This is a genomic window from Polaromonas sp. Polasp52, from assembly GCF_059491565.1.
Genome location: NZ_CP168513.1, coordinates 5,131,477 through 5,185,410 on the forward strand (window position 1 = coordinate 5,131,477; position 53,934 = coordinate 5,185,410).

60 protein-coding genes (2 of these 60 cut by a window edge) are annotated in these 53,934 nt (G+C 64.9%); 25 read left to right on the forward strand and 35 right to left on the reverse strand.

What is annotated here, in order from left to right:
* The 7 genes from ACEN9P_RS24020 to ACEN9P_RS24050 form a co-directional block, all read right to left on the reverse strand.
* Positions 1-302, reverse strand: the beginning of a protein-coding gene (locus ACEN9P_RS24020) for a sulfate/molybdate ABC transporter ATP-binding protein (RefSeq protein ID WP_477663024.1). The gene continues 787 nt to the left of window position 1, outside the view; the window shows 302 of its 1,089 coding nt (coding positions 1-302); its start codon is at positions 300-302; its stop codon lies off the left edge, out of view.
* Positions 303-313: 11 nt separating this feature from the next.
* Positions 314-1,228 carry a sulfate ABC transporter permease subunit CysW gene (gene cysW, locus ACEN9P_RS24025; RefSeq protein ID WP_495620683.1) on the reverse strand — a complete coding sequence of 305 codons (915 nt, stop codon included), beginning with the start codon at positions 1,226-1,228 and terminating at the stop codon, positions 314-316.
* Positions 1,225-2,118, reverse strand: coding sequence for a sulfate ABC transporter permease subunit CysT (gene cysT / locus ACEN9P_RS24030; RefSeq protein ID WP_477701048.1), 894 nt, complete (start codon positions 2,116-2,118; stop codon positions 1,225-1,227). The genes cysW and cysT overlap by 4 nt, the downstream gene beginning before the upstream one ends.
* Positions 2,119-2,126: 8 nt before the next feature.
* The gene (locus ACEN9P_RS24035; RefSeq protein ID WP_495620684.1) at positions 2,127-3,122 is read right to left on the reverse strand and encodes a sulfate ABC transporter substrate-binding protein; all 996 of its coding nucleotides are present in this window, start codon (positions 3,120-3,122) and stop codon (positions 2,127-2,129) included.
* Positions 3,119-3,718: an RBBP9/YdeN family alpha/beta hydrolase gene (locus ACEN9P_RS24040; protein WP_495620685.1), complete on the reverse strand. Its 600-nt coding sequence runs from the start codon at positions 3,716-3,718 to the stop codon at positions 3,119-3,121. The genes ACEN9P_RS24035 and ACEN9P_RS24040 overlap by 4 nt, the downstream gene beginning before the upstream one ends.
* Positions 3,719-3,873: 155 nt before the next feature.
* A complete protein-coding gene (locus ACEN9P_RS24045; protein ID WP_477663019.1) occupies positions 3,874-4,524 on the reverse strand; it encodes a peroxiredoxin in 651 nt (216 codons plus the stop codon).
* An 814-nt stretch (positions 4,525-5,338) separates the two neighbouring features.
* The gene (locus tag ACEN9P_RS24050; RefSeq protein ID WP_495620686.1) at positions 5,339-6,244 is read right to left on the reverse strand and encodes a LysR substrate-binding domain-containing protein; all 906 of its coding nucleotides are present in this window, start codon (positions 6,242-6,244) and stop codon (positions 5,339-5,341) included.
* A gap of 191 nt (positions 6,245-6,435) precedes the next feature.
* Here ACEN9P_RS24050 and ACEN9P_RS24055 point away from each other — a divergent pair, with 191 nt between their 5' ends.
* Positions 6,436-7,089, forward strand: coding sequence for an FMN-dependent NADH-azoreductase (locus tag ACEN9P_RS24055; RefSeq protein ID WP_477664862.1), 654 nt, complete (start codon positions 6,436-6,438; stop codon positions 7,087-7,089).
* 152 nt (positions 7,090-7,241) lie between these two features.
* Positions 7,242-8,156 (forward strand): TauD/TfdA dioxygenase family protein, encoded by a 915-nt coding sequence (locus ACEN9P_RS24060; RefSeq protein WP_495620687.1) that lies wholly within the window; start codon positions 7,242-7,244, stop codon positions 8,154-8,156.
* Positions 8,157-8,491: 335 nt separating this feature from the next.
* Here the strand turns inward: ACEN9P_RS24060 and ACEN9P_RS24065 are convergent, their stop codons facing one another.
* From ACEN9P_RS24065 to ACEN9P_RS24090, 6 genes are all read right to left on the reverse strand, one after another.
* Positions 8,492-9,040, reverse strand: coding sequence for an NADPH-dependent FMN reductase (locus tag ACEN9P_RS24065; RefSeq protein ID WP_477664864.1), 549 nt, complete (start codon positions 9,038-9,040; stop codon positions 8,492-8,494).
* Positions 9,041-9,192: 152 nt separating this feature from the next.
* Positions 9,193-11,148 carry a family 2A encapsulin nanocompartment cargo protein cysteine desulfurase gene (locus ACEN9P_RS24070; RefSeq protein WP_495620688.1) on the reverse strand — a complete coding sequence of 652 codons (1,956 nt, stop codon included), beginning with the start codon at positions 11,146-11,148 and terminating at the stop codon, positions 9,193-9,195.
* Between the two features lie 12 nt (positions 11,149-11,160).
* Complete coding sequence (locus ACEN9P_RS24075; protein WP_074574500.1) at positions 11,161-12,093, reverse strand: family 2A encapsulin nanocompartment shell protein; 933 nt, start codon at positions 12,091-12,093, stop codon at positions 11,161-11,163.
* A gap of 86 nt (positions 12,094-12,179) precedes the next feature.
* A complete protein-coding gene (locus ACEN9P_RS24080) occupies positions 12,180-12,449 on the reverse strand; it encodes a helix-turn-helix domain-containing protein (RefSeq protein WP_477663826.1) in 270 nt (89 codons plus the stop codon).
* Entirely contained in the window at positions 12,446-13,399 is a 954-nt protein-coding gene (gene epsC / locus ACEN9P_RS24085) for a serine O-acetyltransferase EpsC (protein ID WP_495620689.1), read from the reverse strand. Before epsC ends, ACEN9P_RS24080 begins: the two co-directional genes overlap by 4 nt.
* Positions 13,400-13,408: 9 nt before the next feature.
* Entirely contained in the window at positions 13,409-13,879 is a 471-nt protein-coding gene (locus ACEN9P_RS24090; protein ID WP_495620690.1) for a rhodanese-like domain-containing protein, read from the reverse strand.
* Positions 13,880-14,205: 326 nt separating this feature from the next.
* Here ACEN9P_RS24090 and ACEN9P_RS24095 point away from each other — a divergent pair, with 326 nt between their 5' ends.
* Genes ACEN9P_RS24095 through ACEN9P_RS24110 form a run of 4 tightly spaced genes read left to right on the forward strand, consistent with a single transcriptional unit; the run spans position 14,206 to position 18,316 of the window.
* Entirely contained in the window at positions 14,206-15,225 is a 1,020-nt protein-coding gene (locus tag ACEN9P_RS24095) for an ABC transporter substrate-binding protein (protein ID WP_477663823.1), read from the forward strand.
* Positions 15,222-16,076 (forward strand): ABC transporter ATP-binding protein, encoded by an 855-nt coding sequence (locus tag ACEN9P_RS24100; protein WP_477663822.1) that lies wholly within the window; start codon positions 15,222-15,224, stop codon positions 16,074-16,076. The genes ACEN9P_RS24095 and ACEN9P_RS24100 overlap by 4 nt, the downstream gene beginning before the upstream one ends.
* A complete protein-coding gene (locus ACEN9P_RS24105; protein WP_495620691.1) occupies positions 16,069-16,929 on the forward strand; it encodes an ABC transporter permease in 861 nt (286 codons plus the stop codon). Before ACEN9P_RS24100 ends, ACEN9P_RS24105 begins: the two co-directional genes overlap by 8 nt.
* Before the next feature lie 34 nt (positions 16,930-16,963).
* Positions 16,964-18,316 carry an LLM class flavin-dependent oxidoreductase gene (locus ACEN9P_RS24110; protein WP_495620692.1) on the forward strand — a complete coding sequence of 451 codons (1,353 nt, stop codon included), beginning with the start codon at positions 16,964-16,966 and terminating at the stop codon, positions 18,314-18,316.
* Between the two features lie 93 nt (positions 18,317-18,409).
* Here ACEN9P_RS24110 and ACEN9P_RS24115 read toward each other — a convergent pair whose 3' ends face one another.
* From ACEN9P_RS24115 to ACEN9P_RS24140, 6 genes are all read right to left on the reverse strand, one after another.
* Positions 18,410-19,366, reverse strand: a complete 957-nt coding sequence (locus tag ACEN9P_RS24115) for a TauD/TfdA dioxygenase family protein (protein WP_495620693.1) — start codon at positions 19,364-19,366, stop codon at positions 18,410-18,412.
* A gap of 50 nt (positions 19,367-19,416) precedes the next feature.
* A complete protein-coding gene (locus ACEN9P_RS24120; RefSeq protein ID WP_495620694.1) occupies positions 19,417-21,216 on the reverse strand; it encodes a phosphatase PAP2 family protein in 1,800 nt (599 codons plus the stop codon).
* 204 nt (positions 21,217-21,420) lie between these two features.
* Complete coding sequence (locus ACEN9P_RS24125) at positions 21,421-22,554, reverse strand: sigma-54 interaction domain-containing protein (protein ID WP_495620695.1); 1,134 nt, start codon at positions 22,552-22,554, stop codon at positions 21,421-21,423.
* 29 nt (positions 22,555-22,583) lie between these two features.
* On the reverse strand, positions 22,584-23,378 hold the full coding sequence (locus ACEN9P_RS24130; protein WP_477663816.1) for a MetQ/NlpA family ABC transporter substrate-binding protein: 795 nt from the start codon (positions 23,376-23,378) through the stop codon (positions 22,584-22,586).
* A 137-nt stretch (positions 23,379-23,515) separates the two neighbouring features.
* Positions 23,516-24,181, reverse strand: a complete 666-nt coding sequence (locus ACEN9P_RS24135) for a methionine ABC transporter permease (RefSeq protein ID WP_477663815.1) — start codon at positions 24,179-24,181, stop codon at positions 23,516-23,518.
* Entirely contained in the window at positions 24,171-25,238 is a 1,068-nt protein-coding gene (locus ACEN9P_RS24140; protein ID WP_495620696.1) for a methionine ABC transporter ATP-binding protein, read from the reverse strand. Before ACEN9P_RS24140 ends, ACEN9P_RS24135 begins: the two co-directional genes overlap by 11 nt.
* A 260-nt stretch (positions 25,239-25,498) precedes the next feature.
* Between ACEN9P_RS24140 and ACEN9P_RS24145 the strand changes: the two genes are divergently transcribed.
* Positions 25,499-26,086: a DUF2239 family protein gene (locus ACEN9P_RS24145; RefSeq protein ID WP_495620697.1), complete on the forward strand. Its 588-nt coding sequence runs from the start codon at positions 25,499-25,501 to the stop codon at positions 26,084-26,086.
* The gene (locus tag ACEN9P_RS24150; RefSeq protein WP_495620698.1) at positions 26,083-27,456 is read left to right on the forward strand and encodes an MATE family efflux transporter; all 1,374 of its coding nucleotides are present in this window, start codon (positions 26,083-26,085) and stop codon (positions 27,454-27,456) included. The genes ACEN9P_RS24145 and ACEN9P_RS24150 overlap by 4 nt, the downstream gene beginning before the upstream one ends.
* 27 nt (positions 27,457-27,483) lie before the next feature.
* Here ACEN9P_RS24150 and ACEN9P_RS24155 read toward each other — a convergent pair whose 3' ends face one another.
* The gene (locus ACEN9P_RS24155) at positions 27,484-27,903 is read right to left on the reverse strand and encodes a hypothetical protein (RefSeq protein WP_477663811.1); all 420 of its coding nucleotides are present in this window, start codon (positions 27,901-27,903) and stop codon (positions 27,484-27,486) included.
* Positions 27,904-28,225: 322 nt separating this feature from the next.
* Between ACEN9P_RS24155 and ACEN9P_RS24160 the strand changes: the two genes are divergently transcribed.
* Positions 28,226-29,332, forward strand: a complete 1,107-nt coding sequence (locus tag ACEN9P_RS24160) for an acyltransferase family protein (protein ID WP_495620699.1) — start codon at positions 28,226-28,228, stop codon at positions 29,330-29,332.
* A gap of 29 nt (positions 29,333-29,361) precedes the next feature.
* Here ACEN9P_RS24160 and ACEN9P_RS24165 read toward each other — a convergent pair whose 3' ends face one another.
* Positions 29,362-30,675: an OmpA family protein gene (locus tag ACEN9P_RS24165; protein WP_495620700.1), complete on the reverse strand. Its 1,314-nt coding sequence runs from the start codon at positions 30,673-30,675 to the stop codon at positions 29,362-29,364.
* A 195-nt stretch (positions 30,676-30,870) separates the two neighbouring features.
* On the opposite strand from ACEN9P_RS24165, the gene ACEN9P_RS24170 reads away from it, so the two are divergent.
* From ACEN9P_RS24170 to ACEN9P_RS24185, 4 genes are all read left to right on the forward strand, one after another.
* Positions 30,871-31,338, forward strand: coding sequence for a hypothetical protein (locus ACEN9P_RS24170; protein WP_495620701.1), 468 nt, complete (start codon positions 30,871-30,873; stop codon positions 31,336-31,338).
* A 120-nt stretch (positions 31,339-31,458) separates the two neighbouring features.
* Positions 31,459-32,103, forward strand: coding sequence for a glutathione S-transferase (locus tag ACEN9P_RS24175; RefSeq protein ID WP_495620702.1), 645 nt, complete (start codon positions 31,459-31,461; stop codon positions 32,101-32,103).
* Positions 32,104-32,142: 39 nt separating this feature from the next.
* Complete coding sequence (locus ACEN9P_RS24180) at positions 32,143-32,529, forward strand: hypothetical protein (protein WP_477663806.1); 387 nt, start codon at positions 32,143-32,145, stop codon at positions 32,527-32,529.
* Positions 32,530-32,586: 57 nt separating this feature from the next.
* Positions 32,587-32,844: a hypothetical protein gene (locus ACEN9P_RS24185; protein ID WP_477663805.1), complete on the forward strand. Its 258-nt coding sequence runs from the start codon at positions 32,587-32,589 to the stop codon at positions 32,842-32,844.
* Positions 32,845-32,850: 6 nt separating this feature from the next.
* Here ACEN9P_RS24185 and ACEN9P_RS24190 read toward each other — a convergent pair whose 3' ends face one another.
* The 4 genes from ACEN9P_RS24190 to ACEN9P_RS24205 form a co-directional block, all read right to left on the reverse strand.
* Positions 32,851-33,111 carry a UBP-type zinc finger domain-containing protein gene (locus ACEN9P_RS24190; protein ID WP_495620703.1) on the reverse strand — a complete coding sequence of 87 codons (261 nt, stop codon included), beginning with the start codon at positions 33,109-33,111 and terminating at the stop codon, positions 32,851-32,853.
* A gap of 11 nt (positions 33,112-33,122) precedes the next feature.
* Positions 33,123-34,829: an FAD-dependent oxidoreductase gene (locus tag ACEN9P_RS24195; RefSeq protein ID WP_477663803.1), complete on the reverse strand. Its 1,707-nt coding sequence runs from the start codon at positions 34,827-34,829 to the stop codon at positions 33,123-33,125.
* Between the two features lie 87 nt (positions 34,830-34,916).
* A complete protein-coding gene (locus tag ACEN9P_RS24200; protein ID WP_495620704.1) occupies positions 34,917-36,068 on the reverse strand; it encodes a DSD1 family PLP-dependent enzyme in 1,152 nt (383 codons plus the stop codon).
* Between the two features lie 40 nt (positions 36,069-36,108).
* Positions 36,109-37,026: an ornithine cyclodeaminase family protein gene (locus ACEN9P_RS24205; RefSeq protein WP_495622227.1), complete on the reverse strand. Its 918-nt coding sequence runs from the start codon at positions 37,024-37,026 to the stop codon at positions 36,109-36,111.
* Between the two features lie 202 nt (positions 37,027-37,228).
* Between ACEN9P_RS24205 and ACEN9P_RS24210 the strand changes: the two genes are divergently transcribed.
* From ACEN9P_RS24210 to ACEN9P_RS24225, 4 genes are all read left to right on the forward strand, one after another.
* Complete coding sequence (locus tag ACEN9P_RS24210; protein ID WP_495620705.1) at positions 37,229-38,704, forward strand: MFS transporter; 1,476 nt, start codon at positions 37,229-37,231, stop codon at positions 38,702-38,704.
* 80 nt (positions 38,705-38,784) lie between these two features.
* Entirely contained in the window at positions 38,785-40,044 is a 1,260-nt protein-coding gene (locus ACEN9P_RS24215; RefSeq protein WP_495620706.1) for a DEAD/DEAH box helicase, read from the forward strand.
* Positions 40,044-40,499 (forward strand): hypothetical protein, encoded by a 456-nt coding sequence (locus ACEN9P_RS24220; protein ID WP_495620707.1) that lies wholly within the window; start codon positions 40,044-40,046, stop codon positions 40,497-40,499. The genes ACEN9P_RS24215 and ACEN9P_RS24220 overlap by 1 nt, the downstream gene beginning before the upstream one ends.
* A 190-nt stretch (positions 40,500-40,689) precedes the next feature.
* Positions 40,690-41,235 carry a DUF2846 domain-containing protein gene (locus ACEN9P_RS24225; protein ID WP_477663797.1) on the forward strand — a complete coding sequence of 182 codons (546 nt, stop codon included), beginning with the start codon at positions 40,690-40,692 and terminating at the stop codon, positions 41,233-41,235.
* A 41-nt stretch (positions 41,236-41,276) separates the two neighbouring features.
* On the opposite strand, the gene ACEN9P_RS24230 is transcribed toward ACEN9P_RS24225, so the two are convergent.
* The 4 genes from ACEN9P_RS24230 to ACEN9P_RS24245 form a co-directional block, all read right to left on the reverse strand.
* On the reverse strand, positions 41,277-41,819 hold the full coding sequence (locus ACEN9P_RS24230) for a CcdC protein domain-containing protein (RefSeq protein WP_495620708.1): 543 nt from the start codon (positions 41,817-41,819) through the stop codon (positions 41,277-41,279).
* A 67-nt stretch (positions 41,820-41,886) separates the two neighbouring features.
* On the reverse strand, positions 41,887-42,282 hold the full coding sequence (locus tag ACEN9P_RS24235) for a type II toxin-antitoxin system PemK/MazF family toxin (RefSeq protein ID WP_495620709.1): 396 nt from the start codon (positions 42,280-42,282) through the stop codon (positions 41,887-41,889).
* Positions 42,283-42,336: 54 nt separating this feature from the next.
* Entirely contained in the window at positions 42,337-42,789 is a 453-nt protein-coding gene (locus tag ACEN9P_RS24240; RefSeq protein WP_495620710.1) for an ankyrin repeat domain-containing protein, read from the reverse strand.
* 38 nt (positions 42,790-42,827) lie between these two features.
* Complete coding sequence (locus tag ACEN9P_RS24245; RefSeq protein WP_477663793.1) at positions 42,828-43,151, reverse strand: DUF6172 family protein; 324 nt, start codon at positions 43,149-43,151, stop codon at positions 42,828-42,830.
* A gap of 196 nt (positions 43,152-43,347) precedes the next feature.
* On the opposite strand from ACEN9P_RS24245, the gene ACEN9P_RS24250 reads away from it, so the two are divergent.
* Complete coding sequence (locus ACEN9P_RS24250; RefSeq protein ID WP_495620711.1) at positions 43,348-43,872, forward strand: hypothetical protein; 525 nt, start codon at positions 43,348-43,350, stop codon at positions 43,870-43,872.
* Between the two features lie 3 nt (positions 43,873-43,875).
* Here the strand turns inward: ACEN9P_RS24250 and ACEN9P_RS24255 are convergent, their stop codons facing one another.
* Positions 43,876-44,433, reverse strand: a complete 558-nt coding sequence (locus tag ACEN9P_RS24255; protein ID WP_495620712.1) for a helix-turn-helix domain-containing protein — start codon at positions 44,431-44,433, stop codon at positions 43,876-43,878.
* A gap of 96 nt (positions 44,434-44,529) precedes the next feature.
* On the opposite strand from ACEN9P_RS24255, the gene ACEN9P_RS24260 reads away from it, so the two are divergent.
* Complete coding sequence (locus ACEN9P_RS24260) at positions 44,530-45,051, forward strand: GNAT family N-acetyltransferase (RefSeq protein WP_477663790.1); 522 nt, start codon at positions 44,530-44,532, stop codon at positions 45,049-45,051.
* A gap of 9 nt (positions 45,052-45,060) precedes the next feature.
* On the opposite strand, the gene ACEN9P_RS24265 is transcribed toward ACEN9P_RS24260, so the two are convergent.
* The 4 genes from ACEN9P_RS24265 to ACEN9P_RS24280 form a co-directional block, all read right to left on the reverse strand.
* Positions 45,061-45,609 (reverse strand): DsbA family protein, encoded by a 549-nt coding sequence (locus ACEN9P_RS24265; protein WP_074574574.1) that lies wholly within the window; start codon positions 45,607-45,609, stop codon positions 45,061-45,063.
* A 117-nt stretch (positions 45,610-45,726) separates the two neighbouring features.
* Positions 45,727-45,975: a hypothetical protein gene (locus ACEN9P_RS24270; protein WP_074574576.1), complete on the reverse strand. Its 249-nt coding sequence runs from the start codon at positions 45,973-45,975 to the stop codon at positions 45,727-45,729.
* A complete protein-coding gene (locus ACEN9P_RS24275; RefSeq protein WP_074574578.1) occupies positions 45,962-46,327 on the reverse strand; it encodes a hypothetical protein in 366 nt (121 codons plus the stop codon). Before ACEN9P_RS24275 ends, ACEN9P_RS24270 begins: the two co-directional genes overlap by 14 nt.
* A 239-nt stretch (positions 46,328-46,566) precedes the next feature.
* Positions 46,567-47,469: a LysR family transcriptional regulator gene (locus ACEN9P_RS24280; RefSeq protein ID WP_495620713.1), complete on the reverse strand. Its 903-nt coding sequence runs from the start codon at positions 47,467-47,469 to the stop codon at positions 46,567-46,569.
* 118 nt (positions 47,470-47,587) lie between these two features.
* On the opposite strand from ACEN9P_RS24280, the gene ACEN9P_RS24285 reads away from it, so the two are divergent.
* From ACEN9P_RS24285 to ACEN9P_RS24295, 3 genes are read left to right on the forward strand one after another with little or no spacing between them, the layout of a single operon-like run.
* Complete coding sequence (locus tag ACEN9P_RS24285; protein WP_495620714.1) at positions 47,588-48,556, forward strand: hydroxymethylglutaryl-CoA lyase; 969 nt, start codon at positions 47,588-47,590, stop codon at positions 48,554-48,556.
* Between the two features lie 54 nt (positions 48,557-48,610).
* Positions 48,611-49,819 carry a CaiB/BaiF CoA transferase family protein gene (locus ACEN9P_RS24290; protein WP_477701053.1) on the forward strand — a complete coding sequence of 403 codons (1,209 nt, stop codon included), beginning with the start codon at positions 48,611-48,613 and terminating at the stop codon, positions 49,817-49,819.
* 43 nt (positions 49,820-49,862) lie between these two features.
* Positions 49,863-50,876 carry a tripartite tricarboxylate transporter substrate binding protein gene (locus ACEN9P_RS24295; protein WP_477663787.1) on the forward strand — a complete coding sequence of 338 codons (1,014 nt, stop codon included), beginning with the start codon at positions 49,863-49,865 and terminating at the stop codon, positions 50,874-50,876.
* 98 nt (positions 50,877-50,974) lie between these two features.
* Here ACEN9P_RS24295 and ACEN9P_RS24300 read toward each other — a convergent pair whose 3' ends face one another.
* Positions 50,975-51,559, reverse strand: coding sequence for a MarR family winged helix-turn-helix transcriptional regulator (locus ACEN9P_RS24300; protein ID WP_495620715.1), 585 nt, complete (start codon positions 51,557-51,559; stop codon positions 50,975-50,977).
* A gap of 109 nt (positions 51,560-51,668) precedes the next feature.
* Here ACEN9P_RS24300 and ACEN9P_RS24305 point away from each other — a divergent pair, with 109 nt between their 5' ends.
* The 3 genes from ACEN9P_RS24305 to ACEN9P_RS24315 all read left to right on the forward strand — a co-directional run.
* Complete coding sequence (locus ACEN9P_RS24305; protein ID WP_477663785.1) at positions 51,669-52,469, forward strand: SDR family NAD(P)-dependent oxidoreductase; 801 nt, start codon at positions 51,669-51,671, stop codon at positions 52,467-52,469.
* 82 nt (positions 52,470-52,551) lie between these two features.
* A complete protein-coding gene (locus tag ACEN9P_RS24310; protein WP_495620716.1) occupies positions 52,552-53,628 on the forward strand; it encodes an alkene reductase in 1,077 nt (358 codons plus the stop codon).
* Positions 53,629-53,721: 93 nt separating this feature from the next.
* Positions 53,722-53,934, forward strand: the start of a protein-coding gene (locus tag ACEN9P_RS24315; RefSeq protein WP_477663783.1) for an SDR family NAD(P)-dependent oxidoreductase. It continues 603 nt past the right edge of the window; 213 of the gene's 816 nt are visible here — the first part of the coding sequence; the start codon lies at positions 53,722-53,724; its stop codon lies off the right edge, out of view.

Here is a 53,934-nt window from a genome sequence, read left to right on the forward strand (position 1 = left end):
ACGCGCAGGCCGAAGGCCACGTTCTCGAACACCGTCATGTGCCGGAACAGCGCGTAGTGCTGGAACACAAAGCCGACCTGGCGCTCGCGCACATGCACGTCGGTGGTGTCTTCGCCGCTGAAGAGGATGCTGCCGCGGTCGGCGGTTTCCAGGCCGGCGATGATGCGCAGCAAGGTGGTCTTGCCGCAGCCCGAGGGGCCCAGCAGGGCGACCAGCTCGCCCGACTCAATGTCCAGGCTCACGTCGCCCAGGGCCTGGAAGTCGCCAAAATGTTTGCTGACGTTGCGGATTTCTATGCTCATGGTGTATTCCTTTAGCGGGCGACAGCGCCCGCGACAGCTCGCGGGCGTTCAGGCGGCAGGTCCGCCGCGGCCTTCATGTCGGCCTCGTGGCGCCATTCGGCTACCGACTTGATGGCCAGCGTGACCAGCGCCAGGATGGCCAGCAGCGAGGCCACGGCGAAGGCGGCCACCGACTGGTATTCGTTGTAGAGGATTTCGACGTGCAGCGGCAGCGTGTTGGTCTGCCCGCGGATGTGGCCCGAGACCACCGACACCGCCCCGAACTCGCCCATGGCGCGTGCATTGCACAAAATGACGCCGTAGATCAGGCCCCACTTGATGTTGGGCAAGGTGACATGCCAGAAGGTTTGCCAGCCGGTCGCGCCCAGCACAATGGCGGCCTGCTCCTCGTCATTGCCTTGCGCCTGCATCAGCGGGATCAGCTCGCGCGCGATAAAAGGAAAAGTCACGAACACGGTCGCCAGCACGATGCCGGGCACGGCAAAAATGATCTTGATGTCGTGCGCCAGCAGCCAGGGCCCGAACCAGCCCTGGGCGCCGAAGATCAGCACATAAATCAGGCCGGCCACCACGGGCGAGACCGAAAACGGCAGGTCCACCAGCGTCGTCAGCACCGACTTGCCGCGGAACTCGTACTTGGCAATCGCCCAGGCGGCGGCCACGCCGAACACCAGGTTCAGCGGCACGGCGATCACGGCGGCGATCAAGGTCAGCTGGATGGCCGACCAGGCGTCGGGCTCGCGCAGCGCGGCCAGGTAGGAGCCAAAGCCTTTGCGCAAGGCCTCGGTGAACACGGCCGCTAGCGGCAGCACCAGGAACAGCAGCACAAACAGCAGCGCCACGGTGGTCAGCGTGTAGCGGACCCAGGGGGCCTCGGTGGTGCCGGCGCGGACGCGGCGATTGGGTTGGGATGAGGGAGCACTCATGCCGGAGCCCCCGCGTTGCGGCGCTGCCAGGCCTGCAGGCCGTTGATCACCAGCAGCAGCACAAAGGACACCAGCAGCATCACCACGGCCACGGCGGTCGCGCCGGCATAGTCGTACTGCTCGAGCTTGCCGATGATGATGAGCGGCGTGATCTCGGAAATCATGGGCATGTTGCCGGCGATAAAGATGACCGAGCCGTATTCGCCGATCGCGCGGGCAAACGCCATGGCAAAGCCGGTCAGCAAGGCCGGCGTGATGTGCGGCAATATCACTTTGGTGAAGATTTGCAGGCGCGTGGCGCCCAGCGAGGTTGCGGCTTCTTCAAGCTCTTTCTCGGCGTCTTCCAGCACGGGCTGCACCGTTCGCACCACAAACGGCAGGCCGATAAAGATCAGTGCGATCACCACACCGGCCGGCGTAAAGGCCAGCTTGATGCCCATGGGCTCCAGGTACTGGCCTATCCAGCCGTTGCCGGCCAGCAAGGCCGTCAGCGAGATGCCGGCCACGGCCGTGGGCAGCGCGAAAGGCAGGTCCACCAGCGCATCGACAATCTTTTTGCCCGGGAACTTGTAGCGCACCAGCACCCAGGCCAGCAGCAGGCCGAAGACCAGGTTGACCAGCGCGGCGACCAGCGAGGCGCCGAAGGTGAGCCGGTAGGAGGCCAGCACGCGCGGCGAGGTCACCGCGGTGACGAACTGCTCCCAGCTCATCGTGAAGGTCTTGAAGAACAGCGCCGAGATCGGGATCAGCACGATCAGGCTCAGGTACAGCACCGTGTAGCCCAGCGTGAGCCGAAAGCCCGGCAGCACGCGCCTGGCGGCCCTTTTGCCACCCGCAGGGATGCCCGGCGCCACCGCGGAAGGCGGCGCCACAGAAGACAAGGCAGTCATGGCTTGGCTTACTTGACGGTGTAGAGCTTGTCGAACTGCCCGCCGTCGTTGAAGTGCACTTTTTGCGCTTCACCGAGGCTGCCGAAGACGTCCTGCACCGTGAACAGCTGCAGCGGCTTGAAGGTGCTCGCGTATTTCCTGAGCACGGCCTGCGAGCGCGGGCGCAGCGCATGGCGCGCGGCGATTTCCTGGCCCTCGTCCGAATACAGGTAATTGAGGTAGGCCTTGGCGAGGTCTGCCGTGCCCTTCTTGGCGACGGTGCGCTCCACCACCGCCACCGGGTTTTCCGCCAGGACGCTGATGGACGGGTACACCGCGTCCACCTTGCCTTCGCCGAACTCCCGGTTCACCGACAGCACTTCGGACTCAAAGGTGATCAGCACGTCGCCGATATTGCGCTGCAGGAAGACGGTGGTCGCATCGCGCCCGCCCTTGCCCAGCACCGGCACGTTTTTGTAGAGCTTGCCGACGAATTCGGCGGCCTGCGCGTCGGTGCCGCCCTTCTTCTTGGCGTAACCCCAGGCGGCCAGGTAGGCGTAGCGGCCGTTGCCGCCGGTCTTGGGGTTCACCACGACGACCTGTATGCCGGGCTTGACCAGGTCATCCCAGTCCTTGATGCCCTTGGGGTTGCCGTTGCGCACCAGGAACAGCATGGTCGAGGTGGTGGGCGATGCGTTGTCCGGAAACTTTTTTACCCAGTCCTTGGCGACCACACCGGCATTGGCCAGGAAGTCCACATCGGTCGAGGTGTTCATGGTGACCACATCGGCGTCCAGGCCGTCGGCCACCGAACGCGCAATGGCGCTGGAGCCGCCGTGCGACTGGTCCACCTTCACGTCCTTGCCGGTGGTCTTTTTGTAGTGGGCGATAAAGGCCGCGTTGTAGTCCTTGTAGAACTCGCGCGCCACGTCGTAAGAGCCGTTGAGCAGCGTTTGCGCCGAGGCGATACCGCTCGTTGCCAAAGCCAGGGCAGCAAGAGCGATTTTGAGTTGTGGGGAAGTCATGCCGTTTCCAGGGATCCGAAAGAAGAAGAGGAAGAAGTTCGCGGAGAGGAAAAATCAAGCCGCGGCGCCGAGAGCGAAGCGTCGCCGGCCAGCGACTGCAGCAAGGCAATGCCCAGCGGCCATTCGCCGTGGCCCGATTCGATGTTGATGTGGCCCGCATCCTGCAGGCGCACAAACTCGCTGCCCCAGGCACGGGCATAAGCGCCGGCCAGGCGCACCGGACAGAAAGGGTCGTTGCTGCTGGCCACCAGCACGCTGCGGTAAGGCAGCTTCTGGTAAGGCACGGGAGCGAAGTCGCTCAAGACGGCACGGCGTTCCGGGTCGGCCGGCGCCACCAGCAAGGCGCCCTGTATGCGTTCAGCCGCCTCGGGCGGCAGGTGCGCGGTCGCGATGCAGCCCAGGCTGTGCGCCACCACCACCACCGGCTCGTTCTGCAGCAGGATGGTGTTGGCCAGCGATGCCACCCAGGCCTTGCGCGAAGGCGTGATCCAGTCGTCCTGCCGCACACGCACCGCATTGCTCAGGCACTCGGCCCACAGGCTTTGCCAGTGGCCGGGGCCGGAGTCGCGCCAGCCGGGAACAATGATGAAGCGCAAAGTGGTGATCCTCAGCGGGTTTCAAGCAGGTGAGCCACGCTATGCGCCACAGCCGTTTGCAAGCCGGGGCCGCGGAACCGGCTTTGCCGGGCCGCAGGCGCAGCGGCCCCCTCGGGGGGCAGCGCATTACGCGAAGCGAAAAGCGTGGGGGCCATTTACTTGTTGGGCTGAGGGGTGACGCGCAGATACGGCTTGATGGCCTTGAAACCCTTGGGGAAACGCTGAGCGATTTCGGCCGGGTCCTGCAGACTGGGCACGATGATCACGTCGTCGCCGTCCTTCCAGTTGACCGGCGTGGCCACCTTGTAGCCGTCGGTCAGCTGCAGCGAGTCAATGACACGCAGGATTTCGTCGAAATTGCGGCCCGTGCTGGCGGGATAGGTGAAGGTGGTGCGAATGGCCTTCTTCGGGTCGATGATGAACACGCTGCGCACGGTCGCCGTGGGGCCGGTGCTCAAGGCGTTCGGGTGGATCATGTCGTAAAGCCCGGCCACCTTGCGGTCCGCATCCGCCAGGATGGGGAAATTCACCGTGGTGTTCTGCGTCTCGTTGATGTCGTTGACCCACTTGCTGTGGGAATCCAGCGGATCGACGCTGACCGCGATGGGCTTGACGTTGCGCCTGGCGAACTCACCGCTCAGCGCGGCAGTCTTGCCGAGTTCGGTGGTGCAGACGGGGGTGAAGTCAGCGGGGTGCGAAAACAGCACCACCCAGGAATCACCAGCCCATTCATGAAAGGAAATCTTGCCCGCGGTGGAGTCTTGCGTGAAGTCGGGGGCGGTGTCGCCGAGTCTGAGAGTGGCCATGGTTTGCTCCTTGAGGTTGCTTGATCAAAGCATTGTGGGGAGCAAGCGTTAAAACGCAAAAGAATATATTGCTCTTAATTTATCTGGTTTCCCGCATAAGGTTTGTTTTTAACGGCTGGCTTCTTGCTGAGGCTTGCTGGCCGGGGTTGCCCGGCGGCAAGTAACTTTCTTTTGCTTCGCCAAAAGAAAGTCACCAAAGAAAAGGCGACCCGCAGTCTGGGTCCCCTACGCTGCGCTGCGGGGCAACCTGCGGTGCTCGAGCCAAGCGGGGTCCGGCTAAACTCGCTTCGCTCAGACAACGCCGGCCCTGATCCGCTTGTCTCTGCGCTCCTCGGCCCAGCCAGGACGGGGCAATCGGGAGCGGGGACAGAAGACAAATACCAAAGAAAAAATCAATACAACAAGGACACGCCATGGCGTGTCCTTGTGGTTTTCGGTATTGGTATTTTTCTCCCACCCCTTGTGTATGCGCCGAGGAGCGGAGGTTCAGGCGGATAAGGGATCGCGTTGTTTGAGCGTAGCGAGTTTAGCGAGACCCCGCCTGAATCGAGCACCGCAGGTTGCCCGTAGCGCAGCGGAGGGACGCAGACACCAGGGTCGCCTTTTCTTTTGCTTACTTTTGGTGTTTGCGTAACTTCGCTGCGCGAAGTGAGCAAACCCCGCGCGCGTAGCGCGCCTTTTGGCGAACAAAGAAAACCCGCTTTGCGGGTTTCGCTAAAAGTGAGTTGCCGCCGGGCAACCCCCGGCCAACAAGCCTATGCAAAGAAAACAGCCATAGAACAAGAACAGGCCAATGGAGCTTGAGGCCAAAACCTCAAATCAGCGAATCCCCCCTCATCCTCTCTCCAAGGAAATCCAGAAAACTCCTTACCGCCGGCACCTGCCCGCGCCGCGAGGGGAACACCGCGTGCGCCACACCGGAAGGAAGCGCCCAGCCCGGCAACACAGGCACCAGCAGCTGGGCCTGCCGTTCGGCCGCGCTCATGGAGTCGGGCAAAAAACTCATGCCGGTGCCGGCCAGCATCGCGAGTTTCAGGGTCTGCAGGTCGTCGGCGACATAGCGCGGCTGGTGCTGCAGCACGAACTCCTTGCCGCCCGGCCCCAGCAGCCGCCAGGACGAGCGCCCGTCGGCCCAGGACATGGACACGGTGTCGAGCTTGAGCAGGTCTTCGGGTTTTTCGGGCCGGCCCTGGCGCTGCAGCAGGGCCGGGCTGGCCAGCAGCTGGCCGCCGCTGGAGCCCAGGTTCTTGATCACCAGGCTGCCGCTGTCTTCCAGCGTGGGGCGCACGCGCAGCGCGATGTCTATGCCCTCCTCCACCAGGTCGATCACGCGGTTGGTCACGCGCATGTCTATGCGCACCTGGGGAAACATCTCCATATAGCGCGGCACCAGGTAGCCCACCGAGCCCTGCGCCAGCGTCACCGGGCAGGTGATGCGCAAGGTGCCGCGCGGCTCGACCTGCATCTGCGCCACGGCTTCGGAAGCCGCCAGGGCTTCGTCGCGCATGGCGCCGCAGTGGCGCAAATAGATTTCACCAACCTCCGTCAACGAGAGCTTGCGCGTGGTGCGCTGCAAGAGCCGCACGCCCAGCCTGGACTCCAGTTCGGCCACGCGGCGCGACAAGCGTGACTTGGGCAGGCCCAGCGCGCGCCCGGCCGCGGCAAAGCCGCCACGCTCCACCACCTCGGCGAAATACAGCATGTCATTGAGGTCTTGCATAAAAACCGTCCTTTCTTCACGACCGGATTCGGCCCTCATTTTCGCTTGACTGTCCCAAATACAGGACGATCTATCGCAATTTTACCGACTTATCAATCAATCGACTCATCCGCACAATCTATCCATGGCTGCGATTCAAGGTGAATACGGCCTGAGAACCTGGTCCAACAACACTTTTTAGGAACCCCATCATGAGCAAGCTTCTCCACATCGACTCCAGCATCCTGGGCGGCAACTCGGTTTCCCGCCAGCTCACCGCGCAAATCGTCGCTTCCTGGCGCGCCGGCCACCCCGGCACCGAAGTCAGCTACCTGGACCTGGCCGTTGACACGCCCAGCCACCTCTCGGCCGAGTCGCTGGGTTTCCGCATGCCCGCCGGCAGCGAGCTGAGCGAGGTGCAAAAGCGCGAAAACGCCGTGTCCGAAGCCCTGGTGACGCAATTCCTGGCAGCCGATGTGATCGTGGTGGGCGCGCCCCTGTACAACTTCGCCATCCCCAGCCAGCTCAAGGCCTGGATTGACCGTGTCGCCCAGGTCGGCCGCACCTTCAAGTACACCGAAAAAGGCCCTGTGGGCCTGGCCGGCGGCAAGACCGTGATCGTGGCTTCTGCCCGTGGCGGCGTCTATTCGACCAGCGAAGCCATGACCGCCCTGGAACACCAGGAGAGCTACCTCAAGGTGGTGTTCGGTTTCTTCGGCATCACCGACGTGCGTTTTGTGCGCGCCGAAGGCCTGGCCATGGGCGAAGCCGCCAAGGAGGCCGCCCTGGCCGCCGCGCAGATTGAAATCGTCACGCACACGCAGGCACCGGCCGCCAACCAGGACCGGGCCGCCGTCGCCGCCTGAACCCGACGTTCCGCCTGGCAAAAAGCCCGCATCCGCGGGCTTTTTTCATGGCGAGGTAATTACCAAATGACAAATCGATTGTTCACTTTGGGCCGGCGCGTCCCTATATTCAGCGCTGGCCCCGCCCAGGGGCACCCATCACAAAGGTGAAGATGACAGCGACTTTGGCTCCCAGCGGGCAAACGGCAGCAGCGACGGCCGCCGCACCCTCCCCCTCCGTTCTTGAGATCCGCCCTTTTGACGCCCCGCTGGGCGCCGAAGTGCTGGGCCTGGATCTTTCCCGGCCGCTCTCCACGGCCGACTTCAGCCGCATACACCGCGCCCACCTGGACCACCACGTGCTGGTGTTCCGCGACCAGCGCATCACGCCGCGCCAGCATGTGGACTTCAGCCGCCGCTTCGGGCCGCTGCAGATCCATGTGCTGAAAAACTTCCAGCTGCAAGACCACCCGGAAATCCTGATCGTCTCCAACATCAAGGAAAACGGCGAACCCATAGGCCTGGGCGACGCCGGCCACTTCTGGCACTCCGACCTGTCGTACAAGGACAAACCCAGCCTGGGCTCGCTGCTGCACGCGCAGGAACTGCCCGCCGAAGGCGGCGACACCCTGTTTGCCAACCAGCACACAGCCTGGGACAGCCTGCCCCTGGCCCTCAAGACCGCCGTGCAAGGCCTGCGCGCCGAACACACCTACCTCGCCAAATACGAAGAACTGCGCAGCCGCAGCCCCTGGCGACCCAAGCTCACACAGGAACAGGTCGACGAAGTCAAACCGGTGGTCCACCCGGTGGTACGCACCCACCCCGAAACCGGCCGCAAGGCCCTGTTCGTCAGCGAACATTTCACCACCCGCATCCTCGGCATACCAGAGGACGAAAGTAAAGCACTGCTGGGCGAACTGTTTGAACACAGCTCGCGCCCCGAACTCATCTACCGCCACCAGTGGCAGCCGCACGACATGGTGTTCTGGGACAACCGCTCCGTCACCCACCTGGCAGCCGGCACCCCCGACCACCTGCGCCGCAAGCTGTATCGCACGACGATTGAGGGCGATACGCCGTTTTAACGGGTCGTACGGTTTCGGTATTGGTATTTAGTATTTGGGGGCCCACTCCCTTGTGGATGCGCCGAGGAGCGCAGGGCCAGACGGATCAGGGCAAAAACTTGTTTGAGCCGAAGGCGAGTTGTTTTTGACCCCGGCTGGACCGAGCACCGCAGGTTGCCCGTAGCGAAGCGAAGGGACGCAGCAACCAGGGTCGCCTTTCTTTTGCTTACGTTTCTTTGGCGAAGCAAAGAAAAGTAAGTCGCCCGCCGGGGCGAGACCCGGCCAGCAGAACCAAGAAGAGGACGGAGAAGGGAGAGCGCGCTCAGCCGGAGCAAGACCCAGCTCAGGCCGTCAGCCTAGGCATGCTTCTTAACCCACCCCACATAAGCATCAACCCAAGCCTGCAAAAACTTCCGGCTGCCTTCGCTCAAGCTGCCGTCAGCCTCGTACAGGCCTTCCTTGTTATGGATAAAAGCCTCAGGCTGCCCCAACGTAGGCACATTCAGGTAAGCCAGGATATTGCGCAAATGCTGCTGCGACAGCGCCGTGCCTATGGCCCCCACTGAAGCGCCAATCACGCCGGCCGGCTTGCCGTCCCAGGCGCTCTGGCCGTAAGGGCGCGAAGCATGATCAATCGCGTTTTTGAGCACGCCGGGAATCGAGCGGTTGTATTCAGGCGTGACAAACAGCAGGCCTTGCGCGGCCTTGATCTCTCCCTTGAGCCTCACCACCTGCGCGGCCGGCTTGCCGTCATCGTCCTGGTTGTAGGGCGGCAGGTCGTCGATGCGCACATGGGTGAAACTGAAGTCCGCGGGGAACAATTTTTCAAGCGCGCGGGCGAGTTTTTTGTTGAACGAGTCCTTGCGAATGCTGCCGACGACGACAGCAATGTTGTATTGGGCCATGGGGTTCTCCAGGAAGTGGTGGATGGGATGGGGATGAAAAAAATGGGGGGCCTGAACCGCGCATGCGCGTCAGGCCTCCCACTTTGTAAACCAATTCGGCAATCCCTGCTGTAGGACTCCAGGACACAAAGCATCCCGGGCCCGGTCACCGCTCAGCCCGCGCGCCTTTGCCCGGCCAGGCGCTTGACCACCGCCACCAGCCGATCTATTTCGTCAAAGGTGTTGTAAAAGGCCAGCGAGGGCCGCACCGTGGTTTCCACGCCAAAGCGCCGCAAGATGGGCTGGGCGCAGTGGTGGCCGGTGCGCACGGCGATGCCCTCTTCATTGAGCGCATGGCCGACCTCCTCGGTGCCGTAGCCCGCCAGCACAAAGGACATCACACTGGCCTTGTCGGCCGCCGTGCCTATCAGGCGCACGCCGGGTATGGCACCCAGCTCCCGCATGCCGTAGGCCAGCAGGTCGTGCTCATAACGCGCGATGTTTTCAATGCCGATGCGGTTCACATAATCGATGGCCGCGCCCAGGCCCACCGCGTCGGCAATATTGCCGGTGCCGGCCTCGAACTTGTTGGGAATCGGCTGGAACACGGTTTTTTCAAACGTGACGTCGGCAATCATGTTGCCGCCGCCCTGCCAGGGCGGCATGTCTTCCAGCACCTCGCGTTTGCCCCAGACCACGCCAATGCCGGTGGGGCCGAAGACCTTGTGGCCCGAGAACACGAAAAAGTCCGCACCCAGCGCCTGCACGTCCACCCGCATGTGCGAGACCGACTGCGCGCCGTCGACCAGCGCCTTGGCGCCGGCCCGGTGGGCCATCTCAACGATCTCCTTGACCGGCACCACGGTGCCCAGCGCATTGGAGACCTGCGTGACGGCCACGATTTTGGTGCGGTCGTTCAGCAGCTTGCGGTATTCATCGAGCAGCACCTGGCCCGAATCGTCGACCGGGATTACGCGCAGCTTCGCGCCCTTGGCAGCGGCCAGCTGCTGCCAGGGCACGATGTTGGCGTGGTGCTCCAGGTTGCTGACAATGATCTCGTCGCCCTCGCCCACATGCTGGCCGCCCCAGCTCTTGGCCACCAGGTTGATGGCCTCGGTGGTGCCGCGCACAAAGATGACTTCATTGACGTCGGGGGCGTTGATGAACTTCTTCACGCGTTCGCGCGCGCCCTCGTAGGCGTCGGTCGCGCGCGCGGCCAGCTCATGCGCCGCGCGGTGGATATTGGAGTTTTCGTGCTCGTAAAAATACGAGATCCGGTCTATGACGGACTGCGGCTTGTGCGTGGTGGCGGCGTTGTCGAACCAGACCAGTTGCCGGCCGTTGACGCGCTCCTGCAGGATGGGAAAGTCGCGGCGCACCGCGTGCACGTCAAAGGCCGGATGCGCCGACTGGCCCGCCAGCGGCACCGTAGCATGCGGCGCGGGTTTGGCCGGCGTGACGTAGCCGCTGGGCAGCACCACCGAATCGACGAAATAGAACTTGGGTCTTCCTCCCTCCCCCTCTGGGGGAGGGTTGGGGTGGGGGCTGCGGGCCGCATCGACGACAGGCGCAGTGGGTGCTGCGCGGCCCCCATCCCTGCCTTCCCCCAGAGGGGGAAGGAGTGAATCCAAAATCAGCGGAAGGGGTGGCGGATGCCCATGCCTCGCGTCGAGGAAGTAGTATGGTGCGGCGCCGGCCGGCGGCTGCGCCGCAGCGGCGGCCTCAGGTACACCCAGCGCAGCGCCGCCAATACGCGGCTCATACGCCGGCAGCACACTGACGGCCGTGTCGGGCACACCGTTGCCGGCCGCCGCATGCGGCAGCAAGGCCGGCGCACGATTCGCCAGCGAAGGAAGCTGTGCCGGTGAAGCCGGAACCAGGTTGGCGCCGGGAATCTGCCCCTGCGGAATCGGCGTACCCGGAACGCCCGGGCCGAAGCCCGCGTGGCTGGCCAGGGGCGAGCCCGGCGGCGCCAGGTGCAAAGGCCCCTGCGCGCCCGGCACGGGTGATGCAGGCAGCGTGGGCGCCTGGCCCGGCAAGGCCGCGAACAAGGCGGTGGCCATGCGCGACAGCAGCGCCGTATCGATCGGCGATTCAGGCTGCACGGCCTGGGGAGTGGAAGCGAGCATGTTCACCGCGCTTTATTTATAGGTATCGGGATAGTCGTGGTATTTCCCGATCTCCACGTCATCCAGCACCGCCAGCGCGTCGGTGGTCAGCACCGCGAGCGAGCAGTACAGCGAGATCAGGTAAGACGAAATCGCATGGTTGTTGATGCCCATGAAGCGCACCGACAGGCCCGGGCTTTGTTCGCCGGGCAGGCCGGGCTGGAACAGGCCGACCACGCCCTGGCGCTTGTCGCCCACGCGCAGCAGCAGGATCTTGCTCTTGCCGTCGGCCACCGGCACCTTGTTCGAAGGGATCAGCGGAATGCCGCGCCAGGTGATGAACTGCGAACCGAACAGGCTCACCGTGGGCGGCGGCGTGCCGCGGCGCGTGGCCTCACGGCCGAAGGCGGCAATGGCCAGCGGGTGCGTCAGGAAAAACGCCGGTTCCTTCCAGACCTTGGCCAGCAGTTCGTCCAGGTCGTCGGGCGTGGGCGCGCCGGTCAACGGGAAGATGCGCTGCTCTTCCGCGACCTGCGCCAGCAGGCCGTAGTCGGGGTTGTTGATGAGCTCGCTTTCCTGGTTTTCCTTGATGGTCTCAATCGTCAGGCGCAGCTGCTCCTTGATCTGGTCGTGCGGGCTGCTGTAAAGGTCGGAGATGCGCGTGTGCACGTCCAGCACGGTGCTGACCGCGTTCAGGAAATATTCGCGCGGCGCTTCTTCGTAATCGACAAAAGTGCGCGGCAGCTGGTTTTCTTCCTCGCGCGCGGTGCACTTGACCTTGATGGACTCCGGGTTCTTCACCTTGTTGAGGCGGTAGATGCCGGCCTCCACAGGCACCCATTGCAGCAGGTGGGTGAGCCAGCGCGGCGAGATGGTCTCGAGCTGCGCCGTGGTCTTGGTTGCATTGGCTAGTTGCCGCGCGGCGTTATCGCCGAGTGCGGTGGTTCCGCCCACTGTTGCCGACATGTAAAAACTCCCTCGTTAGAAAATGAAAAAAGAAAAATGGAAGAAAGAAACAATGGGCTGCAGTGTCGAAGGCCTGCGGGCAGGCTTCAACATGCTATAGCCATCAAGTTGAGGCCGCGCACCAGGTTGGCGTGGCTGATGGCCTCACCGCGCGTGACCAGCGTGGACGGCGTGACGCCCAGCGCCACCGCAAGTTTTTCGACGGTGACCAGCGAGGCGATGGCCCTGCCCCGCTCGATCTCGCCGACGTAGGATCGGTTCAGGTCCGAGCGCTCGGCCAGCCCTTCCTGCGACCAGCCCTGGGCCTCGCGCGACTGGCGCACCGCGATGCCGAAACTTTCGACCAGCGCTGTCATATCAGTGCGCTCCCCAAGGCCTGCGGCGCGGCCTCCGCACCGGCCTCCCCACCGGCCACTCCACGCGAGACCGCCTGCGTGACATTGCCGCCCGCCGGCACGTCGTAGGTCAGCCAGACATTGCCGCCTATGACCGCGCCCTTGCCCAGGGTCACACGGCCCAGGATGGTGGCGCCGGCGTAGATCACCACGTCGTCTTCCACGACCGGGTGGCGCGGCAGGCCTTTTTGCAGCTTGCCGTCGAGGTCTTTCGGAAAACGCTTGGCGCCCAGCGTCACCGCCTGGTAGAGGCGCACGCGCTGGCCGATCACGGCGGTCTCGCCGATCACGACGCCCGTGCCGTGGTCGATAAAAAAGCCCGCGCCTATCTGCGCGCCCGGGTGGATGTCTATGCCGGTCTGCGCATGCGCGAGTTCGGCCACGATGCGCGCCAGCAGCGGCAAGCCCAGCCGGTACAGCTGGTGCGCCAGCCGGTGGTGGATCATGGCCAGCACGCCCGGGTAGCACAGCAGCACCTCGTCCACGCTGCGGGCGGCGGGGTCGCCGTGGTAGGCCGCCAGCACGTCGCTGTCGAGCAGCTGGCGAATGGCCGGCAAGGCGGCCGCAAAACTGCGCGTGGCCAGCAGCGCTTCGGCCTCAGTCCCGGCATCGCTGCGGCCCTGGTGGCGCGCGCTGTAGGTCAGCTCCAGCCGCACCTGCGCGAGCAGCCCGTGCAGTGCCGAGTCCAGCGTGTGGCCGACATAAAAATCCTCGCTCTCCTGGCGCAGGTCGGGCGGGCCCAGGCGCATCGGAAAGAGCGCGCCCTTGAGCGCCTCGACCACCTCGGCCAGCGCGTCACGCGAGGGAAACTCGCGCCCGCCCGGCTCGCGCGAACGCTTTTGCGATTCACGCCAGCCCTGCCGCACCGCGTGCAGCTCTCCCACAATGTGGTTGACATCAAACACAGCCATGGCGGGGCCTCAATCCTGCACCCAGGGCAGGCCCCGGAAACGCCAGCCGTCGGCCACGCCGCGATGCTGCAGCGCGTCGATCTCGCCTTCAAAGCCTTCAAGCACGTTGTAGACCTGCGTGAAGCCGGCCTTGGCCGCCGCCTCGGCCGCCAGCGCCGAGCGCTTGCCGCTGCGGCACAGCAGCAGCACCACAGCCTCCTTGCCGCCCACCCTGGCTTCCAGCTCGCGCACAAAACGCGGGTTGCGCGTCAGCGAGGTGCCGGTGGCCCAGGCCACGTGCAGGCTGTCCGGCACATGGCCGACAAACTTGCGCTCTTCGCCCGAGCGCACATCGACCAGCAAGGCCTCGCCCGAAGAAAAAAGCCGCCACGCCAATTGCGGCGGCACGCCGCCCGCATAAGGCAGGCCGGCTTGCTGCGCGGCCTCGCGCGCCGCTTCAAGGGCCTGGGGCAAAACCAGTTCGGAAGTTTCAGAAGACATCGTCGTTGTTTCCTGGGCAGTCGTTCAACACAGCCCGGATCAGCCGCCATTTCGATGGGGATGGCCAGCAGCCGGGGTCGATGAACCGAACTCTAGGGGTCGCGGCACAAAACGCCAAAGAACAAAAACGAGATTCCTAAAACCGAAATCGTCCTTGGGCCTCTCGCCTGCGCCAAACCGTGCAGGCCCTGTAAGCCGATCACCAGCCAACTGTTGGAGAAGCAACAGCTGGCCGTCCAAACCCGGCAAAAACCGCCGGAATCGGCCCCAAACCATTGGCATGGATGCTGCGTTGTGGAGCGCGTCAACCACTCACTCCTCACGCCATGAACATCACCCGCTTACTCGGCCTCGCCGCTTTGTCTTTCGGCCTGCTGGCCACCCAGGCCCATGCCGCCCCGCCGCTGGAGAAAACCGAGATCCGCTACCAGGGCTGGGTCGGCCAGGTCACCTGGATAGAACTGGCCGAAGACTTGGGCTACCTCGCGCCGCTCAAGGCCAAGTGGGTGGGCAACACCATCAGCGGCCCGCAGGACATCCAGAGCGTGGTCACCGGCGATGTGGACTTCGGCGGCGCCTTCAACGGCGCGGTCGTCAAGCTGCTGGCCAAGAAGGCGCCCATCAAGGCGGTGCTGGGTTACTACGGCGTCGACGAAAACACCTACAGCGGCTACTACGTCAAGGAAGACAGCCCGATCAAATCCGCGCGCGACCTGATAGGCAAAAAAATCGCCGTGAACACCCTGGGCGCGCACCACGAGTTCATGGTGCGCGAATACCTGGAGCGCGCCAAGCTCAGCGAGGCCGAGGCCAAGCAGGTGACCCTGGTGGTCACCCCGCCGGTGACCGGCGAGCAGGCGCTGCGCCAGGGCCATGTGGAGGTGACCACGCTGGGCGGCGTGCTGCGCGACAAGGCGCTGGAGCGCGGCGGCATACGCCCGCTCTTCACCGACCGCGCCCTGTACGGCAATTTCACCGCGGGCACCATCGTTCTGCACAACAAATTCATCGAACAAAACCCGGGCACCACCCGCCACCTGGTGTCAGCGCTGGCGCGCTCCATCGAATGGGCACGCAACACGCCGGCCGCCGAGGTGCGGGCGCGTTTCGTCAAGATCATTGAAGGTCGCAAACGCGCCGAGAGCGCCGACAGCATCCAGTACTGGAAAAGCACCGGCGTGGCGGGAACCGGCGGCGTGATCAAGGACGCCGAACTGAAAATCTGGATCGACTGGCTGGTCAAGGACGGCTTGCTCAAGCCCGGCCAGGTCAAGCCGGCAGACCTCTACACCAACGCCTTCAACCCTTACTTCAACAACGCCGACAAACTGGCGGCCGCCAAATGAGCGCCGCCAAGATCCGCTTTGAAAACGTCAGCAAGGAGTTCACCGTCCGCGCCGACGATGGCGGTGCCGCGCGGCGCTTTGTCGCGGTTCACGATGTCACGCTGGACGTGAAGTCCGGCGAATTCCTGGTGCTGGTCGGGCCCAGCGGCTGCGGCAAGTCCACGCTGCTGGACCTGCTGGCCGGCCTGGCCCTGCCCACCAGCGGCCGCGTGCTGATAGACGGCCAGCCCGTGGCCGGCCCGGCACGCGACCGCGGCGTGGTGTTCCAGCAGTACGCCCTCTTTCCCTGGCTCAGCGCGCTGGACAACGTGGCCTTCGGGCTGGAAGTCGCGGGCCTGGGCAAGCGCGCCCGGCGCGAGAAGGCCGCGCACTACCTGGAACTGGTGGGCCTCACGGACTTTGCCAACCGCTTTCCGCACGAACTCTCGGGCGGCATGAAGCAGCGTGTGGCCATTGCGCGCAGCCTGGCCTACGAACCCCAGGTGCTGCTGATGGACGAGCCCTTTGCCGCGCTGGACGCGCAGACGCGCGAAACGCTGCAGGAAGAACTTGTGGAGATCTGGCAGCGCACCGGCAAGACGATTGTGTTCATCACCCACGGCATCGACGAGGCCGTGGTGCTGGGCCAGCGCGTGGCGGTCATGACCACACGGCCCGGCCGCATCAAGCAGGTCGTGGACATCCCTGACTCACTGCGGGCCGGCACCCAGGACGTGCGCTCGCTGCCGCTGTTCGGCGAGCTGCGCCATGAGATCTGGTCGCTGCTGCATGACGAGGTCGCCTCGGCACGCCAGGAGCGCCGCGCGCGCATCGCCTCCCAGCCTCAAATCAAGGAAACCACCCATGTCTGACATTGCCCTGAACCCGGGAAGCCATCCCGCCCATGTATCGCCGCAAACCCTGCAGCTCAAAACACCGCCGGTGTGGCTGCGGCTTTACCACCAGCTCGCCAACGCCACCTGGCGTTCCGGCCTGGTCGTGGCGCTGGCCCTGCTCTGGGAACTCGCGCCCCGCCTGGGCCTGACCGACCCCACCTTTTTGCCGCCGCTGACCGAGGTGCTGGCCGCCGGCTGGGCGCTGGCGCTGAACGGCCAGCTTTGGGAACACACCTCCATCAGCCTGGCGCGCTCGCTGGGCGGCTTGCTGCTGTCCATCGTGCTGGCCATCCCGCTGGGCCTGGCCATAGGCTGGTACCAGCGCCTGGGCAATGCGCTGAATCCGCTGATCGAGCTGCTGCGCAATACCGCGCCGCTGGCCCTGCTGCCGGTGTTCCTGTTGCTGCTGGGCATAGGCGAGGTGTCCAAGCTCTCCATCGTGGTTTATGCCTGCGCCTGGCCGCTGCTGCTCAACACCATCTCGGCGGTGCGCCAGGTCGACCCACTGCTGGTGAAATCGGCGCGCACCATGGGCGCCTCATCGCGCCAGCTGTTCCTCAAGGTGATCCTGCCGGCGTCCGTTCCCACCATTTTTGTGGGCATACGCCTGGCCGCGGCCTCGGCCATGCTGGTGCTGATCGCGGCCGAGATGGTGGGTGCCAAGGCCGGCCTGGGCTACCTGATCATCTACGCCCAGTTCAGCTTTCTGATCGCCGACATGTACTTCGGGATCATCGCCATCACCGCGATAGGCGTCACCGTGAACTTTGTACTCGAAAGGCTGGAGCGCCACTTCACGGCCTGGAAGCCGGCCCCTGCCCGTCATTGATCCGCCATTGACCCGCCAAACAGAAAGACATCTCATGACTCAACGCAAACTGCGCCTGGGCGCTTTCATCATGGCCACCGGCCACCACATCGCCGCCTGGCGGCATCCCGGCTCGCAGGTCGATTCGGGCGTCAACATCGACCATTACATCGAGGTGGCAAAAACCGCCGAGCGCGGCCTGTTCGACCAGGTGTTTGTCGCCGACAGCCCGGGCATGGCCTTCCACGGCGACGACGAGGCCTTCAGCCGGCAGGGCCGGGTGTCCTACTTTGAACCCGTCACGCTGTGGGCGGCCCTGTCGGCCGTCACGAAACACATAGGCTTTGTGGCGACGGCCTCCACCACCTATGAAGACCCCTTTTTGCTGGCACGCAAGTTCGCCTCGCTGGACCACCTCAGCAAGGGCCGCGCCGCCTGGAATGTGGTGACCACGGGCGCCGACAACGTCTACGGCAACTTCGGCCTGGACAAGCACCCCGAGCCCGGCGTGCGCTACGAACAGGCGCACGAGTTCATAGACGTCGTCAAAGGCCTGTGGGACAGCTTTGAGGACGATGCCTTCCAGCGCGACCCGGTGTCGGGCAAATACTTCGACCCGGCCAGGCTGCATGCACTCAACCACGTGGGCAAATACTTCAAGGTCAGCGGCCCGCTGAACCTCGAGCGCCCGCCGCAGGGCTATCCGGTGATCGTGCAGGCCGGCTCGTCCGAGCCCGGCCGCGAGCTGGCGGCGGCCTCGGCCGAAGCCATCTTCACCGCCTGGACCAGCCTGGCTGAGGCGCAGGCTTTCTACCGCGACGTCAAGGGCCGCCTGGCCAAATACGGCCGCCGGCCTGAACAGCTGCTGGTGCTACCGGGCATCTCCCCGGTGGTCGGACGCACGCAGCAGGAAGCCGAGGCCAAATGGGCCGAACTGCAAAAACTGATCCACCCCAGCGTGGGCCTGAACACGCTGCACACCTTCTGGCCCGGCGAGGACTTGACGAAGTGGAACCTGGACGCGCCGCCGCCCTACATCCCCGAACCGCCGCCCGGGCAGAACAGCCGCGCCCATGTGGTGCTGGAGCTGGCCAGGCGCGACAAGCTCACGGTGCGCCAGCTTTATGAATACCTGGCCGGCGCGCGCGGCCACTGGGTGGTAGTGGGCACGCCGCAGACCATTGCCGACAGGATGCAGGAGTGGTTTGAAAACGGCGCGGCCGACGGCTTTAACGTGATGCCGCCGGTGCTGCCCGAATCGCTCAATGATTTTGTCGAGCTGGTGGTGCCCGAGCTGCAGCGGCGCGGCCTCTTTCGCACCGAATATGAAGGGCGCACCCTGCGCGAGAACCTGGGCCTGGACCGGCCGGCCAACCAGTTCAGCGTCAAGGCGCAGAAGGTCGCCTAGCCCTCATTTAACTCATATTCATTCATCGGGTCCCAGTGGGTGGGATTTTTCAGGCCTGCGGTTTTGCACCGCAGGCCTTTTTTTATGCCGGTTTCAGGCGGCAACAGCCACGGCGGGTGTGGCGGCCTTCGCGGCGCCACCAGGCTGCGCCGCCTTGCCATGCACCGTCGAGCGCCGGCCGTCCACGCTGACAGGCACGTCGCCCGCCAGGGTCACGCGGCGCACCACGCGGTGCTGGTCGCCGTAGTCGTTGATGGCGTAGTGCTGGGTCGCGCGGTTGTCCCAGATCACCACGTCGCCCTGGGTCCAGCGCCAGCGCACGGTGTTCTCCAGGCGGATGATGTGCTCCTGCAGCACCGACAGCAGGTGCTGCGAATCGGCGCTCGAGTAGCCGACCAGCTTCTTGACGAAATGACCCAGCACCAGCGCGCGCTCGCGCGTTTCCGGGTGCACGCGCACCACGGGATGTTCGGCCTCATGCAGGGTGCGGGTGAAGACCTCGCGATAGTGCCGGGCGCCCTCGTCCGAGATGTCTTTCTCCGGGCGATGCGCGGCATAGTCGTAATCATTGCCGTGCACGGCCCAGAGTTTGTCGGCCAGTTCGCGCAGCGCCGGCGGCAGGCCCTGGTAGGCCGCGGCCGTGTTGGCCCAGACGGTGTCGCCGCCCCAGGGCGGAATCACCACGCCGCGCAACACCGAGATCTTGGGCGGCGCGACCGCGAAGGTCACGTCGGTGTGCCAGGAGTTGGCACGCCCGCCGTGCGCCGAATCGAGCTCCAGGATAAAACCCGTGCCCTCGCGCGTGGGCACCGTCGGGTGCGCCACCGGGTCGCCCAGCCGCTGGGCAAAGGCTTCCTGGGCAGCATCATCAAGGTGCTGTTGGCCGCGCAGGAACAGCACCTTGTGCCTGAGCAGCGCCTGGTTGAGCGCCACCACGGTGTCGCCGGAAATGTCCGCCGACAGCCGCAGGCCGCGCACCTCCGCGCCTATGCGGCCGGCCACTGGCGTGATGTCGAGGGTGGGATGGGACGAGGAATTGAGCTGGGTCATGGAATGCCTTTCTTGAATGGGAAATGGGGTGAAACCGCGGGAGCAGATGCTCAGACAATGGCCCGCGTGCCGTCGAAACGCGTGAAGGAAAAACCTTCGAAGGGCTCACGAAAGCTGGCCTTCTGTTCGCGCAGCAGGCTGATGACAAGGGCCTCGCCCTGGGCATAAGAGGCCGCCGCGTCGGAGCGCCAGTGGATGCCGGCCCAGGACCGCCCGGAGCCGTAATTCAGCGCCAGTTTGTTGAGCTCGCCGCCTATGGTCAGGGGCGGGCCCTGGTAAGGGATCAGCCGCGTCGGGTCGGCCGGGTCGGGCTGCACCGGGTTGGGAAACGGCTGGGATTCGTCGTAAAAGGCCTTGAGCAGCGTGGCCGTGACCGCGCCTATGATGGCCGCGCCGCCCGGGTAGGAGGAATGGATGGGCGCGCCTTCGGGATACACCTGCGAGAGCAGGAAGCTGCCGTTCTTGGCGCGGCTGCGCTCCAGCGCCTGGGAGTCCAGCAGCGCCGTGTGGATCGGGTAGTCGCTGGCGCCACTGGCCAGCCGGTGGTGCACCAGGCCGCCAAACGCCTCGGGCCGCAGCACGCGCTGGGCATACCACTTCTGGTAGTAGTTGATGCGGATTCCCAGCGAGGCAGCCAGCGAAAGAATGGACTGGAAGTAGGCCGCGCCAAAGGTGCCGGAGGCGCCGCCCTGCGTCTTCGACCTCAGGTAGGGATTGTTGGGCGCCAGCGGTATCTGCGCGCCCGGGTAGAGCCCGCCGTAGCCGGGGTCGGCGGGGGATGCCGGCGTGCTGAGCAGTTGGTTGCCGACGACCGTGAAGGCGGCGGGGGCGTGCGCGTAGGCGGCCAGGTCGCGCCCGGTGGCGATGTAACGCAGGGTCGGGTCCTGGGTGATCCGCCCGCGCGGCAAATGGCCGTTTTGCACATGCAGCCATTCATCGTAGGCCGTCAAAAACTCGCCGGCCGGGGCGTAGCTGCGAATGCGGGCGGACAGGCTCTGCGGCCCGAAGGGCACGTCGCGGTAGAGGAACTGCGAAATCACCGGACCGTCCACAACGCCAGGCGGTGTGACCCAGCGGCCCGTGCGGCCGCTGGGGTCCTTCGCATCGACATACAAGGCCGCGCCGCGAAACAAGGTCTGCGGCGTCACGCGGCCGTTGACCTTGGGGCCGTGGAAATCAGGCGCGCGGCTGATCTCTTCGGCGGCCAGCAACACGTCCTTGTGGCTGGTGCCCTCGCGGTATTCGCTCAGGGGCACGTCGCGCAGCAGCGATTTCCAGTACAGCTCGACGGCTTCACCGGCACGCGCCGCGCTGGCCAGCGCCGGCGCGGGCGGCAAGCTGAATTGCCCGGCGTTCAGCCCGTCGAGGCTGACAGCCAGCGTGCCCACCGGGTTGAGCAGCTTGCGCGTGCCGCCCAGCGGAATTTTCTCGAAGTCAGCCGGCTCGCGCGAGGCGAATGCCGCGGTGGCCAATTTCCATGCGGCCGGGTCCACCTCGCCGCGGGCGTTGTGCGGCAAGGCGCGGCTGTCCGAACCTATCCTGTTCGGGTAGCGGTCTTCATCGCCATTGGTGGGATGCGGCGGGATGGGCAGCTCGGCATTGGCCTTGGCCAGGCCGGTACGCAAGGCCGATGCGCGCTGGCGAAAGTGTTCGTCATAGGCATGCTCCGCCGTGGCGCTACCCTGCGCCGCCGCAGGCAGCGCAGTCAACAAAGCCGGAGCTGCCGCCGTGGCGGCCAGGCCGGCGAGGCCGGCGCCGGCCCGGCCAAGAAAGCCGCGCCGCGGGAGGTTCTGCGGCGCGCCGCTGGAATCACTGGAATCGCTGAGGGTGCTTGGGATGTGCTGGGACATGAAGACCTTGAAAAAAATGAAGGTGTGACAGCCGGCATGCCAACAGCGCGGCTGTGGCATGCCGCCCAGTTACTGCAGAAGCCATGCCAGCGAAACCGGCCTGTGGGGAGGGGATTTGGCGTCCCGGCTGCTGGAAAACAAACAGTGCCGTGATGAATGCAGCACAGCGCGCACCACCCTGCGCAAAATGCAGCAGTGAGTGGCTCAGTCCGCGGTCGCCGATGCCAGCGATGCCACCGGCTCTGAAACATCATGCGCTGCATCGAGCAGGCCATGGCGCTTGAGCAGGGTTCGCAGCACATTGCGTGACAGGCCCAGCCGGCGCGCGGTGTGCACCTGGTTGCCGCCGCACAGTTCGTAGGCGGTCTTGACCAGGGTTTCTTCGACCTGGTTGAACAGCCCGGGCTGCTCGGCCTTCATGCGCTGCAGCAGTACTTCGCGCAGCGCGTCGGATGGGGGAGCGGGAACAAGTTCGGCCGCGGTGTCTTCGCCCTGCGCTGCCGGCGGTGCCGGCCTGCGGCCGCGCGATGCGCCGGCGACCGAGCGCTGGATCACCTGCAAATCCACCGCCGTCAGGACGCTGTTGGGCGCCACGATGAGCGCGTAATGCACGACGTTCTCGAGCTCGCGGATATTGCCCGGCCAGTCATGCGCGAGCAAGGCTTGCTCGGCGTCGAGCGACAGCCTGGCACCGGTGACGCCCAGGCGCTGCGAATAACTGGCCAGGAAATGGCGCGCCAGCGGCAGGATGTCGCCGGGGCGCTCATACAGCGGGCGTAACTCCAGCGTGGCCACGCTGATGCGGTAATAGAGGTCGGCGCGGAAGTGGCCGGCGGCCACCGCGTTGCGCAGGTCGACGTTGGTCGCGGCGATCAGGCGCACATCCAGCGCAATGGGCTTGCGCGAGCCCAGGCGCACCACCTGGCGCTCCTGCAACACGCGCAGCAGCTTGACCTGCAGGGCCAGCGGCAGGTCGCCGATCTCGTCGAGGAAGAGCGTGCCGCCGTTGGCGGCCTCGAACCAGCCCGCGCGCGCTTGCGAGGCGCCCGTGAAGGCGCCGCTTTCATGGCCGAACAGCTCGGCATCGATCAGCGCTTCGCTGAAGGCGCCGCAGTTAACCGCCAGGAAAGGCCCGCGCCGGCCGCTGCCCTGGTGCACGCGGCGCGCCAGCAATTCCTTGCCGGTGCCGGTCTCGCCGATGATCAGCACCGTGGCGTCGGTGGGCGCGACCTGCTCGACGCGCGCCAGCAGCGCGACCGAGCCCGGGTCCTCGAACACCAGCGCCTTGGCGCGTATGGACAAGGCGCCGGCATCGGGAAGCGTCAGCAGCTGTGACATGCGCGCGCCTCAGGCCTGGGAGGCTTGCTTCAGAAACCGGCCAGCACCGCGCCCTTGAACTCGGCCTGCACGTACTTGCGGATTTCTTCCGAGTGGTAGGCCTTCACGAGCTTGGCAACCCAGGGCTTGTCCTTGTCCTGCTCACGCACGGCCAGCAGGTTGACGTAAGGCGACTTGGCCGCTTCCTGCGCAATCGCGTCCTTGGGATTGAGGCCTGCCGACAGCGCATAGTTGGTGTTGACGGCCGAGGCGTCCAGGTCGTCCAGCGAGCGCGGCAGCTGCGCGGCGTCGAGTTCCACGAACTTGAGCTTCTTGGGGTTCTCGACCACATCCAGCGGCGTGGCCTTGAGGCCGGCTTCGGGCTTGAGCTTGATCAGGCCCTTGTCCTGCAGCACCAGCAGCACGCGTCCGCCATTGGTCGGGTCGTTGGGGATGCCGAAGCGCGCGCCTTCCTTCAGCTCGGCCAGGCTTTTGACTTTCTTGGAGTAAAGGCCGATCGGGAAGTTGACGGTATAGCCGACGTTGACGATCTTGTAGCCGCGGTCCTTGACTTGCTGGTCCAGGAAGGGCTTGTGCTGGTAGCTGTTGGCGTCCAGGTCGCCGGCGGCCAGCGCGGCATTGGGCTGGATGTAGTCGCTGAATTCGACGACCTGGATTTTCAGGCCGTCTTTTTCGGCGATCTTTTTGACCTGCTCAAAAATCTGCGCGTGCGGGCCGGCGGTGACGCCTATCTTCAGGGGTTTGTCCTGCGCCAGCACGGCAGAGGAGAATGAGGCGGCCAGCGCGAGCGCGACGGCCGATTGGATGAGAGTGCGTTTGTTCATGGTGTTTCCTTTGGATGAATTGAAAAAATCTTGTCCCCTCCTCCCCTGGGAGAGGTTTCTGTCTTGCTCCTTCTCCCCCGGAGGAGGGAGAAACTCAGGGAGTCAACATCGCTGTTGACAGGCGATGAAGGCTCGGCTCATTTGTGGCTCAGCCTGCGCACGGCCCAGTCGCCCAGGCTTTGCACCGCCTGTACAAACAGGATCAGCACCAGCACCACGGCCAGCATGACTTCGGGCAAAAAGCGTTGGTAGCCGTAGCGGATGCCGAGGTCGCCCAGGCCGCCGCCGCCAATCGCGCCGGCCATGGCCGAATAACCGGTCAGGCTCACAAAGGTGATGGTCAGGCCCGCGACGATGCCGGGCAGCGCCTCGGGCAGCAGCACCTTGAGCACGATCTGCCGCGTGCTCGCGCCCATGGCCTGCGCGGCTTCGATCAGGCCGTGGTCCACCTCGCGCAGCGAAGCCTCCACCAGGCGCGCGATAAAGGGCGCCGCCGCAATCGTGAGCGGCACCACTGCGGCTGCCGTGCCTATGGAGGAGCCGGTCAGAAAGCGCGTGAGCGGGATGATGGCCACCAGCAAAATGATGAAAGGCGTGGAGCGCACGGCGTTCACCAGGCCGCCGACCACGCGGTTCACGCCCGCGTTGCGCAGCACGCCGCCCTCATCGGTCAACCGCAGGAAGACACCCAGCGGCACGCCTATCAGCGCACCGACCAGGCCCGAGATGCCGACCATGATGATGGTCTCCCACAGCGAACTGACAAACAGCTCCAGCAGGGCTTGCGAAAAATTACTGAACACTGGCGAGCCTCCCGGTCAGATCCGCGCCGACTTCATCGACATGCACCCCGGCGCCGCGCAGATGCGCCACCGCCGCGCTGAGCTGGGCACGCGCGCCGCGCGCGAACACCGCGAGCGAGCCGAAAGGTTTTCCCTGGATTTCATCAACCTGGCCGTGCACGATGGAAAGATCAATGCCAAAACGGCGGATCACGTCCGACAGCAGCGGCCGGTCGGACTCATCGCCCGCGAACGCCAGGCGCAGCAGTTGGCCTTCTTCGGCGTGCTCTGCACTCATCAGTGTCCGGATGCGCGCAAGCACGCTGTCGGGCAAGTCCTGCGGGACGATCTCGGCAATCAGGCTGCGGGTCGTCTCGTGCTGCGGCCGCGTGAAGACGTCGATGACCGGCCCGCTTTCCACAATGCGTCCCGCGTCTATCACCGCGACGCGGTCGGCCACCTGCTTGATCACCTGCATCTGGTGGGTGATCAGCACGATGGTCAGGCCGAACTCCTTGTTGATCTGCTTCAGCAGGCCCAGGATGGAGCGTGTGGTTTCCGGATCCAGCGCCGAGGTGGCCTCGTCCGACAGCAGCACCTTGGGCCGGTTGGCCAGCGCACGCGCAATGCCCACGCGTTGCTTTTGCCCGCCGCTGATCTGCGCCGGATAGCGGTCCGCCAGGGCGCTCAGGCCCACCAGTTCCAGCAGCGGCCCGACCCTGGCCTTGATCTCATCGGCCGGCAGCCCGGCGATCTCCAGCGGCAGGGCCACGTTGCCGTAGACCGTGCGCGAGGAAAGCAAATTGAAGTGCTGGAAGATGATGCCGATGTCGCGACGCGCCACACGCAGCGCCTCGCCGCCCAGCGAGCTCAGCTCGCGGCCGCCCACCAGCACCTGCCCGGCGGAGGGCCGGTTCAGCAGGTTGATGACCCGCACCAGTGAGCTTTTGCCGGCGCCGCTGCGGCCGATGATGCCGTAGACCTCGCCCGGCTGGATGTGAAGGTCGACGCCCCTGAGCGCTTCGACCGGGCCCGTGGGGCCCTGGTAGGTTTGAACAATACCTTTGAGTTCGATCATGAAATCCCGCTGACTTTTGCCGCCTTCGAGCTTCTTGTGGAAAACCGCGAGGCGCTTTTAATTTTGAACAGACAGCGAATGTAGAAGCCTGAAGCTCAAACTCAAAAGAATATTAAATAGGTTAATTAGATGAAATTCAGCCTATGTAAATAATTGCACCCGGCTTCAATAGGGCTGGACAATTTATACCCGGGTGTTATAAAATTAATTCACCCGGATTAAATTAATCCTCTTTTTTGCCATTTATTGAGCCTGTTGCCATGCCATCCCAACCATCTCCTGAAACTTCCCCGCGCCTGGTCGCCTTCTCAGGCTTCCGGCAAGTTGCCGCCGGCGACCCTGCGCAAGTCCTCGGCGCGCTGCGCAAGCTGTCCAGCACCGAAGAGCTGCTGCGTGTTTTTAACGAGGCCACCGGCGAGCGCATAGACCTGGACCTGCGCCCCGAGGCGGATTTGCCGTCCTCGCCGGCCACCGCTGAAGCGCCGCAAACATCCGCCGCGCGCCCCGTGGGCCGGCCCAAACTCGGTGTGGTCGCGCGTGAGGTCACGCTGCTGCCCCGGCACTGGGAATGGCTGGGCAGCCAGCCCGGCGGTGCCTCCGTCACCCTGCGCCGGCTGATTGATGAGTCGCGCAAGGCCAGCGAAGGCCGGGTCAGCGTACGCACCTCGCGCGAAAACGCCTACCGCTTCATGAGCGAGATGGCCGGCGATTTCGCGGGCTTTGAAGAAGCCAGCCGCGCACTGTTCGCGGGCGACAAGCCCAAATTCGAAGGCCTGGTCGCGCCCTGGCCGCAAGACGTTCGCCTGCAGCTGGCGAAGCTGGCGGCCGCCGGCTGGAGCGCCGAATGACGCCGCCCGCCGCCAAAACGCTGAGCGAGGGCGTGCCGATGTGGAAAACCTTCGCGGCCTTTCTGGGCCCCATGCTGCTCAGCAACATCCTGCAATCGCTCTCGGGCACGATCAACAACATCTACATCGGCCAGATGATTGGTGTGGGAGCGCTGGCGGCCGTGACCAGCTTTTTCCCGCTCATGTTTTTTCTCATCGCCTTCACCATCGGGCTGGGCGCGGGCGCGTCGGTGCTGATAGGCCAGGCCTGGGGAGCGCGCGACACCGGCAAGGTCAAGGCCGTCGCCGGCACCACCCTGGCGGTGGGCGCGGGATTCGGCCTCACGGTCGCCGTTTTTGGCGGCGCCTTCACCGCGCCGCTGCTCAAGGCCCTGGGCACACCGCCCGACATCCTGGCCGATGCCACGCTTTATGCCCGCATCATGCTGGTCGCCATGCCGGGGCTGTTCGTCTTCCTGCTGTCGACCTCCATGCTGCGCGGCGTGGGCGACACGGTGAGTTCGCTGTACACGCTGTGCATTTCCACCGCCTGCGGCCTGCTCGTGACGCCCGCGCTCATCCTGGGCTGGGGCGGCCTGCCCAAGCTGGGCGTGGCCAGCAGCGCGGTGGCCACCATCCTGTCCTTCCTGGTCTCGACCGCCTGGCTGGCCCGGCGCCTGCACGCCATCAAGAGCCCGCTGGCACCCGACGCCGAATTCAGGCGCCTGCTGCGCGTGAACCCCGCCATCCTCAAGACCGTGCTCAAGGTCGGCGTACCCACCGGGGCGCAGCTGGTCGTCATCTCGCTCGCCGAGATCGCCCTGCTCTCGCTGGTCAACGGCTATGGCTCCAGCGCCACGGCGGCCTATGGCGCGGTGAACCAGGTGGTGGCCTATGTGCAGTTCCCGGCCATTTCCATCGCCATCACCGCCTCCATCCTGGGCGCGCAGGCCATAGGCGCGGGCCGCACCGACAGGCTGGGCGCCATCACACGCACCGGGCTGCAGATGAACCTGGCGCTGACCGGCGTGCTGGTCTTGCTGGGCTATCTGTTCTCGCGCCACCTGATGGCCCTATTCATCACCAGCGAACCGGTGATAGAGCTGTCGCAAACCCTGCTGCACATCATGCTGTGGAGCAGCGTGGTCTTCGGCATGCAGGGCGTGGTCTCGGGCGTCATGCGCGCCAGCGGCACGGTCTGGGTGCCCATGGGCATTTCGATTTTCTGCATCGCGCTGATCGAGGTGCCCACGGCCTGGGTGCTCAGCCACCGCATAGGCATCAACGGCATCTGGATTGCCTACCCCGTCACCTTTATCGCGATGCTGGGCCTGCAGACCGCCTATTACCGGCTGGCGTGGAAGAAAAAAACGATACGGCGCTTGATATAGGGACAGGCCCCAGGCACCGGCGCCGCTTCAGTGGCGTATGAACTGCGCATCCGGCACGGCGAACAGCCCGTCGTTGCCGGACTTTCCGTCCAGGAACTCCCCGCCCACACGAAGCGCCTCCGCGATCAGGCGTTTCACGCCGTCGAGCTTGTCGGCCAGGCCCGGCGAGATGCCCACGAAGGAATAGACGCAGTAGCTTTCATGCCGCACCACGGCAAACTCGCCGTCCATCACAAAGGCGTAACACCAGGCGGCATCCGTCCTGCCGGCCAGCGAAACCGGCAGCAGGCAGGCCTTGACGCCTTCGTCGACGGCCCAGGTCTGATGCTGGAGTTCCTGGGAAGCGGCGTCCGCGGAGTGGACGAACTTGCGTATCTTGCGCTTGAGGTCGGGTGTCCAGAATGAGTCAAAAACATCCCGGGCAACGGGTTGAATCACGAATGCCATGGTGGTCTCCTACGAAGGGCTGGCGGGTGTCGGAATCGGGGGTGGAGTAGCCCCCGGCGGTCGCTGATTGCCGGACCATATTCGATTTCCCGGCCGCCATTGCGGCGAATTGTCCGTGGCTGGAAATTTGAAGTGGGATAGTCGCAATCCGGCATTCGGTGCCCATGGACACCGAGCCCGTTCAAGGTCCGTTCAAGGCCTGTTCAGCGACTGTTCAACACCCTGTTAAGCGCTGTTTCAAGGCGCTTACAAAGCCTTGCTACCATGGGTGCGTCCCCCCCATCACCAGGGCCCCGCGCCCGCCGGCACACCGCAGGCATCGATGATTTCCCCCACCATGAACCGCCGCAACCCCGCCATCGACATCGCCAGGGGCATAGGCATCCTCCTTGTGGTGCTGGGGCATAACTGGACAGTCCTGCAGGAAAGAGGCGAGCTCTTCCGGGTGATTTATTCCTTTCACCTGCCGCTCTTTTTTTTCCTGTCGGGCCTGTTCCTGAAGGACAGCGGCGACCTCGGGAAATCGCTACTGTCGCGCGCCGACACGCTGCTCAAGCCCTACTTCGCCGTGTTGCTGCTGCTGGGCATCGGCGAGATGCTGGCCCCGCAGGCTGTACCGGTGGCCGGCACCACGCCGCTCGCGTATTTCACCGGCGTCCTCTATGGCACCGCGCCCACCATTGCCTGGACACCGCTGTGGTTCTTGCCGCATCTGTTTGTCGCCTCGGTCCTGGCCACGGCTTTGCTGCGCGCCACCCGGAATCTTCCCAGGCGCAACACCGCGCTGTGGCTGCTCGCCTCTGCCCTGCTGGCGGCCGGCGTGGGCTGCATAGACGGGTTCTGGCAAACCGGCACCGGGGAGGCGCTGCGCTTCATGGGCCTGGAGCGTTTGCCCGGCCTTCCCTGGAGCCTGGACCTGCTCCTGGTCAGCACACCCTTCATGCTCTTCGGCCATCTGCTCGGCAAGCCCGTGGCGGCCCTGCGTTTCAGCCTCTTCAAGTTTGCGGCCGCTGCCCTCGCCTTCGCCGCGCTGCACAGCTGTTCCGGCGAAACCATGGACCTGAACCTGCGGGTGTACGGCCATCCGCTCATCGCCACCTTGCAGGCGGGGCTGGGCATCTATCTTGTGCTGAGTGTTTCCGCGCTGTTGCAGCGCCATGCGCTACTGCGGCGCCCGCTGGCTTATATCGGGTCGGCAAGCCTGTTTATCCTGCTGTTCCATTACGTCGTGCAGGGACGGGTTTTTCTGCTGCTGTCCCACGTCAGCCGCAACGAGGTGTCCGTAGGCGCGGCAAGCTTTGCCGCAGGGGTGATGCTGCCCCTGGTTTTGCTGGAGCTGGTGCGAAGGCAAAAGTATCTGGTACTGCTGCTGTTGCCCATGCGCGCCGGCCCCGCGCTGCCGCAAAATGCCCCCGGCAAATCGCCGTGAACCGGGCCGCCGCTTGCCTGGCGGTCTGCTTATTTGCCTTTGGGCGTGATCACCACATCCACGCGCCGGTTGCGGGCCCGGCCCTCCTCGGTGGTGTTGTCGGCCACAGGCTGCGACTTGCCATAACCCTTCACCGCAAGGCCCGCCGCGGGCACGCCCTCCTGCGACACAAAATAGTCCTTCACCGCGGCGGCCCGCTTGTCTGAAAGTGCCTGATTGGCGGCCTCATTGCCGACATTGTCGGTATGGCCCGAGACCATCACCGCCGCATCGGCGAACTTCTTCACCCGGTCGGCCGCCTCATGCAGCGTCTGCCGCGCTTCGGGCTTGAGCACCGCCTTGCCGGTATCGAAGAGCACGGCCGAATCGAGCGCAATGGTGACCGCCTTGGGCGGCGTGAATGCGTCGAAGTCGTAGGGGCCTTCGAACCTGGCGCGGAAATCCACCGTTTCCGCCGACAGGTCCAGCCGCAGGATCACCGGCTGGCGTTTGTCGACCTTGCAGCTCATCACGCCGCGCTTGTCCAGCGTGGTGTTGCCCAGGGAAAGCTCGCACAGCCGTTCGGAGCGCAAGGTGTACAAGCTCACCGCCAGCGCATTGCTCGTGGCGGCCGAGATGTTTTTGCCGTCGCCCGTCACGACCAGCTCGCCCGGCCCGGCATTGAAGGCGTAGTAATACGACACGGCCTTTTTGATGCCCTCACCCTTGATGCGGTTGCCCTTGAGCCGGGTCGGCTCGTCGATGTCGGTGGAGCCCGCGCCCGCAATCACCGGGGCCGCACCGGCCGCCTGCGGCACCGGCAGCTCGACAGGGCCTTCCAGCGCCAGCGCGTAATCAATCGTCTCTTCGCTGAGGTCCAGGCGCAGGATCAGCGGCTGGGCTTTTTCGACCTGGCAGTTGATCACCAGGGTCTTGTCGGCATTGGTGTTGCCGTGTGATTCGGAACACAGCTTGTTGGCTTTGAGGTCATACAGCCCAAAGGCCAGCGCCTGGGTCGCGCCGCTGGGCGAGTTCTTGGCCGTGGCGGTGATCTTGATGGCGCCGGGGCCGCCGTTGAGCGCGTAGTAGTAGCTCAGCTTCTGCTTGATGCCCACGCCCTTGATTTCTTTCGCGGGCAAGGGCGTCGGGCTGTCGGGATCGGTGGATGCGGCAGGCGCCATCGCAACAGGTGCGGCGGAGGCGGCCGACGCAGGCGCCGAAGGCGTTGCGGCAGGTGGCGCGACCGCCGCCGGCACCGCAGTTGCCGCCGGCCGGGGAGTCTCGTCTTTTTTGCCGCAACCGGCCAGTGTGAGGCCCAAGCCTGCAGCCATGCCCAGCAGCACAAGTTGTTTTGTGATTGTCATAAGCCTCCCAGATGGTTCTTGCTGTTGTGATGCCAGTCCGTAATGTGCGGTACGGCGCTGTTGACTGTCAATCGCGATATTCCAAAGTAACTCGAAGTAACCGAAGGGCAAACCAGGTGAACGATTCATGCCGGCAGCTTCCCGGCGCCAACCGGATTTCAGCGCTACGATGGCTTCATCCCCAGGAGATGCGTCATGAACGAGGAACTCTCACGTCTGGCAACCGCGATCCACATGAACGAGCCGCAGTGCGAGCCGCTTCGCCTTGCCTTTGGCCTGGCCTGCGCACAACGCACGGAACACCTGCTCGAAAGCCCTCAGGCCATTCGCTGCCTGGCGGTCCTTAGATCTTTTGTGGAAGGCACATCAGACCGGCCCGCCCTGGCGAAGGCGGCACAGGAAATTGCCGGGGTGGCCAACAGCCACAGGGGATCCAACTCCATTGATGGCTCGGCCCACGCAGCCGTCTCCGCCACCTACGCCGTGGCCAATGCCCTTGCCGGCCAGGCCCTGGACGCAGCGGGCTACGCGGCTTACGCTGCCGTCTATGGTTACGGCGGTTACGCGGTCACCGACCCATCGGCTTTTGAAGGGGAGTTCGCCTGGCAGCTTGAAAAGTTAAGCGAACTGGCCCGGACCTTCACGGTGCATAGCGACGGCTGACACGGTGCCTCATCTGGTTTCCGCACAAGGCCTGTGCATGTGCCGCTTGCGCGGTATAAACGTCAGGTCTTCTTGATTCCCTTCGCATTCGTGACCGGCCAACCCTGAACAGGAACTCCCATGCAGCTCATAGGAATGCTCGACTCCCCCTACGTCCGCCGCGTAGCCATTTCCCTGCAGCTTCTGGGCCTGCGCTTTGAGCACCAGTCGGTCTCGGTGTTCAGCACCTTTGAGAAATTCCGCGCCATCAATCCGGTCGTCAAAGCGCCCTCGCTGGTCTGCGACGACGGCACGGTGTTGATGGATTCCACACTCATCATTGACTATGCCGAAGCGCTGGCGGCGCAGGCGCCGGCCGGCAGGAGCTTGATGCCTTCCACGCTGGCCGAGCGCCAGCAGGCCCTGCGCGTGATTGGCCTGGCCCTGGCCGCCTGCGAAAAAAGCGTGCAGATCATTTACGAACGCATGCTGCGCCCCGCCGAGAAACTGCACCAGCCCTGGGTGTCGCGCGTGAGCAGCCAGCTGCTGGCGGCCTACGGCGAACTTGAGGCCGAGCTGCAGCGCAAACCCCTGGCCGTGAGCAGCGACACCATGGGCCAGGACGGCGTGACCGCAGGCATCAGCTGGCATTTCACGCGGGCCATGCTGCCCGAGGTGGTGAACGCGGCGGACTTCCCGGCCTTGCGCGAGTTTTCCGCGCGGGCTGAGCAGTTGCCCGCGTTCATGGCTGCGCCGCATGGCGACAGCACCTACGTTTCCCGCTAAAGCCTTTTTGCATCCGCCGAATCCCCAAGGAGACCCCGCATGAAAAAGTCGCTGATGGTCCTCGCGCTTTTTTTCGCAAGCTTTCAGGCGGCCTTCGCCATGTCGCTCAAGGATGCGGGAGAAAACCTTCTGTACTTTGAGCATGCAAAGCTCAGTGCCGAGCACTGCGAGAGGCAGCAAGTTGCCGTCCGGCCCGCTTTCAACAGCTGGCAGCAGCAAACCCTGCCCCTATACCGCCAGTCAACCGATGCGATACGCGCCGAGGGCGCCAAAAGAGGGCTGTCCAGGTCCGAACAGGAAGATGTTCTTGCCGCGGCGATTGAGAACCAGAGAAAACTTGCACAGGACAACATCGCCAGAAAAGGCGTTGCCTGCAAGAACTTCGGGGCGGTTCTGGATATGTATTCCGGGCTGCTCAAGCGCTGAATATCCAGAAGACGGCCGGGGTGGACGGGTCCGCCCCCGGCCGCTAGGATGGACAGCATGGCCCCAGACTCCATTCCCGCCCCGGAACCCAATCCGGAATTCTCCGAACAAAAGGTCAATGAGGCCAGGGATGCCTGGTGCACAACCTATGTCCATGTCTGGGCCGATCTTTCGAAGGGCCACTACGACAAGGACGCGGTGCAAAAAGCCGCCGACGAACACTGGCAGCGCAGCCCGCGATCCAGCCCGGTGATGGTGGCCACCACGGAGTTCACGAAGGCGGCGAAGGCCGCGCCGCCGCCTGCCGCGCCCTAACCCTCCCTAGCCCACCTGCAGCTGGTGCTCATAACACCACATCCAGCTTTCGCCCGGTTCAAAGGACTGGATCACCGCATGGCCCGTGGCCTCATGGTGTTTGCTCGCATGCTGGTTGATGGAGTCGTCGCAGCAGCCGATATGGCCGCAGTGCACGCACAGCCTCAGGTGCACCCAGGTTCCGCCCATGGCCAGGCACTCTTCGCAGCCTCTGGCATTCGGTGAATGATTCTTGGCCGGGACATGGTCGCAGGGTTTGATACGCATCAGGAATCTCCTCAGGCCGTTGCCGCGGCGCGTTCCATGGCCGCCAGGTGCTGGTGAATCATCGCGACCGCCGCAGCGCCCTCGCCGATTGCGCCGCCCACGCGCTTGACGGATCCGCTGCGCACGTCGCCCACGGCGAACAGGCCCGGGATGTTGGTCTCCAGCGGCGCGGGTTTGTAGTCGGAATGTTTGCAGGTCACGCTTTCGCCGGTGCGCACAAAGCCGTGCGCGTCCAGGGCCACGCCGCAGCTGTCCAGCCAGGCGGTTTCCGGGTCCGCGCCGACAAACAGGAAGACATTGCGCACCTCGGCGTCGTGTTCGGTGCCGCGCTGGCGGTTGCGCCAGGTCACGGCATTCAGGCCCGCGTTGCCGTCGCCGTGCAGCTTGACCACCTCGGTCTGCGGCAGCAGCTCGATATTGGGCGTGGCGTCTATGCGGTCTATCAGGTAGCGCGACATGCTGGCCGCCAGGCTGGGGCCGCGCACCAGCATGTTGACCTTGGCCGCGTGCTGCGACAAAAACACCGCGGCCTGCCCGGCCGAATTGCCGCCGCCCACCAGCACCACCTCGGTCTGGCTGCACATTTTGGCTTCCAGCGCCGAAGCCCAGTACCAGACGCCGCGGCCCTCAAACTCGGCCAGGCGCGGCACCTCGGGGCGGCGGTAGCGCGCGCCGCTGGCCACCACCACGGTCTTGGCGCGCAGCACGCGGCCGTCGGTCAGCTTCACATGCAGCTCGCCCTTGATGGCCTTGGCCGCGCAGTCCAGCGACTGGGCCTGCGCGGGGATCAGCATCTCCACGCCGAATTTCTGCGCCTGCACATAAGCGCGGCCGGCCAGGGCTTGGCCCGAGATGCCGGTCGGGAAACCCAGGTAGTTCTCGATGCGCGCGCTCGCGCCGGCCTGGCCGCCATAGGCGCGGCAGTCCAGCACGATGACCTGCAGGCCTTCGGAGGCCGCATACACCGCCGTCGCCAGGCCGGCGGGCCCGCCGCCCACCACGATCACGTCAAACAATTCGCTGCGCTCGGCGGTGTCCACCATGCCCATGCAGCGGGCCAGCTGGTTTTCGCCGGGGTTCACCAGCACCGAACCGTCGGGGCAAACCGCCAGCACGTCACCGGCAGCGGCGCCGTACTCCACCATCAGCGCGGCGGCATCGGCGTCTTCGGCGATGTCGACCACATGGTGGGGTTCGCCGTTGCGGTTCAAAAAGCTTTGCAGCCGCACCACGGCGGCCGACTGCGGCCGGCCTATCAGCACCGGGCCGCTGGCGCCGGCTTCGATCAGCGCGACACGCCGCAAAATCAACGCGCGCACCACACGCTCGCCCAGGTCGGCTTCGGCAATGATGAGGGCACGCAGCTGGCTGGGCGGCACCAGCAAGGTGTCCACCTCGTCCTCGGCATGGCCGTCCACCAGCGCCGGCGCGCCCGACAGCTGGCCCACCTCGGCCAGGAACTGGCCCGGCCCCTGCGTGACGATGGGCACCACATGGCCCAGGCCGTCGCGCTGGGTGATGGTGACCGAGCCCTTGAGCACCACAAACATGCCGGGGCCGGGCTCGCCGGCGGCAAACAGCCTGTCGCCTCTTTTGAAATGCAGCACGCTGCCAAAGCGGCGTATGCGCGCGATCTCCGCCGGGCTCAGCACCGGGAACATCTGGTGGCGCCGGCTCTCGGCCAGCGGCGGGGGTGTGGGGGTTGGGTCGTCAGCCATCAAAAACTCCGGTCGGCAGGCCCTGCCGCGCAGCGCCCAGGCCGCCATGATGACTGATTAGCGGGCTATCTGCATCTCCAACCTGGGTTACCAGCCGTACAAACGTCGCCAGGTCGCCACTTCGCCGTTCTCGGCCAGCGCATGGTATTCGGGGTGCTGCGCGCCGGTGGCGCAGGCGTGGTTGGGCAAGATGCGCAGCTGCGTGCCGACCGGGAAACGCTTCGCGATATCGGTATCGGGCGCGCCTTCGCGCGAGAGTATGCCGTGCTCCTGGTTGGCGCCGCTGAGCACATAACCGGCCAGCACCTCGCCCTCGGCGTCGCAGACCTGGCCGTAGCCGAAGTCATGCGCCTGTTTTTGGGTGCCGCGGTCGCGACTCATGGCCATCCAGCCGGCGTCCACAATCGCCCAGCCCTTGTCCACCTGGTGGCCTATGACCGTGGTCAGCACGCTGAGTGCGATGTCGTCGGTGGTGCAAACGCCGATGTTGTGCATCACCAGGTCAAAGAACACATAGACCCCGGCGCGCACCTCCGTCACGCCGTCGAGCTGCGCCGCCGACAAGGCCGTGGGCGTGGAGCCCACGCTGACCACCGCGCAGGGCAAGCCCGCCTCGCGCACACGCTCGGCGGCCCGCACGCAGGCGGCGCGCTCCAGCTCGGCCATGGCGGCCAGCGCCTCGGGCGTATTGAGGTCATAGCTGGAGCCCGCATGCGTCATCACGCCGCCCAGCACCATGCCGCCCTGGTGCAGCGCGCGTGCCACGTCGAGCAAGGCGGCCTCGCCGGGCTTGATGCCGGAGCGGTGGCCGTCGCTGTCGATTTCTATCCAGACCTCGAACTTTTCGCCATGCTCGCGGCCGAAGGCGGCAATCGCCGCGGCCGAGGCCACGCTGTCGGTGATGATCTTCAAGTCGCAGCCCTGGCGCCGCAACGCCAGCGCCTGCGGCAGCTTGGCCGGCACCATGCCGACCGCATAAAGGATGTCGTTAAAACCGTCGGCGTAAAACTGCGCGGCCTCCTTGAGCGTGGACACCGTGATGCCTTCGGCCCCGGCCCTGGCCTGGGCGCGCGCCACCGGCGTGCATTTGCTGGTTTTGACATGCGGCCTGAAACGCACACCCAGCGCATTCATGCGCTGCTGCATGCGTTCTATGTTGCGCTGCATGCGCGCCAGGTCTATCACGGCGGCGGGCGTGTCCAGCGCGGCCAGGGGGTGGGACTGGGTGGTGGCGGTCAAGGGAATCTCCGGGGGGCTATGTGGAAATCAATCAGGTCAGTTACCAGGGCCAGGCAATGCTTTGGCCCTTGCCGGCAAGGCGCGCGCGCTGCTCCAGCATGCGCGCAACCGTGAGGTCTTGCAAGGCGATGCCGGTCATGTCAAACACGGTGATGTCGCCGGCGCCGCGCGCAAAGCCGGCCTTGCCCGACAGCACATCGCCGATTTCGGTGCAGGCGGTGTCGGGTGCCCATTGCAGCTCGCCTATGCCGCGCGACTGGGCGGCATCGTCCACAAACACCCGCGCCCTGGCCAGCAGGCCCTCGGGCAGCTCGCGTTTTCCTTTGGTGTCGCTGCCCACCGCATTGATGTGGGTGCCGGGCTGGACAGCGGCCAGCTCGAACAGCGGGCCCTTGCCGGTGGTGGCCGTGATCAGCACATCGCTTTGGGCCACGGCGGCATTCACGTCCGCCGCATGCGCGATGGCGCGCTGCCCGGCAAACAAGGCTTCAAACACGGGCTTGGGACGGCCATCGGCCGTCGCGTAAAACACCTGGCGCAGCCCGGGCAGCTGGCGAATGGCAAAACGCAGCTGCGCCTGCGCCTGCACGCCGGTGCCAAAGACGCAGACCGTGCGGCTATCGGGCCGTGCCAGCTGCAGGCCCAGGCCGCCGGCGGCGCCGGTGCGCTCGGTGGTGACGGCGTTGCCGTCTATCAGGCAGGTAGGCCGGCCGGTGGCGGGGTCAAACAACATGATGGTGGCCTGGTGGGCGTCTGCGCCTCGCGCGGGGTTGCCGGGCCAAAAACCTGCTGCCTTGAAGCCCAGCAGCGACTGCGCGCCCACGTCGCCCGACTTGATGCCGAACACACCGCCGGTGGCCAGCCTTTCACGCACCAGCGAGAACACGCGGCCCTCTCCCTGGCTGTGCAGCACAAAGGCCTCGCGTGTGACCTCGAGCACATCGGCGGGCAGCAGCATGGCCTCTACCGCGTGTTTGTCCAGCAGCAGGAGTTGTGCCTCGGCCGGTGGAATGGCGTTTGGCGCAGTCTGGCCAAAGCTGGCAGGATGGCGCTTGGGGCCGGGCGTTTGGGCTTCATTCAACATCTAGAAATATTATCCATTATTGGACAATTTGTCAAACAAGCTACTTCCCTTTCACCCGTCCATTGCAGGAGACTCCATGCCCGGCAACCCGCACGCCCCTTGTGACGAAGGCATCATCCGCGCCCAGGCCGGCGACTGCGGCGTGACGGCGCATCCCAAGCTGGCGCTGGCCGCCACGGTGCTGGGTTCTTCCATGGCTTTTATCGACGGCTCGGTCGTCAACATCGCCCTGCCCGCCATCCAGCGCGACCTGGCCGGCGGCTCGGCCTCCGGGCTGGCCGAGATGCAATGGGTCATCAATGCCTATTTGCTCTTGCTGGGCTCGCTGGTGCTGGTGGGCGGCTCGCTGGGCGACCGATTTGGCCGGCGCAAGATTTTTATCATGGGCATCGCGCTGTTTACCGCCGCCTCCATCGCCTGCGGCATCGCGCCCGGGCCGCTGGCGCTGATCGCGGCGCGCGCCCTGCAGGGCGTGGGCGCGGCGCTGCTGGTGCCGGCCAGTCTGGCCATCATCGGCAATGTGTTTGAGGGCGAGGCACGCGGCAAGGCGATCGGCACCTGGGCCGCCTGGGCGGCGATCACCGGCGCGGCCGGGCCTGTGCTGGGCGGCTGGCTGGTCGACGCGGTGTCGTGGCGCTCCATCTTCTTTTTGAATGTGCCCATGGCCTTCGCCACCGTGTGGCTGGCCCTGTACGCCGTGCCCGACAGCCGCGACCCCGACGCGCCCCAGCAGCTCGACTGGCCCGGCGTGCTGCTGGTGGCCAGCGGCCTGGGCGGCCTGACCTACGGCCTGACCCTGGCGCCCGAGCGCGGCTGGCAGGCGGCCGAAGTGCTGGGCCCGATCGCGCTGGGCGCGGCGCTGCTGCTGGCCTTCGTCTTTGTGCAGGCCCGCACGCGCGCGCCCATGATGCCGCTGGGCCTGTTCAAGTCGCGCGATTTTGTGGGCACGAATTTGCTCACGCTGCTGCTGTACTTCGCGCTCAGCGGCGCGCTGTTCTTTTTGCCCTTTGTGCTGATAGGCGCCTTCCACTATTCCACCACCGCCGCGGGCGCGACCTTGCTGCCCTTCTCGCTGCTGCTGGGCTTTCTGTCGCCGGCCACCGCCAGACTCACCGAACGTTTTGGCGCACGCGCCATGCTGATGGCCGGGCCGGCCGTGGCCGCCGCGGGTTTTGCGCTGCTGGCCCTGCCCGGCGTGGGCTGGCCTTACTGGGCCGGCTTTTTCCCGGCCATGGTGGTGCTGGGCCTGGGCATGACGATTGCCGTCGCGCCGCTGACCACCACGGTCATGAACGCCGTGCCCGCCGCCCATGCCGGCATTGCCTCGGGCATCAACAACGCCGTCGCGCGGGTGGCCGGCCTGCTGGCCGTGGCGCTGCTGGGCGTCGTGTTTGCCGCCGCGCTGCAAGGCCCGATGCAGTCGGCCCCGCCCGAAGTGCTGGTCGCGGCCTTTCGCTGGGTGGTGCTGGGCTGTGTGCTGTGCGCCCTGGGCGCATCGGCCTGCGCGCTGCTGTTTCTGGCGCCGGCCGGGGCTAAAAGCACGCGGCCTTAAACTTGAGGCTTCAGGCGGCCTTGCCGGGCTCGCTCCACGCGGCCAACACCGCGTCCTCCCACCCTCCTCCACACCACCCCATGCCATTTTCCTCACTGGGCTTTTCGCCCGCGCTGCTGCCCCTGCTGCTGCGCGCCCTCGACGAAAAAGGCTATACCGCCCCCACGCCCATCCAACAGGCCGCCATCCCGGCGATCCTGGAAGGCCGCGACCTGGTGGCCTCGGCGCAGACAGGCTCGGGCAAGACCGCGGCCTTTGCGCTGCCGCTGCTGCAGCGCCTGGCGACCAGTGCCGCGCCCAGCGGCCACCGGCCCGTGCGCGCGCTCATCCTGGTGCCCACACGCGAGCTGGCCGCGCAGGTCGGCGAGGCCATCGTGAGCTTTGCCAAATATTTGCCCCAGCGCGTGAAAGTCGCGGTGGTATTTGGCGGCGTCTCCATCAACCCGCAGATGATGAATCTGCGCGGCGGTGCCGACATCGTGGTCGCCACACCGGGCCGCCTGCTGGACTTGGTGGACCACAACGCCCTGACCCTGGCCGGTACCACCAGCCTGGTGCTGGACGAAGCCGACCGCCTGCTGGACCTGGGCTTTGGCGAGGAACTGAATCGCATCCTGGCCCTGCTGCCGGCCAAGCGCCAGACCCTGTTCTTTTCAGCAACCTTCCCGCCCGCGATTGAAGCCCTGGCCGCCAGCCTGCTGCGCAAGCCCTTGCGCGTGGAAGTCGCGCCCGCCGTACAAGCCGTACCCGACATTGCCCAGCGCGCCATCGAAGTCGACGCCCCCCGCCGCACCCAGTTGCTGCGCCACCTGGTGCAGACCGAAAAATGGGAACGTGTGCTGGTGTTTGTCGCGACCAAACACGCGACCGAAATCGTGGCCGACAAGCTGCGCAAAGTGGACATCCAGGCCGAACCCTTCCACGGCGAACTGAGCCAGGGCAAACGCACCCAGGTGCTGCAGGACTTCAAGATCAAGGCCGTGCAAGTCGTGGTCGCCACCGACGTCGCCGCGCGCGGCATAGACATCGCGCAGCTACCGGTCGTCGTCAACTACGACCTGCCACGCTCGGTCACCGACTACACCCACCGCATAGGCCGCACCGGCCGGGCCGGTGAATCGGGTGTGGCGCTGAGTTTTGTGAGTGTGGATACCGAGGCGCATTTCAAGCTGATTGAAAAGCGCCTGGGCCTCAAAGTGCCACGCGAGCAGGTCGCGGGTTTTGAGCGGGTGGAAGTCGCGGTCGTGAACCCGGTGGATCCCGCGGGGACGGGTGGGATCAAGGGGAAGCGGCCTAGCAAGAAGGATAAGTTGCGGGCTGCGGCGGCAAAGGACAGCTGATGAACATCGTGCAGATCACTAGGATAGCGCTGGCGCCCTGCAGCATGGCTCTTGCGCTACTGGCAAACCCATCCGCGTTCGCGGCGGACCCGGATATCCAGGGCTGCTGGCAAGGCGAAAGCGTTGTCATCTACCTCAAGGAGGGAAGCAGCAGAACCCAGGCTGGCAATTGCTCTTTCAAGGTCGTTTCAGACCGCATCCTCATGCGTTGCCCCGTGTCCGGCAGTGAAGCCCAGATTGATTACAGCTACCGCATCACCAAGCCGGGCACCTATACCGCCACCATGATCTCTCACAGCTCCCGCCCCGATCTTGTGGGAGGAAGCCGCGACTACGAATATCGCCTCGAAGGTGAACGGCTGCTCATCACCACCTATCCACAAACAACCACTCCGTTGGCGCCTACAGCCGCGGTCAAGGCTGAATCGGTTTCGATTCGGGCAGCTTGCAAATAGAGCCTGCAAAGGCCAAGACTTGCCCGGCGCCTTTAAAGCTGGCGTTACAAAGGCGGCGACCTCACGCCCCTGGAAAAGCTCGTCCTCACGGCCGTCTTGGCGCGAACCTGGGAAGAGGAATGAATATGGCTGCGCAATCCATCGCCGATGAGCAAGACCTGTACTCGGCGCCAGCTATAGTTCAAGTCCTATGAGCATCTCACACCTTTCCGTAGCGCCATCCAACCTTCTGCACCGGGTGCGTGCCTGGCGACTTGCGGCCTTGTCAGCTTTGGGCGCTCTCCTGCTTTTGCAGGGTTGTGCCACCGGCCCGAAAGGCCCGTTTTTTGCGCCGGCATCGCCTTCAGCTGAGGCAGCGACGGTTTACGTCTATCGCCTGGATACGCCACCGTACCTCAGAAAGCCCGACGTCAAAATCAACGACGTGGTCGTTGGCGAACTGCCCACCAACAGCTACACAGTCGTCAAACTGAAGCCCGGTAACTACACCGTGAAGACCAACTGGAACGGCACGCTCTCCCTGGGACTCGACGGCCTCATTCTCAACGCGGATACGGCCCTTTCCGTCGCTGCCGGAAAATCGTACTACGTGAACCTCGTTGGCAGGCTGAGTGTCGCCGGCACGGCGGTGGGCTATGGCGCCAGAATCATCAGCGAGGAGTTGGCTGAGCCACCAGGCGCCATTTACCTGTGCGCCTTCATTCCGCCTGCGAACGTGGGCATTGAGCCCAGGTGAAACTCTTCACTTGAGTTGCGCGGCCACTTCTCCAGACTAGATTAAGCATCACTCTGCGCTTCACGCTCCCTCTTGGCCCGCAAAACACGAAAGCGCCAGCGCACAAGGCCGATGGCATAGCTGATGTAGTAGCCCGCCAGCAGGCCAAAGACGGCCAGTGTGAGCGGGCTGCGCGCGAAGTCACCGAGGCCGTTGGGCATCCCCGGTGCGATGAGGTAGACCTCGACCAGGCGATAAACAATGCGCGCGACAAACAGCAGTGAGAGCGCGATGCCCAGGTGCGCATTGGGTGTGTAGTACAGGCCTTGGGGTGTCGGCTCGAAGCGTGTCTTGCCCAGCCCGAAGACGCCCAGCCAGGCGCCCAGGCCCAGGCCGCCGACCAGCCAGCAGAGCCGGTCCAGGTGCTCGCGCGCGGCAAAGCCAAGCAGGACGATCAGGACAGGAAAGATCACCAGCGTGATCCAGGGCCGAATCCTCGACAGGCGCTGGCGCCCCACCATGCGGCGAAAGCGTGCATAGACACGCCATGTGATCAGCGGAAGAAGCACAAGCCATGTGAGGGTCGAGGGACTGGGCGCTGGCATGGTGTTGGCCTTTAGTTGGCGAGGAATGGGCACAGGCGGCGGAAACGACCCGGCGTGATGCTCCGGACTATCGCTGGAGAAACGACGCCTGCAAAAATCGCATGCCCGCCAGTATCTGCTGAACCCGTTCCTCCGACAAGCTCCCTATGTGTTCACCCAGGCGCGTCTTGTAAACCGAAGAGACCTGCGATACGACCACCACGCTTTGCTTCTGCAGCTTGCCCTCGCCGGGCTCCAGCAAGACATTGCCGGGCTCGGTTGCGCGGTTCAGGTTGGAGGTCAGCGCGCACACAACCACGGTGCTGATGCGCGAGCGGTTAAAGACGTCGTCCTGCACGATGACATGGGGATGCGGCGAGCCCGGGATGGAGCCGCGTGAGGGATCAGCTTCTATCCAGAAGATGTCGCCCTGCTTGAAGGTGTCGGGGAATGGGCCTGAAGGGGCTTCGGTATCTCTGTCCATGAGCCGTAGTTTCTCACCTCGGACATCCAGCACCCCAGGCGATGCAGCCCAGGGTCAAGGGGTTGCTCCCGCATCGATCAACAGCTTGGCGATTTTGGTGTGACCTGCTTCGCGCGCCTGGGCCAAAGCGGTGTCGCCCCACTTCGAAGCCTCCTTGAGGCTTGCACCCGACTTGATGAGCAGTTGCACCGCACGGATGTGGCCGTGGCTGCTTGCCTGCATAAGCGGTGTTTGCATGTCCCCGTCCGGGCTGTTCACATCGGCTCCCGCGCCAAGCAGAAGCTGAAGTATTTCCGTCCGGCCGTGAAAAGCGGCGAAGGTCATGAATGTGGGCGATGCCCGGCTGTCCTTGCGCAGGTTGGGATCAATCTTGCCGGCAATCAGCGCTTTGACCTGCGCTACGTCATTGCGCTCTATGGCTCGCATCATCAAATCATGCTTGTCTGATGCCGCAACTACAGACGCGAAAAACAGGCCCAATAGCAAAAACACGAATCGGGTCAGCATGTTTTCCGCTTTCGAGAATCGACTCTGGATGCGCTTATTTACTCGCCATCCATCAAATCATCCTCACCCTCATTCCTCACCCGCGCCACCTTGATACCAGGCTTGGCCAGCACCTCGACATAAAACTGCTCGCCGCCGTCTTTCACGATTTCGTCAATCGACTTGATGAGGTTTGCCTCGGAGACAACAACCGCCGAAACATCGCTATAGCCTGACTTGCAATCGAAGTCCCAGAAATCCACGCCCTTGGGCAAGGCCTTGGCGCGTTCGCGTTTGAAATATTTGCGGATGTCGTGTTTGGCGGCTTCGAGCAGGCGCTCGCGGTTTTTGCCTTCGACTTTGAGCTGGAATGTTTTCTTCATGAGTACTTTGGTGTCAGTGAGCGGCCTGTTGCGGCCACGGGATGCTACCGATTATCGGGCCGCGGCCGCATGGGCCTGCAAAACCATGGGCAAAAGCGGTGCGGCGGGCCACAATTTGCGCGGCATGGCGTTTGCTTGACCTACGCGCCAACGTGCAAGCCCCCCATCGTCCCTTCAAAGACTCAAGGAGTTTCCGATGATCTATGGATTGACTTACCTCGGTGTGATCCACACCGCCATCAGCCTGGTGGCCGTCGCGGCGGCGCTGATTGCCTTTTTTCGCGACAAGGAAATCATTGCCGCGTCCACCCTGGGCCGGGTCTATATCTGGACCACGGTGCTGACCTGCCTCACGGGCTTCGGCATCTTCCAGCATGGCGGTTTCGGCAAGCCGCATGCGCTGGGCATCATCACGCTGCTGGTGCTGGGCATTGCCTGGGTGGCGGGCAACACCAAGGTGCTGGGCCGCGCCTCGCCTTATGTGGAAACGCTCAGTTATTCGATCACCTTTGTGTTCCACATGATCCCGGCGATCACCGAGACCTCCACGCGCCTGCCGCTGGGCGCGCCGCTGCTGCCCGATGCCGATGCGCCCGAACTCAAGGTGGCCACGGGTGTTTTGCTGCTGCTGTACCTCATTGGTGCAGCGCTGCAAGTGAAACGCATACGGGCGCGCAATGCGGCGCAGGCTGTGCCGCTGCCGGGCTCTGCTGCGGCCTGAACTTCAGCCGGGGTTGATGACCAGCAAATAACGGCAACCCCCTCGCCCCAGGGTTTTAAACACCAGCGGGCGGTCCACGCCAAAGTCCAGGCAGTCGCCGGGCGCCAGCTCAAAGGCCTCGTCGCCGTATTCAATGCGCAGGCCGCCCTCGACCAGCCAGAGGCGCTGGCGGTAGGGCTGGCCTGTCCACCTTGGGTAGGCGACGCGTGTGGCGCGCGGCAGTTCGACCTCGACCATCTCGGCGCCGCCTTCGCTGCCGCGCTCGGCCACCTGGCGGCGCAGATAACCGGCTTCGGGGTCGCGCCAGACTTCCTGGTCCGCCCTTTTGCGCAGGCGGCGGCCGGCGTCCTTGTCCTCTTCGGTGAGCAGTTGCGCCAGCGGCACGCCCAGGCCGGCCGCGAGCCGGCCCAGGATCATGGCGGTGGGGCTGCTTTCGACACGCTCGACCTTGGAGATCATGGCCTTGCTGACACCGGACAGTTCGGCCAGCTCGGCCAGGCTCAGGCCCTTGGCCTGGCGCAGGGCCAGCAGCCGGGAGGCGATCAGGGCGTCAATCGTCATGGCTTGCTTTCAGTGGAAAAAAGATTTGTCCATCATAAGGGACAAATAATCTCTTATAGTAGACAAATCTTGATTTCCCTTCCGAAAGGAGCCCCCATGCATCCCGTGCTGTGCACCGAAGAACGCCATGCCGGCCAGATCCTGGCCATCTTCAACGAGGCCATCGCCAATTCAACCGCGCTGTACGACTACAAGCCGCGCACGCCCGAAAGCATGGTCAGCTGGTTTGCCGCCAAGCGCAGCAACGGCTTTCCGGTGATGGGGCTGGAAGACGACACGGGCAAGCTGCTGGGTTTTGCGAGCTATGGCACTTTTCGCGCCTTCCCGGCCTACAAGTACACGGTCGAGCATTCGGTCTATGTGGAAAAAAGCTGCCGCGGCCAGGGGCTGGGGCGCAAGCTGCTGGAGGCCGTCATCGCCAAGGCCGAGGCGCAAGGCATGCATGTGCTGGTGGGCGCGGTCGACCTGGAGAACAGCGCGAGCATGGAGCTGCACAAGCGCCTGGGCTTTGAGCATTGCGGCACGATCAAACAGGCGGCCTTCAAGTTCGGCCGCTGGCTGGACCTGGCGTTTTTGCAGAAGACGCTGGTGACGCCCCTGCAGCCGGTGGACGGCTAAGAAGCGGTTCTACGCCTGGCCCGATTGCGCCAGCGCCTTGTCGATGGCCTCATGCAAATGCTGCAGGCCGAAAGACACGTCGCAGACCACGCCGTTGACGTAAAACGTGGGGGTTGAGCGCACGCCCAGGTGGCGGCCGCTTTGCATGTGCTCCTGCACGCGCTGCAGGTAGACATGGTCGTTCATTTCATTCTGGTAGCGCGCCATGTCCAGGCCGGCCTGGGCGGCGTACTCGAGCAGGTGTTTGTCCTTGAGGTGCTGCTGGTGGGTGAAGAGCAGCTCGTGCATGGGCCAGAACTTGCCCTGGGCGCCGGCGGCCTCGGCCGCTTCGGCGGCGAGTTCGGCATGGGGGTGCACCTCGCGCAGCGGGAAATGCCGGTAGACAAAACGCAGCTGCGGGCCGAAGTGCGGCAGCATGACTTTTAAAGCGCCGTAGGCCTGGAAGCAGGAGGGGCACTCGAAGTCGCCGTACTCGAGCAGCGTGACCGGGGCCGACGAGCGGCCGCGTATGTGGTCTATGGCCTCGTCAGGTTCAAGCTGGGGGTCCGGCGTGGGCATGGTTCACCTTTCTTCGACTGTTCAACTCTTGGTTGACACAGTATGCGCCCTGGGCCGTGACGTGATCAAGACGCCGGGCAGCCAAGGCGCGGGAAGCGATGAAACAGTCTGTGCGGATCAGCCCTGGTTGGCCGCGTTCTCGAGGGCTTCGTCCAGCGCCTTGCACGAGGGCGAGCACACGGCCTGGGACTTGCCCAGCACCTTGCGCGTGCCCATCAGGGAACGGGCGCGGTGTTTGCCGCACATAAAGCAGGACATGGTGGCCGCACCGAAGGAGGTGGTGGCGGCGAACGGGGAGCCCGAGACCTTGGACTTGTAGCGCAGGCCGTCTGCGAGGACAGCGGTTTTGGCGTCAGCTCTTGCCATGGTTTGGATCTTCCTTGGTTTGGGGGGTTGAAGGTTTCATGGCCTTTTCGATGGCCTCTTTGGCCTGCTGCTCGGCGGCGAGCGAGGCGTCCAGCGCGGACCGGCACAGGCCCGCGTACTGGTAGTTCACGTTTTCATACAGCTCGGCGGCGGCCGGATGGGTGTCCAGCAGCGCGCCCAGCGCCACGCCCGGCTCCACGTCGCCCAGTTCGCTGACGAGGTGCAGCACCACGGAGCGGTATTGCTCGGCGCCCACAGGCACCGCGCTGTGCTCCAGGCGCTCGAGCAACTCGGCCAGCACGTGGGTGACCGTGAGGTCGGTTTTGTGGGGATGGGGTTGGGTGGCGTTCATGCAGTGAATCTGGGGTTTCCTTCCCCAAAATCAAGCGCCGTGGCCGGCCAGGATGCCCGCCTTGCGGCGGCTGCCGGACCCGAGTGGGCCTAGCCTGGATCAGCCTGGCACGCTATATTTTCTATAGCTGATGACGCTTGTCTGCCGTGGGTTGGAGGCTTATTTTACCGCAAAAGCGGGGCGACCGCTTTCACCGCGCCCAGCGGGGGGTTTTAGGGGGCCGGGCCGCAGCATGCGGCTCAGGCGCCGGAGCTGTCCGCCAGGTGTTTGACCAGCAGCCTGGCCGCGGCCGACAGGCCGGCCTCGTCCCTGAAGCAGATCGCAAAACGGCGCCTGGCCCAGGCATCCGTCAGCGGCATCACGCGCAGGCCGAAGGTGCGCGCATAGGGATCGGCCACCTCGCGCGGCACCACGCTGATGGCCAGGTTGGCGCGCACCACCCGCAGCGCGGCCTCGAAGTTGGAGACGATGACGCGGTGCACGATGGCCTTGCCCTGGAGCGCGGCGGCGCGCTGCAGCAGCACCTGCACCGCGCTTTGCGCCGGCAGGCTCACGTGTTCGTAGCCCAGCGTCTGCTCAAAACTCAGGGTCTCATGCACAGCCAGCGGGTGCGAGGCATGGGCCACGATGGCCAGGTGGTCGTGTCGGTAGCCGCGGGACTGCAGGCCCGACAGGTCGGCCGCGTCCCAGCAGATGCCGACCGAGGCCACACCCTCCTTGATGCCGCGTATCACCTCGGGGCTGACGCGCTCTTCCATGCTGATGCGGATGTCGTGGTGGGCCGGCGCCTGCAAAAAGCCGGCGACGTCGTCGGCCAGCGATTCGGCCATGACCGAAGCCGTGGCCAGGATGCGCACCTGGCCGCGCACGCCCAGCGCATAGTCGCCCATTTCGCGCTCAATCTGCTCGGCGCTGGCCAGCATGGCGCGTGCGTGCTCCAGCAGGCTTTCGCCGGCCGGTGTGGGTTCGACGCCGCGCCGCCGGCGCAGCAGCAAGGGCGTGCCCACCGTGTCTTCGAGCTGGGCCAGGCGCTTGCTGACGGCCGAGCCGACGATGTTGGCCTGCTCGGCCGCGCGGGCAATGCTGCGCGCGTCGCAGACGGCGGCAAACAGGCGCAGCGTGGTCAGGTCCAGGTCTCTCATGCTTGCCTTTTTGAGATTTCAGATATTCCCAATTGGAACAGCATAGCTTCCAAAATTGAAAAACCAAACAGTTTGGGAAATTCTAAACTGGGGACTCGGAACTTCGGAGACACACCCCGTGACCCTGGCCACCCATCCCGCTACCACCGCCCCCGCCCTGCCCGCCCACGCCATCATTCGCGAGGTCGGCCTGCGCGACGGCCTGCAAAGCATTGCCGCCGTGATGCCGACCGCCCACAAGCTCGAATGGCTGCGCCAGGCCCATGCGGCGGGCCAGCGTGAAATCGAGGTCGGCTCTTTTGTGCCGGCGCGCCTGCTGCCGCAGCTGGCCGACACGGCCGAGCTGGTCGCCTATGCCAAGACCCTGCCGGGCCTGGTGACCTCGGTGCTGGTGCCCAACCTCAAGGGCGCGGAGCGCGCGATTGAATCGGGCGCCGACCTGATGCTGCTGCCGCTGTCGGCCAGCCACGCCCACAGCCTGGCCAATTTGCGCAAGACGCCTGACGAAGTCGTTGCAGAGATAGGCCGCATACGCGCGGCGCGCGATGCCTCGGGTTCGCGCATCGTGCTGGAGGTCGGCATGAGCACGGCTTTTGGCTGCACGCTGCAGGGCCGGGTCGAACCGGCCGAGGTGCTGCGCCTGCTGCAGGCCGTGCTGGACGCCGGCGCCGACCGCGTGAGCCTGGCCGACACCGTGGGGTATGCCGACCCGGCCATGGTGCGCAGCCTGTTCGAGGCCGCGTTTGTGCTGGTGGGCGACAAGCTGGCCTGCGGCCATTTCCACGACACGCGCGGTATGGGCATGGCCAATGTGTATGCCGCGCTGCAGACCGGCATGACGCGCTTTGACGCCTGCCTGGCCGGCATAGGCGGTTGCCCGCACGCGCCCGGCGCCAGCGGCAATGTGGCCAGCGAAGACCTGGCCTATATGTTCGCGAGCATGGGTATACAGACCGGCATTGACTTCGACAAATTGATGGCCTTGCGCGGCCAGGTGGCCGGATGGCTCGAAGGCGAAAGCCTGCACGGCACGCTGTGGCGCGCGGGCCTGCCCAAAACCATGCGGCCCGCCGCCGCAAGCGCCTAAACTCTTCGCTGGCAAGCTTTGCCGGCATTGCTTTTTTTCTTTCACGACACCCGCATGCAAAACACCCCTGCTTCCACCCCACCCCAGCCGCTGGCCGGCCTGCGCGTCGTGGAGTTCACCCATATGGTCATGGGCCCGACCTGCGGCATGCTGCTGGCCGACATGGGCGCCGAGGTCATCAAGGTCGAGCCCATAGACGGCGACCGCACGCGCCACCTGCTGGGCGCGGGCTCGGGCTTTTTCCCGCTGTTCAACCGCAACAAAAAAAGCATAGGCATTGACTTGCGCGATGCGGCCGGCGCCGAGGTGGCGCGCCGGCTGTGCGCCAGCGCCGACGTGGTGGCCGAGAACTTCAAGCCCGGCACCATGGCCAAGTACGGCCTGGACTACGCCGCGCTGAGCGCCGCCAACCCGCGCCTGATTTACGCCAGCCACAAGGGGTTTCTGCCCGGCCCCTACGACCACCGCACGGCGCTGGACGAAGTGGTGCAGATGATGGGGGGCCTGGCCTATATGACGGGCCGGCCCGGCGACCCGCTGCGCGCCGGCAGCAGCGTCAACGACATCATGGGCGGCATGTTCGGCGCCATCGGTGTGCTGGGCGCGCTGATACAGCGCGGCATCAGCGGCAAGGGCATGGAGGTGCAGTCGGCCCTGTTTGAGAACAACGTCTTCCTGGTCGGCCAGCACATGCTGCAGTACGCCATCACCGGCCAGCCGGCCGCGCCCATGCCGGACCGCATCTCGGCCTGGGGGGTGTACGACGTGTTCAGCGTGAAGGACGGCGAGCAGATTTTCCTGGCGGCCGTCAGCGACGCGCAATGGGCCGCGTTTTGCGACGCGCTGGGTTTTGCCGACCTCAAGGCCGACGCACGTTATGCCGGCAACAACCAGCGCGTCACCGAACGCCCCACCCTGCTGCCGCTGCTGCGCGAACGCCTGGCGCTGCGCAGCGCCCGCGAGCTGGTGGCGCTGTTTGAAGCAGCCGGCCTGCCTTTTGCGCCCATACGCAAACCCGAGGAGCTCTACGACGACGAACACCTGCTGGCCACCGGCGGGCTGGCCGACATCAAGCTGCCCGACGGCGAACGCGCCGGCCAGATCGCCAAGACCACGCTGCTGCCCCTGACCATGGATGGCGAGCGGCTGAAGGTCCGGCTGAACCCGCCCACGCTGGGCGAACACACACGCGAGCTGCTCGCCGGCCTGGGCTACGGCGAAGGCGAGATCGAGCGGCTGCACCGCGAAGCGGCGGTCTCATGATGCGCTAGACACCCCCACGATTCACGACAAAAGGAGACAAGACATGCGCAACACAACAAAGAATCCCATCAACATTCACCGCCGCCACACACTGCAAGGCCTGGGCGCCCTGCTGCTGGGCGGCGGCCTGGCCTGGGCGCCGCGCCGCGTGCTGGCGCAGGCCACGGAACGCGCAGTGCGTTTTATCCTGCCGGTGGGCGCGGGCTCGGGCGTGGACACCATAGTGCGCGCCGCCACCGCGGCCCTGGGCAAGACACTGGGCCACCCGGTGGTGATCGAAAACCAGCCCGGCGCGGGCGGCATCGTCGGCACCTCGGCGCTCGTGAAAGCGGCGCCCGACGGCATGACGCTGGGCGTGGTGTCCAACAACCATGTGGTCTATCCCAGCGTCTACAAGTCGCTGCCCTTCGACCCCATCAACGACATCACGCCGATCTGCGTGCTGGGCAGCACGCCGTTTGTGCTGGTGGTCAATCCGGCCAAGGTGGCGGCAACCAATGTGAAGGAGCTGGTGGCCCTGCTCAAGGCCAAACCCGAGGCCTACAACTACGCTTCATCGGGCAACGGCACCATATTGCACCTGGCGGCCGAGATGTTCATGGACGAAGCCCAGGTCAAGGTCAAACACATCCCCTACAAGGGCGTGGGGCCCATGGTGACCGATTTGATAGGCGGCCAGGTCGAGATCGGCGTGCTGGCCCTGCCCGCGGTGCAGGCCCACCTCAAGAGCGGCGCCCTGCGCGCCATAGGCGTGGGCAGCGCGGCGCGTGTGGCGGCCGCGCCGGATATCCCGACGATTGCCGAGCAAGGCCTGCCCAACTACAACATCGAGGGCTGGTTTGCCGTGGTCGGCCCGGCCAAACTGCCGATGGCCGAAGCCAGGCGCATACAGGCCGCCGTGGCCGCGGCGTATGCCACGCCCGAGGTCAAGGAGGCCATGGCCAAACAAGGCAACACCATCAATCCCGGCACGCCCGAGGCGGCCGCGCAGTTCTTTCGCAGCGAAATGGTGAAGTACGCCAGGCTTGTGAAAAAGGCCGGCGTTGAACTGCAGTGAGACCCGCCTGCAGCGTGTAGCCTGTCGACACCGGCTGGATAAGCGGGAAGAGATGAGCTGAGGCACATGCTTCAGCAGCGGCTCTCCGTCCGCTGTGCTCAGACGCTCCTCTCAGCTTGCCCGGAACTGGGGATACCCGCCGGGGCCGGCGCTTGGTCGTCCGCCTTAAAGGCAAGCAAAAACGCGTCGGAAGCCACCTGGTCGGCCAGGGCCCTCAAGCTCGCAGCCGAGGCAGGACCCAGAACAAGCTCCACGCGATCGTTTGTTGCTGCCCAGTGCACCATGCCTTCCGAAAGCCGTGTCTTGCCAAGCGAAGTGAGAACGCTGTGTTTGGTCCGGCGGTCACGGGCGTCCTGACGCAACTCCACAATTCCGTCGCGCACCAGAGGCCTTAGCGCATGGGTGAGGGCCGAAAGCTGAATGGCGAGCCGGGCCGCCAGGTCCTGTAGCGTCGGTCCCTGTTGATCGGCGCCCGTGAGCATGTGGATTCCTGCGATGAGCGCGAGCTGCGTGGCTTTGAGGTCCAAGGGCGCCAGCGCTTCGTCATACAGCTGCTCCAGCCTGCGAGCCGCCAGGCGCAGTGGCGTGACCACGCAGGCCCGTCCGGCCAGGATGTCCTGCTCATCTGCGGCAGGCTGATCCGGGCCGGATTCCGTATCAACAAGGTCTTTGGTAATTCCCATATTTACAAAATGGTTTAGTACTGCACTATTGATGGTTTGCGCGCAATCGGTCTTATATTTGAGCCCTCAACTTATTAGTTGAGCCCTCAATTTTATTGGAAAACTCTCAATGACAACTCCCAGTTCCCGGAAAGTCGCTCTTGTCACAGGGGCATCTTCCGGCATAGGCGCCGTTTATGCGGATCGCCTCGCCGCACGTGGATACGATCTTATTCTGGTCGCCCGGCGCGCCGAGCGCCTGCAGGCCCTCTGCGCGCAAGTCTCAAAGGCGCACGGCATCGAAGCCGAAGCTGTCGTGGCCGATCTGAGCAAAGACCAGGATTTGGCGCGGATCGAGACGATTCTGTCCACCCACAAGGATCTGCGCGTCCTGGTGAACAACGCCGGCATTGCCCGCCTGGGACCGCTTGCCCAAAGGTCCGCGGACGACGCGCTGTCGCAGATTGCCCTCAACATTACAGCGTTGACACGCCTGACTCAGGCGGTGGTACCCGCATTCATCGGCAGAAACCAGGGCGTGATCATCAACATCGCTTCTGTCCTGGCCATCCATTCGATGCCCATCAGTGCTGTCTACAGCGGTACCAAGGCCTTCGTCCTGCAGTACAGCAGGGGCCTGCAGCAAGAGCTTGCCGAAACCGGGGTGAAGGTTCAGCTCGTCCTTCCGGCGTCGACGGCCACCGAGATCTGGGATCTGTCGGGCGTCCCCCTGGCGGCCCTCAACAAGGATGCCTTGATGACGACCGAGCACATGGTCGACGCGGCGCTCGCCGGGCTGGACCAGGGCGAAACGATCACCTGGCCGTCGGTGGCTGATGCCAACCTGTGGGAAAAGTACGAGGCAGCCCGCTCCGAGCTGTTCGCGAACACCCAGGTTGGAGTGCCGGCACCTCGCTACAACATCCTCTGAGCCGAGCCCGCTGAACGTTACGGCTCTTTCTTTTCCCTCCTTTCCTTTCGTTTTCCATCTTCCATTTCCCCAAGGACAGCACATGCTTTTCGATGCCTTCTCCCTGCGTGCCACCCCGCTCAAGAACCGTACCGTGATGTCGCCGCTCACGCGCAGCCGCGCGAGCGACAGCAACACGCCCAACAGCTTGATGGCCACCTACTATGCCCAGCGCGCGAGCGCCGGCCTCATCATCACGGAAGGAACCTCGCCCTCGCCCAACGGCCTGGGCTATGCCCGGATCCCGGGCCTCTTCAACGACGCCCAGGTGCAAGGCTGGAAGCTGGTGACCGACGCGGTCCATGCCAAAGGCGGCAAGATTGTCGTGCAGCTGATGCACACCGGCCGCGTGTCCCACCAGGCCAACCTGCCGGCCGGCGCCGAGGTGCTGGGACCTTCACCCGAGGCCTGCCCTGGCGAGATGTGGACCGATACCCAAGGCAGCCAGCCGCACACGCCGCCGCGCGCCATGACGGAGGCCGACATCCAGGCCGTGATCGGCGAGTACACCACGGCCGCGCGCCTTGCCATCGCGGCCGGTTTCGACGGCATCGAACTGCACGCGGCCAACGGCTACCTGCTCGAGCAATTCCTGAACGCCAACGTCAATCGCCGCACCGACCGTTACGGCGGCACGGCCGAAGGGCGCAACCGGCTGGTACTCGAGGTCGCCCGCGCTGCCGTGAAGGAGATCGGCGCCGAGCGGGTCGGCATCCGACTGTCGCCTCATGGTGTGGTCAACAGCACCGGCAGCTTCGACGGCGTGGACGAGCAGTACCTGGCGCTGGTGAAACAGCTCTCCGCGCTCGGCCTTATGTACATTCACGTCCTGGACCATTCGGCCATGGGCGCCCCGCCCGTCCCGGCCAAGCTCAAGGCCGATTTGAAGGCGGCGTTCGACGGCCCCTTCATCCTCGCCGGCGGACAGGACAAAGCCAGCGCACAACAGGCACTGAGCGAAGGCCGCGCGGACCTGATCGCCATAGGCAGGCCTTTCATCGCCAACCCCGACCTGGTCGAGCGCATGCGCCAGAACGTGCCCTTGAACACTCCTGTCCCGGACACTTTCTATACGCCGGGAGCCAAGGGCTACACGGACTATCCGACGCTCGCAGCTTGAGCATCAAACGTCCCCGATTGGCGCTCCACCCGGATACGCAAACCTCGCTGGCCTTGGAGTTCCCTGGCTGCTCTACACAATAGGGAGAACGATTTGAGTACCGATACAAGCGTCAACTTTGGCAGGCGCGCGCTGGTGACCGGCGCATCCAGCGGCATTGGCGCGGCAATCGCGCGTGAGCTCGCGGCGCTGGGCGTTGATCTCGTGCTGACGGCGCGGCGCCGCGACGCACTCGACGCGGTCGCCGCGACCTGCAAGGGCGTGAAGGTCGAGACCATCACCGCGGATCTCGGCAAGCCGGATGCC

Coding starts and splice junctions, on each gene's coding strand:
- cysW (WP_495620683.1), bottom strand. CDS start 1,228: ATGAGTGCTCCCTCATCCCAACCCAATCGCCGCGTCCGCGCCGGCACC.
- cysT (WP_477701048.1), bottom strand. CDS start 2,118: ATGACTGCCTTGTCTTCTGTGGCGCCGCCTTCCGCGGTGGCGCCGGGC.
- ACEN9P_RS24035 (WP_495620684.1), bottom strand. CDS start 3,122: ATGACTTCCCCACAACTCAAAATCGCTCTTGCTGCCCTGGCTTTGGCA.
- ACEN9P_RS24045 (WP_477663019.1), bottom strand. CDS start 4,524: ATGGCCACTCTCAGACTCGGCGACACCGCCCCCGACTTCACGCAAGAC.
- ACEN9P_RS24050 (WP_495620686.1), bottom strand. CDS start 6,244: ATGCAAGACCTCAATGACATGCTGTATTTCGCCGAGGTGGTGGAGCGT.
- ACEN9P_RS24055 (WP_477664862.1), top strand. CDS start 6,436: ATGAGCAAGCTTCTCCACATCGACTCCAGCATCCTGGGCGGCAACTCG.
- ACEN9P_RS24060 (WP_495620687.1), top strand. CDS start 7,242: ATGACAGCGACTTTGGCTCCCAGCGGGCAAACGGCAGCAGCGACGGCC.
- ACEN9P_RS24065 (WP_477664864.1), bottom strand. CDS start 9,040: ATGGCCCAATACAACATTGCTGTCGTCGTCGGCAGCATTCGCAAGGAC.
- ACEN9P_RS24070 (WP_495620688.1), bottom strand. CDS start 11,148: ATGCTCGCTTCCACTCCCCAGGCCGTGCAGCCTGAATCGCCGATCGAT.
- ACEN9P_RS24075 (WP_074574500.1), bottom strand. CDS start 12,093: ATGTCGGCAACAGTGGGCGGAACCACCGCACTCGGCGATAACGCCGCG.
- ACEN9P_RS24080 (WP_477663826.1), bottom strand. CDS start 12,449: ATGACAGCGCTGGTCGAAAGTTTCGGCATCGCGGTGCGCCAGTCGCGC.
- epsC (WP_495620689.1), bottom strand. CDS start 13,399: ATGGCTGTGTTTGATGTCAACCACATTGTGGGAGAGCTGCACGCGGTG.
- ACEN9P_RS24090 (WP_495620690.1), bottom strand. CDS start 13,879: ATGTCTTCTGAAACTTCCGAACTGGTTTTGCCCCAGGCCCTTGAAGCG.
- ACEN9P_RS24095 (WP_477663823.1), top strand. CDS start 14,206: ATGAACATCACCCGCTTACTCGGCCTCGCCGCTTTGTCTTTCGGCCTG.
- ACEN9P_RS24100 (WP_477663822.1), top strand. CDS start 15,222: ATGAGCGCCGCCAAGATCCGCTTTGAAAACGTCAGCAAGGAGTTCACC.
- ACEN9P_RS24105 (WP_495620691.1), top strand. CDS start 16,069: ATGTCTGACATTGCCCTGAACCCGGGAAGCCATCCCGCCCATGTATCG.
- ACEN9P_RS24110 (WP_495620692.1), top strand. CDS start 16,964: ATGACTCAACGCAAACTGCGCCTGGGCGCTTTCATCATGGCCACCGGC.
- ACEN9P_RS24115 (WP_495620693.1), bottom strand. CDS start 19,366: ATGACCCAGCTCAATTCCTCGTCCCATCCCACCCTCGACATCACGCCA.
- ACEN9P_RS24120 (WP_495620694.1), bottom strand. CDS start 21,216: ATGTCCCAGCACATCCCAAGCACCCTCAGCGATTCCAGTGATTCCAGC.
- ACEN9P_RS24125 (WP_495620695.1), bottom strand. CDS start 22,554: ATGTCACAGCTGCTGACGCTTCCCGATGCCGGCGCCTTGTCCATACGC.
- ACEN9P_RS24130 (WP_477663816.1), bottom strand. CDS start 23,378: ATGAACAAACGCACTCTCATCCAATCGGCCGTCGCGCTCGCGCTGGCC.
- ACEN9P_RS24140 (WP_495620696.1), bottom strand. CDS start 25,238: ATGATCGAACTCAAAGGTATTGTTCAAACCTACCAGGGCCCCACGGGC.
- ACEN9P_RS24145 (WP_495620697.1), top strand. CDS start 25,499: ATGCCATCCCAACCATCTCCTGAAACTTCCCCGCGCCTGGTCGCCTTC.
- ACEN9P_RS24150 (WP_495620698.1), top strand. CDS start 26,083: ATGACGCCGCCCGCCGCCAAAACGCTGAGCGAGGGCGTGCCGATGTGG.
- ACEN9P_RS24155 (WP_477663811.1), bottom strand. CDS start 27,903: ATGGCATTCGTGATTCAACCCGTTGCCCGGGATGTTTTTGACTCATTC.
- ACEN9P_RS24160 (WP_495620699.1), top strand. CDS start 28,226: ATGATTTCCCCCACCATGAACCGCCGCAACCCCGCCATCGACATCGCC.
- ACEN9P_RS24165 (WP_495620700.1), bottom strand. CDS start 30,675: ATGACAATCACAAAACAACTTGTGCTGCTGGGCATGGCTGCAGGCTTG.
- ACEN9P_RS24170 (WP_495620701.1), top strand. CDS start 30,871: ATGAACGAGGAACTCTCACGTCTGGCAACCGCGATCCACATGAACGAG.
- ACEN9P_RS24175 (WP_495620702.1), top strand. CDS start 31,459: ATGCAGCTCATAGGAATGCTCGACTCCCCCTACGTCCGCCGCGTAGCC.
- ACEN9P_RS24180 (WP_477663806.1), top strand. CDS start 32,143: ATGAAAAAGTCGCTGATGGTCCTCGCGCTTTTTTTCGCAAGCTTTCAG.
- ACEN9P_RS24185 (WP_477663805.1), top strand. CDS start 32,587: ATGGCCCCAGACTCCATTCCCGCCCCGGAACCCAATCCGGAATTCTCC.
- ACEN9P_RS24190 (WP_495620703.1), bottom strand. CDS start 33,111: ATGCGTATCAAACCCTGCGACCATGTCCCGGCCAAGAATCATTCACCG.
- ACEN9P_RS24195 (WP_477663803.1), bottom strand. CDS start 34,829: ATGGCTGACGACCCAACCCCCACACCCCCGCCGCTGGCCGAGAGCCGG.
- ACEN9P_RS24205 (WP_495622227.1), bottom strand. CDS start 37,026: ATGCTGCTGCCCGCCGATGTGCTCGAGGTCACACGCGAGGCCTTTGTG.
- ACEN9P_RS24210 (WP_495620705.1), top strand. CDS start 37,229: ATGCCCGGCAACCCGCACGCCCCTTGTGACGAAGGCATCATCCGCGCC.
- ACEN9P_RS24215 (WP_495620706.1), top strand. CDS start 38,785: ATGCCATTTTCCTCACTGGGCTTTTCGCCCGCGCTGCTGCCCCTGCTG.
- ACEN9P_RS24220 (WP_495620707.1), top strand. CDS start 40,044: ATGAACATCGTGCAGATCACTAGGATAGCGCTGGCGCCCTGCAGCATG.
- ACEN9P_RS24225 (WP_477663797.1), top strand. CDS start 40,690: ATGAGCATCTCACACCTTTCCGTAGCGCCATCCAACCTTCTGCACCGG.
- ACEN9P_RS24230 (WP_495620708.1), bottom strand. CDS start 41,819: ATGCCAGCGCCCAGTCCCTCGACCCTCACATGGCTTGTGCTTCTTCCG.
- ACEN9P_RS24235 (WP_495620709.1), bottom strand. CDS start 42,282: ATGGACAGAGATACCGAAGCCCCTTCAGGCCCATTCCCCGACACCTTC.
- ACEN9P_RS24240 (WP_495620710.1), bottom strand. CDS start 42,789: ATGCTGACCCGATTCGTGTTTTTGCTATTGGGCCTGTTTTTCGCGTCT.
- ACEN9P_RS24245 (WP_477663793.1), bottom strand. CDS start 43,151: ATGAAGAAAACATTCCAGCTCAAAGTCGAAGGCAAAAACCGCGAGCGC.
- ACEN9P_RS24250 (WP_495620711.1), top strand. CDS start 43,348: ATGATCTATGGATTGACTTACCTCGGTGTGATCCACACCGCCATCAGC.
- ACEN9P_RS24255 (WP_495620712.1), bottom strand. CDS start 44,433: ATGACGATTGACGCCCTGATCGCCTCCCGGCTGCTGGCCCTGCGCCAG.
- ACEN9P_RS24260 (WP_477663790.1), top strand. CDS start 44,530: ATGCATCCCGTGCTGTGCACCGAAGAACGCCATGCCGGCCAGATCCTG.
- ACEN9P_RS24265 (WP_074574574.1), bottom strand. CDS start 45,609: ATGCCCACGCCGGACCCCCAGCTTGAACCTGACGAGGCCATAGACCAC.
- ACEN9P_RS24270 (WP_074574576.1), bottom strand. CDS start 45,975: ATGGCAAGAGCTGACGCCAAAACCGCTGTCCTCGCAGACGGCCTGCGC.
- ACEN9P_RS24275 (WP_074574578.1), bottom strand. CDS start 46,327: ATGAACGCCACCCAACCCCATCCCCACAAAACCGACCTCACGGTCACC.
- ACEN9P_RS24280 (WP_495620713.1), bottom strand. CDS start 47,469: ATGAGAGACCTGGACCTGACCACGCTGCGCCTGTTTGCCGCCGTCTGC.
- ACEN9P_RS24290 (WP_477701053.1), top strand. CDS start 48,611: ATGCAAAACACCCCTGCTTCCACCCCACCCCAGCCGCTGGCCGGCCTG.
- ACEN9P_RS24295 (WP_477663787.1), top strand. CDS start 49,863: ATGCGCAACACAACAAAGAATCCCATCAACATTCACCGCCGCCACACA.
- ACEN9P_RS24300 (WP_495620715.1), bottom strand. CDS start 51,559: ATGGGAATTACCAAAGACCTTGTTGATACGGAATCCGGCCCGGATCAG.
- ACEN9P_RS24305 (WP_477663785.1), top strand. CDS start 51,669: ATGACAACTCCCAGTTCCCGGAAAGTCGCTCTTGTCACAGGGGCATCT.
- ACEN9P_RS24310 (WP_495620716.1), top strand. CDS start 52,552: ATGCTTTTCGATGCCTTCTCCCTGCGTGCCACCCCGCTCAAGAACCGT.